General features: G+C 43.9%; 58 protein-coding genes and 1 other annotated feature (1 of these 59 running past the window's edge). Of the genes, 52 read left to right on the forward strand and 6 right to left on the reverse strand.

Features of this window, described 5'->3' with window-relative positions; all coding sequences use genetic code 11:
- Nucleotides 1-724 precede the first annotated feature (724 nt).
- From T355_RS0105565 to T355_RS0105575, 3 genes are all read left to right on the forward strand, one after another.
- Complete coding sequence (locus tag T355_RS0105565; protein ID WP_037329913.1) at nucleotides 725-1,246, forward strand: hypothetical protein; 522 nt, start codon at nucleotides 725-727, stop codon at nucleotides 1,244-1,246.
- Between the two features lie 206 nt (nucleotides 1,247-1,452).
- On the forward strand, nucleotides 1,453-1,917 hold the full coding sequence (locus T355_RS13695; RefSeq protein WP_027396891.1) for a GNAT family N-acetyltransferase: 465 nt from the start codon (nucleotides 1,453-1,455) through the stop codon (nucleotides 1,915-1,917).
- 354 nt (nucleotides 1,918-2,271) lie between these two features.
- Complete coding sequence (locus T355_RS0105575) at nucleotides 2,272-3,792, forward strand: YifB family Mg chelatase-like AAA ATPase (protein ID WP_027396892.1); 1,521 nt, start codon at nucleotides 2,272-2,274, stop codon at nucleotides 3,790-3,792.
- A gap of 97 nt (nucleotides 3,793-3,889) precedes the next feature.
- On the opposite strand, the gene T355_RS0105580 is transcribed toward T355_RS0105575, so the two are convergent.
- On the reverse strand, nucleotides 3,890-4,348 hold the full coding sequence (locus tag T355_RS0105580; protein ID WP_027396893.1) for an Hsp20/alpha crystallin family protein: 459 nt from the start codon (nucleotides 4,346-4,348) through the stop codon (nucleotides 3,890-3,892).
- Between the two features lie 248 nt (nucleotides 4,349-4,596).
- Between T355_RS0105580 and nagB the strand changes: the two genes are divergently transcribed.
- The 3 genes from nagB to T355_RS0105595 all read left to right on the forward strand — a co-directional run bounded on the left by nagB (nucleotide 4,597) and on the right by T355_RS0105595 (nucleotide 5,989).
- Nucleotides 4,597-5,346 (forward strand): glucosamine-6-phosphate deaminase, encoded by a 750-nt coding sequence (nagB, locus tag T355_RS0105585; RefSeq protein WP_027396894.1) that lies wholly within the window; start codon nucleotides 4,597-4,599, stop codon nucleotides 5,344-5,346.
- 86 nt (nucleotides 5,347-5,432) lie between these two features.
- Nucleotides 5,433-5,645, forward strand: a complete 213-nt coding sequence (locus tag T355_RS0105590) for a DUF2905 domain-containing protein (protein ID WP_027396895.1) — start codon at nucleotides 5,433-5,435, stop codon at nucleotides 5,643-5,645.
- An 8-nt stretch (nucleotides 5,646-5,653) separates the two neighbouring features.
- Nucleotides 5,654-5,989 carry a cytochrome c biogenesis protein gene (locus T355_RS0105595; RefSeq protein WP_027396896.1) on the forward strand — a complete coding sequence of 112 codons (336 nt, stop codon included), beginning with the start codon at nucleotides 5,654-5,656 and terminating at the stop codon, nucleotides 5,987-5,989.
- Nucleotides 5,990-6,054: 65 nt separating this feature from the next.
- Here T355_RS0105595 and T355_RS0105600 read toward each other — a convergent pair whose 3' ends face one another.
- Nucleotides 6,055-6,858, reverse strand: coding sequence for an Rpn family recombination-promoting nuclease/putative transposase (locus tag T355_RS0105600; RefSeq protein ID WP_027396897.1), 804 nt, complete (start codon nucleotides 6,856-6,858; stop codon nucleotides 6,055-6,057).
- A gap of 406 nt (nucleotides 6,859-7,264) precedes the next feature.
- On the opposite strand from T355_RS0105600, the gene T355_RS0105605 reads away from it, so the two are divergent.
- The 32 genes from T355_RS0105605 to T355_RS0105760 all read left to right on the forward strand — a co-directional run bounded on the left by T355_RS0105605 (nucleotide 7,265) and on the right by T355_RS0105760 (nucleotide 40,100).
- Complete coding sequence (locus tag T355_RS0105605; protein WP_027396898.1) at nucleotides 7,265-7,729, forward strand: 4Fe-4S cluster-binding domain-containing protein; 465 nt, start codon at nucleotides 7,265-7,267, stop codon at nucleotides 7,727-7,729.
- Between the two features lie 55 nt (nucleotides 7,730-7,784).
- A complete protein-coding gene (locus T355_RS0105610; RefSeq protein ID WP_027396899.1) occupies nucleotides 7,785-8,021 on the forward strand; it encodes a hypothetical protein in 237 nt (78 codons plus the stop codon).
- Between the two features lie 122 nt (nucleotides 8,022-8,143).
- Nucleotides 8,144-8,722 (forward strand): hypothetical protein, encoded by a 579-nt coding sequence (locus T355_RS0105615; RefSeq protein WP_027396900.1) that lies wholly within the window; start codon nucleotides 8,144-8,146, stop codon nucleotides 8,720-8,722.
- Between the two features lie 231 nt (nucleotides 8,723-8,953).
- A complete protein-coding gene (locus T355_RS0105620; protein ID WP_027396901.1) occupies nucleotides 8,954-9,811 on the forward strand; it encodes a shikimate dehydrogenase in 858 nt (285 codons plus the stop codon).
- 22 nt (nucleotides 9,812-9,833) lie between these two features.
- Nucleotides 9,834-10,448: a Holliday junction branch migration protein RuvA gene (gene ruvA / locus T355_RS0105625; RefSeq protein WP_027396902.1), complete on the forward strand. Its 615-nt coding sequence runs from the start codon at nucleotides 9,834-9,836 to the stop codon at nucleotides 10,446-10,448.
- Nucleotides 10,449-10,454: 6 nt separating this feature from the next.
- On the forward strand, nucleotides 10,455-11,474 hold the full coding sequence (gene ruvB, locus T355_RS0105630; protein WP_027396903.1) for a Holliday junction branch migration DNA helicase RuvB: 1,020 nt from the start codon (nucleotides 10,455-10,457) through the stop codon (nucleotides 11,472-11,474).
- A complete protein-coding gene (locus T355_RS0105635; protein WP_027396904.1) occupies nucleotides 11,474-12,103 on the forward strand; it encodes an epoxyqueuosine reductase QueH in 630 nt (209 codons plus the stop codon). The genes ruvB and T355_RS0105635 overlap by 1 nt, the downstream gene beginning before the upstream one ends.
- Nucleotides 12,104-13,555: a SpoIID/LytB domain-containing protein gene (locus T355_RS13700; RefSeq protein WP_051555405.1), complete on the forward strand. Its 1,452-nt coding sequence runs from the start codon at nucleotides 12,104-12,106 to the stop codon at nucleotides 13,553-13,555.
- A 22-nt stretch (nucleotides 13,556-13,577) separates the two neighbouring features.
- Nucleotides 13,578-14,609 carry a tRNA preQ1(34) S-adenosylmethionine ribosyltransferase-isomerase QueA gene (gene queA / locus T355_RS0105645; protein ID WP_027396905.1) on the forward strand — a complete coding sequence of 344 codons (1,032 nt, stop codon included), beginning with the start codon at nucleotides 13,578-13,580 and terminating at the stop codon, nucleotides 14,607-14,609.
- A gap of 4 nt (nucleotides 14,610-14,613) precedes the next feature.
- Entirely contained in the window at nucleotides 14,614-15,180 is a 567-nt protein-coding gene (gene folE, locus T355_RS0105650) for a GTP cyclohydrolase I FolE (RefSeq protein WP_027396906.1), read from the forward strand.
- Complete coding sequence (folP, locus tag T355_RS0105655) at nucleotides 15,170-16,024, forward strand: dihydropteroate synthase (protein ID WP_027396907.1); 855 nt, start codon at nucleotides 15,170-15,172, stop codon at nucleotides 16,022-16,024. The genes folE and folP overlap by 11 nt, the downstream gene beginning before the upstream one ends.
- Nucleotides 16,021-16,395, forward strand: a complete 375-nt coding sequence (gene folB, locus T355_RS0105660) for a dihydroneopterin aldolase (protein ID WP_027396908.1) — start codon at nucleotides 16,021-16,023, stop codon at nucleotides 16,393-16,395. Before folP ends, folB begins: the two co-directional genes overlap by 4 nt.
- Nucleotides 16,396-16,458: 63 nt before the next feature.
- Nucleotides 16,459-16,971: a 2-amino-4-hydroxy-6-hydroxymethyldihydropteridine diphosphokinase gene (folK, locus tag T355_RS0105665; protein WP_037329914.1), complete on the forward strand. Its 513-nt coding sequence runs from the start codon at nucleotides 16,459-16,461 to the stop codon at nucleotides 16,969-16,971.
- Between the two features lie 13 nt (nucleotides 16,972-16,984).
- Nucleotides 16,985-17,365 carry a hypothetical protein gene (locus T355_RS0105670; protein ID WP_027396910.1) on the forward strand — a complete coding sequence of 127 codons (381 nt, stop codon included), beginning with the start codon at nucleotides 16,985-16,987 and terminating at the stop codon, nucleotides 17,363-17,365.
- 527 nt (nucleotides 17,366-17,892) lie between these two features.
- The gene (locus T355_RS0105675) at nucleotides 17,893-18,510 is read left to right on the forward strand and encodes a phosphoribosylanthranilate isomerase (protein WP_231482995.1); all 618 of its coding nucleotides are present in this window, start codon (nucleotides 17,893-17,895) and stop codon (nucleotides 18,508-18,510) included.
- Nucleotides 18,507-19,277, forward strand: coding sequence for an indole-3-glycerol phosphate synthase TrpC (gene trpC, locus T355_RS0105680; protein WP_027396912.1), 771 nt, complete (start codon nucleotides 18,507-18,509; stop codon nucleotides 19,275-19,277). The genes T355_RS0105675 and trpC overlap by 4 nt, the downstream gene beginning before the upstream one ends.
- Nucleotides 19,278-19,337: 60 nt before the next feature.
- The gene (gene trpB, locus T355_RS0105685; RefSeq protein ID WP_027396913.1) at nucleotides 19,338-20,525 is read left to right on the forward strand and encodes a tryptophan synthase subunit beta; all 1,188 of its coding nucleotides are present in this window, start codon (nucleotides 19,338-19,340) and stop codon (nucleotides 20,523-20,525) included.
- Nucleotides 20,525-21,319 (forward strand): tryptophan synthase subunit alpha, encoded by a 795-nt coding sequence (trpA, locus tag T355_RS0105690; RefSeq protein ID WP_027396914.1) that lies wholly within the window; start codon nucleotides 20,525-20,527, stop codon nucleotides 21,317-21,319. Before trpB ends, trpA begins: the two co-directional genes overlap by 1 nt.
- On the forward strand, nucleotides 21,320-22,816 hold the full coding sequence (trpE, locus tag T355_RS0105695; RefSeq protein ID WP_027396915.1) for an anthranilate synthase component I: 1,497 nt from the start codon (nucleotides 21,320-21,322) through the stop codon (nucleotides 22,814-22,816). It abuts the gene before it with no gap.
- Complete coding sequence (locus tag T355_RS0105700; RefSeq protein ID WP_027396916.1) at nucleotides 22,797-23,372, forward strand: anthranilate synthase component II; 576 nt, start codon at nucleotides 22,797-22,799, stop codon at nucleotides 23,370-23,372. Before trpE ends, T355_RS0105700 begins: the two co-directional genes overlap by 20 nt.
- A 258-nt stretch (nucleotides 23,373-23,630) precedes the next feature.
- Nucleotides 23,631-24,674: a helix-turn-helix transcriptional regulator gene (locus T355_RS0105705; protein ID WP_027396917.1), complete on the forward strand. Its 1,044-nt coding sequence runs from the start codon at nucleotides 23,631-23,633 to the stop codon at nucleotides 24,672-24,674.
- 250 nt (nucleotides 24,675-24,924) lie between these two features.
- Nucleotides 24,925-26,523: a ribonuclease J gene (locus T355_RS0105710; RefSeq protein ID WP_231483000.1), complete on the forward strand. Its 1,599-nt coding sequence runs from the start codon at nucleotides 24,925-24,927 to the stop codon at nucleotides 26,521-26,523.
- 315 nt (nucleotides 26,524-26,838) lie between these two features.
- Nucleotides 26,839-27,786 (forward strand): aspartate carbamoyltransferase catalytic subunit, encoded by a 948-nt coding sequence (locus T355_RS0105715; protein WP_231482996.1) that lies wholly within the window; start codon nucleotides 26,839-26,841, stop codon nucleotides 27,784-27,786.
- Nucleotides 27,783-29,075: a dihydroorotase gene (locus tag T355_RS0105720; protein WP_027396920.1), complete on the forward strand. Its 1,293-nt coding sequence runs from the start codon at nucleotides 27,783-27,785 to the stop codon at nucleotides 29,073-29,075. The genes T355_RS0105715 and T355_RS0105720 overlap by 4 nt, the downstream gene beginning before the upstream one ends.
- A 2-nt stretch (nucleotides 29,076-29,077) precedes the next feature.
- Entirely contained in the window at nucleotides 29,078-30,151 is a 1,074-nt protein-coding gene (gene carA, locus T355_RS0105725; protein WP_027396921.1) for a glutamine-hydrolyzing carbamoyl-phosphate synthase small subunit, read from the forward strand.
- 3 nt (nucleotides 30,152-30,154) lie between these two features.
- Nucleotides 30,155-33,391: a carbamoyl-phosphate synthase large subunit gene (carB, locus tag T355_RS0105730; RefSeq protein ID WP_027396922.1), complete on the forward strand. Its 3,237-nt coding sequence runs from the start codon at nucleotides 30,155-30,157 to the stop codon at nucleotides 33,389-33,391.
- A gap of 9 nt (nucleotides 33,392-33,400) precedes the next feature.
- Complete coding sequence (gene pyrF, locus T355_RS0105735; protein WP_027396923.1) at nucleotides 33,401-34,117, forward strand: orotidine-5'-phosphate decarboxylase; 717 nt, start codon at nucleotides 33,401-33,403, stop codon at nucleotides 34,115-34,117.
- A complete protein-coding gene (pyrE, locus tag T355_RS0105740; protein WP_037329920.1) occupies nucleotides 34,117-34,710 on the forward strand; it encodes an orotate phosphoribosyltransferase in 594 nt (197 codons plus the stop codon). Before pyrF ends, pyrE begins: the two co-directional genes overlap by 1 nt.
- A 328-nt stretch (nucleotides 34,711-35,038) precedes the next feature.
- Entirely contained in the window at nucleotides 35,039-36,418 is a 1,380-nt protein-coding gene (locus T355_RS0105745; protein ID WP_051555406.1) for a YjiH family protein, read from the forward strand.
- Between the two features lie 189 nt (nucleotides 36,419-36,607).
- Nucleotides 36,608-37,789 (forward strand): type III PLP-dependent enzyme, encoded by a 1,182-nt coding sequence (locus tag T355_RS0105750; RefSeq protein ID WP_027396926.1) that lies wholly within the window; start codon nucleotides 36,608-36,610, stop codon nucleotides 37,787-37,789.
- A gap of 84 nt (nucleotides 37,790-37,873) precedes the next feature.
- Nucleotides 37,874-38,707 (forward strand): deoxyribonuclease IV, encoded by an 834-nt coding sequence (locus T355_RS0105755; protein WP_027396927.1) that lies wholly within the window; start codon nucleotides 37,874-37,876, stop codon nucleotides 38,705-38,707.
- A 127-nt stretch (nucleotides 38,708-38,834) separates the two neighbouring features.
- A complete protein-coding gene (locus T355_RS0105760; RefSeq protein WP_027396928.1) occupies nucleotides 38,835-40,100 on the forward strand; it encodes an NAD(P)/FAD-dependent oxidoreductase in 1,266 nt (421 codons plus the stop codon).
- Between the two features lie 60 nt (nucleotides 40,101-40,160).
- Here T355_RS0105760 and T355_RS0105765 read toward each other — a convergent pair whose 3' ends face one another.
- Nucleotides 40,161-41,387 (reverse strand): nucleotidyltransferase family protein, encoded by a 1,227-nt coding sequence (locus tag T355_RS0105765; RefSeq protein WP_027396929.1) that lies wholly within the window; start codon nucleotides 41,385-41,387, stop codon nucleotides 40,161-40,163.
- A 165-nt stretch (nucleotides 41,388-41,552) separates the two neighbouring features.
- Between T355_RS0105765 and mnmA the strand changes: the two genes are divergently transcribed.
- The 7 genes from mnmA to T355_RS0105800 all read left to right on the forward strand — a co-directional run bounded on the left by mnmA (nucleotide 41,553) and on the right by T355_RS0105800 (nucleotide 47,523).
- Complete coding sequence (gene mnmA / locus T355_RS0105770; protein ID WP_027396930.1) at nucleotides 41,553-42,629, forward strand: tRNA 2-thiouridine(34) synthase MnmA; 1,077 nt, start codon at nucleotides 41,553-41,555, stop codon at nucleotides 42,627-42,629.
- Between the two features lie 28 nt (nucleotides 42,630-42,657).
- Nucleotides 42,658-43,707 (forward strand): DUF2939 domain-containing protein, encoded by a 1,050-nt coding sequence (locus T355_RS13705; RefSeq protein WP_051555407.1) that lies wholly within the window; start codon nucleotides 42,658-42,660, stop codon nucleotides 43,705-43,707.
- 20 nt (nucleotides 43,708-43,727) lie between these two features.
- Nucleotides 43,728-44,522: a hypothetical protein gene (locus T355_RS0105780; RefSeq protein WP_027396931.1), complete on the forward strand. Its 795-nt coding sequence runs from the start codon at nucleotides 43,728-43,730 to the stop codon at nucleotides 44,520-44,522.
- A gap of 115 nt (nucleotides 44,523-44,637) precedes the next feature.
- Nucleotides 44,638-45,525 (forward strand): MetQ/NlpA family ABC transporter substrate-binding protein, encoded by an 888-nt coding sequence (locus T355_RS0105785; RefSeq protein WP_051555434.1) that lies wholly within the window; start codon nucleotides 44,638-44,640, stop codon nucleotides 45,523-45,525.
- 24 nt (nucleotides 45,526-45,549) lie between these two features.
- Nucleotides 45,550-46,314, forward strand: coding sequence for an ABC transporter ATP-binding protein (locus tag T355_RS0105790; RefSeq protein ID WP_027396933.1), 765 nt, complete (start codon nucleotides 45,550-45,552; stop codon nucleotides 46,312-46,314).
- On the forward strand, nucleotides 46,302-47,045 hold the full coding sequence (locus T355_RS0105795) for an ABC transporter permease (RefSeq protein WP_027396934.1): 744 nt from the start codon (nucleotides 46,302-46,304) through the stop codon (nucleotides 47,043-47,045). The genes T355_RS0105790 and T355_RS0105795 overlap by 13 nt, the downstream gene beginning before the upstream one ends.
- A 178-nt stretch (nucleotides 47,046-47,223) precedes the next feature.
- A complete protein-coding gene (locus T355_RS0105800; RefSeq protein ID WP_027396935.1) occupies nucleotides 47,224-47,523 on the forward strand; it encodes a late competence development ComFB family protein in 300 nt (99 codons plus the stop codon).
- An 85-nt stretch (nucleotides 47,524-47,608) separates the two neighbouring features.
- Here T355_RS0105800 and T355_RS0105805 read toward each other — a convergent pair whose 3' ends face one another.
- On the reverse strand, nucleotides 47,609-48,979 hold the full coding sequence (locus T355_RS0105805) for a pyruvate carboxylase subunit B (protein ID WP_027396936.1): 1,371 nt from the start codon (nucleotides 48,977-48,979) through the stop codon (nucleotides 47,609-47,611).
- Between the two features lie 154 nt (nucleotides 48,980-49,133).
- Complete coding sequence (locus tag T355_RS0105810) at nucleotides 49,134-49,328, reverse strand: DUF896 domain-containing protein (RefSeq protein WP_027396937.1); 195 nt, start codon at nucleotides 49,326-49,328, stop codon at nucleotides 49,134-49,136.
- 284 nt (nucleotides 49,329-49,612) lie between these two features.
- On the opposite strand from T355_RS0105810, the gene T355_RS0105815 reads away from it, so the two are divergent.
- The 7 genes from T355_RS0105815 to T355_RS0105845 all read left to right on the forward strand — a co-directional run bounded on the left by T355_RS0105815 (nucleotide 49,613) and on the right by T355_RS0105845 (nucleotide 56,604).
- Nucleotides 49,613-49,882, forward strand: coding sequence for an ACT domain-containing protein (locus T355_RS0105815; protein ID WP_027396938.1), 270 nt, complete (start codon nucleotides 49,613-49,615; stop codon nucleotides 49,880-49,882).
- Nucleotides 49,883-49,946: 64 nt separating this feature from the next.
- Nucleotides 49,947-51,308: a PFL family protein gene (locus tag T355_RS0105820; protein ID WP_027396939.1), complete on the forward strand. Its 1,362-nt coding sequence runs from the start codon at nucleotides 49,947-49,949 to the stop codon at nucleotides 51,306-51,308.
- A 20-nt stretch (nucleotides 51,309-51,328) separates the two neighbouring features.
- Nucleotides 51,329-51,964 (forward strand): endonuclease III, encoded by a 636-nt coding sequence (gene nth / locus T355_RS0105825; RefSeq protein WP_027396940.1) that lies wholly within the window; start codon nucleotides 51,329-51,331, stop codon nucleotides 51,962-51,964.
- Between the two features lie 26 nt (nucleotides 51,965-51,990).
- Nucleotides 51,991-52,443, forward strand: coding sequence for an N-acetyltransferase (locus T355_RS0105830; RefSeq protein WP_027396941.1), 453 nt, complete (start codon nucleotides 51,991-51,993; stop codon nucleotides 52,441-52,443).
- 66 nt (nucleotides 52,444-52,509) lie between these two features.
- Nucleotides 52,510-52,737, forward strand: a binding site (T-box leader).
- An 88-nt stretch (nucleotides 52,738-52,825) separates the two neighbouring features.
- Nucleotides 52,826-53,839, forward strand: a complete 1,014-nt coding sequence (gene aroF, locus T355_RS0105835; protein ID WP_027396942.1) for a 3-deoxy-7-phosphoheptulonate synthase — start codon at nucleotides 52,826-52,828, stop codon at nucleotides 53,837-53,839.
- A 3-nt stretch (nucleotides 53,840-53,842) separates the two neighbouring features.
- A complete protein-coding gene (locus tag T355_RS0105840) occupies nucleotides 53,843-54,733 on the forward strand; it encodes a prephenate dehydrogenase (protein ID WP_027396943.1) in 891 nt (296 codons plus the stop codon).
- Nucleotides 54,734-54,885: 152 nt separating this feature from the next.
- Nucleotides 54,886-56,604 (forward strand): methyl-accepting chemotaxis protein, encoded by a 1,719-nt coding sequence (locus T355_RS0105845; RefSeq protein WP_027396944.1) that lies wholly within the window; start codon nucleotides 54,886-54,888, stop codon nucleotides 56,602-56,604.
- Nucleotides 56,605-56,690: 86 nt separating this feature from the next.
- Here T355_RS0105845 and T355_RS0105850 read toward each other — a convergent pair whose 3' ends face one another.
- Nucleotides 56,691-57,671, reverse strand: the 3' portion of a protein-coding gene (locus T355_RS0105850; RefSeq protein ID WP_419670095.1) for a hemolysin family protein. Its footprint extends 348 nt past the window's final position; the window shows 981 of its 1,329 coding nt (coding positions 349-1,329); its start codon lies off the right edge, out of view — the gene reads right to left on this strand; it ends in the stop codon at nucleotides 56,691-56,693.

A 57,671-nucleotide genomic window follows, 5' to 3' on the forward strand; every position in this document is an offset into this window, starting at 1 on the left:
CAGCTGCCTGCTTCTTATTAGGTTTTTCTAACGGCCGTGTTTGCGACGAAGAATATGCCTAAATAACGAGCTTTAGTCTACGAGAGCAGTTCATTATGAGCTGCTCTTTTATTGTGCCATTAGGTATATTTTTGAATAAAAGAATGCCCTGACTTGTGTGATCTGGATTGCTGTCTCCTTTTTATCATTTTGGATTTAAGTCGTAAAATGATAAAAAATCATGGATTTAAAACAGCTAAGCGCTAGTATAAAGTCATGACATAAACGTGATATTGTGGTGCACCATATTGAAGAAAAAACAGTAATTACGGGTGGTTAGGGGAACTTTAAGTTAGGTGCATAGTTAAGTGTGTAAAGGGATAAAAAATTACATAGTATCAAGGTCAGATGGTCGTGAACCCGAGTATGAGAAAATTGATAAATTTTAAGTATAGGAAAAGTGCCTGACTGCCTTGTATTATAGGACTGTCAGGCACTTTGAATTATAGTAGGGAGAATAGCGGAAATAATGGATAGTTGTGTTAAGGGGCGGAGAAAATGTTATGCATACATTGTTAATGATACAATCATTGAGGTCCTTGGAAATGATTTACGGTTATAGCATTATAAAAACTTATATAAAAAAGGGTTTACTAAAAATGTGTAGAACTGTTACATAGGATTAGTTAGAAGATATTATCTTTGAACCTATATGTTTTATGTCCATGAAATGGAGGCTATTAGTATGAAAAAAGTAATCTCATTATTGTCTTTTATTGTGGTCATGTGCTTTGCAGCAGTTTCGTTCGCCAATTACCCATCACACCTAAATGGCGACAGTAATTTTATTCTGGTAGATGGCCATATGGGAGTCGCATGGTATGTTGATCGTTCATCATTGAATGTTCAGAAATACGCACCACCAGAATATATTATTGCAGTAAATGTTGTTTCTGCCGATAGTGTCATTGGTGATGAACGGGATTTTTACTCAGGAGGTCAAGGTAAAATAACAGGTGTAAAGACATATAGGTTTTATTATAACTGGAATACAAAACGGATGTATCATGATAAGAATGGAACGTGGGATTATCTAGATCCTTGGGGATCATGGGCAGCTACTGGTATTAGAATGCCAGCAGGCGAGATGGCCTTTTATTTGGCGTATAATCTGAAATTCTATGGTACGATACAGAAATATAGCGAATACAGTAAGTCGTATTATGGACCATTTTCAGAAGACTTTTACAGGAATGCGCAATTATAGTATTGTAATTAGAAAGACCTGTTGGATTATTCCAGTGGGTCTTTTCTTAGAATGCATACTCTTCGTTTTTATCATGTTTACGTGTGAAGTGAATCGGGAGAAGTATCCTGAAGTTTAGTAGGAATACAGATTTGTGAGGGTTGAATAGAATCATGGTCAGCTGGCAACCAAGAATAAGCCGGAGATATTACTGTTGGAGTAGGTAAATGAATCGTATAGAATTAGAAACAGAACGTTTAAGGATATATGTAGCATCATTGGCAGAAATGGAGCAGATTGTTGAGACACAAATTAGCGAGGAGCTCAAAAAAGCCTATAGGGAAATGCTGGATGGCTATCTTGGCCATCCTGAGCAGGGAGAGTGGTATGCAATTTGGCTGGTGGTACGCCATGACGGAGTGCGGGTCGGAAATTTATCTTTCAAGGGGCTCGATGAAGATGGCTCAGTGGAAATTGGGTATGGTATAAATGCTGAATATCAGGGCAGAGGATATGCTACGGAAGCAGTCAAGGCTGTTGTTGACTGGTCCATGAACCAGGCTGGAGTATTGCGTGTGGAGGCTGAAACAGAGCCGTATAACAAAGCTTCGCAACGGGTATTGGCAAAATGCGGTTTTGTTCCCAATGGAATCATTGGCGAGGAAGGTCCTCGCTATGTAAAAAAGGTATGAAAATATGTGTTGAATTTTAATGATACAAAGTTTGTGTGAATCGCTGTTTGGACAAGAAAAATAAAGAAACAATCAGATGCTGGGCATGGCAATTCTATGTCAACAGACAGCAAGAAATATTGGTCGGGGATTTTTTATTGCTTGGCACGGGCTGAGGGTTATTAATAGTAAGGGGAGTACAAAAGCCGTATGAGTGTAAAATTACGGTTATAGACAAAAAGTGCTTTGCGGATTATCAGGAGCTTCTATTTTGCAAAACGAAAACTATCAATTAATGTAAAAATAATTGATTATCATAATATTATTATGTAAAATATAGAATATAATTAATAATATTATGTAGAGGTGGTAATTGTGTTTGCGAAATGTTGTGGGGCTACTACTTTGGGGGTGGATGGCCAGATAATAGATGTCGAAGTGGATGTGGCCAATGGCCTCCCAGGAGTGGAGATGATTGGGCTTCCGGATACCATGGTGCGGGAGGCAAAGGAACGGGTAAGGACTGCGGTAAAAAACTCTGGTATAAAAGTGATGCCACAGAAAGTGACAATAAATCTGGCTCCAGCTGGCATAAGAAAGGATAGTCCTGGCCTTGATTTGCCTATTGCTATGGCTATGATGGCTGCTTATGGCATAATATCTCAGGAAAGCATAGAGGGGAATTTGTTTTCTGGAGAGCTTTCACTTGAAGGCCAGGTTAGAGGCGTTGCTGGGATTTTGCCTATGGCCATAAAAGCAAAGGAAATGGGGTTTAAGGGCTTTTTTGTGGCTGGGGAGAATGTGAATGAGGCCCTGCTGGTGGATGGGTTAGCGGTATATCGTGTGGAAACGTTGCAGGGGTTAATTGATTATCTGAACGGGAAGGTGTTTTGGGAGCAATCAATAGCTTCGGAAGATGAACAGGAAGGGAAAGAGGTGGTCGAGGAGGATTTTGCTGATGTTCAGGGCCAGTTTGTGGCCAAACGGGCCTTTGAAATAGCGGCTGCAGGAGGACACAATATTTTACTGGTAGGCAGTCCCGGAGCTGGAAAGACCATGCTGGCCCGCCGTTTAAATTCTATATTGCCTGAAATGACCCTTGAGGAGGCTTTGGAGGTAACGAAGATTTACAGTATTTCTGGAATGCTGAAGAAAAATAGTGGTCTTGTAACCAAGAGACCTTTTAGAAGTCCTCATCATACTACTTCAGCAGCAGCTATGATAGGTGGTGGCACTATTCCTCATCCCGGTGAGGTGAGCCTTAGCCATAATGGCGTACTTTTTTTGGATGAGTTGCCAGAATTTAGCAAGCAGGCTTTGGAGGCCTTGCGTCAGCCATTGGAGGATGGGGTGGTAAGCATTGCTAGAGTAAACGCATCGTTGACTTTTCCTTCCCGTATAATTTTGTGCTGTTCCATGAACCCATGCCCCTGCGGTTATTATAATGACCCGGAAAAACAGTGCGATTGCTCCTATCAGGAAATAAAGCGATACAACAGAAAAATTTCGGGACCGTTGCTAGACAGGATAGATATTCAAATCAGGGTGCCACGGGTAACCTACAAGGAGTTAACAGCCACAGAAAAGGCGGAATCCTCAGTTGATATTAGAAAAAGAGTGTCTGCGGCCAGAGATCGTCAGCTTCAAAGATTACGAAAATATGGCATTGTCTGCAATGCCCAAATGACCTCATCAATTTTAAAGAAAACCTGTAAAATTACCAAGGAAGCACAACAACTGCTACGTTCAGCATTTATTGATAAAAGTATGTCTGCACGTTCCTATGACAGAATAAAAAAGGTGGCTCAGACAATTGCAGATCTGGATAACAGTGATGAAATAAAGGGAATCCATCTGGCAGAGGCCATTCAGCTTAGGAATGAAATAGGAGTGTGAAACTGGAAATTTAATATGAGGAATAAAAAGTGGAATAAAAAATCGGGCCCTCACCATAGTGAAGGTCCGATCTTTTTTACTTACCCATGATTAACAGTTAGTGAATAGGAATCTCATGGGAGATTTCTTCAACAGGAGTGGATAGCTTTGGCATGGTAATTGTTAAGATACCATCCTTAAAATCGGCATTGCATTTATTCTCATCGATGTTATCGATGTAGAATGAACGGCTCATGCTGCCGCAGTAGCGCTCACGGCGAATGAAATTGCCCTGATCATCCTTTTCATCCTTTGATTCTTCCTTGTTGGCAGAGATGGAAAGATAATTGTCTTTATAGGAAAGGTGTACATCTTCCTTGGCAAAGCCAGGCAACTCAGCCTTGAGTTCGTAGCTGTCACCATTATCCTTCACATCCACGTTGAAGGACTTGCCACTAAAACCTGTGTCGCTGAAGATGCTTGCAATAGGTTGACTCATCCAGTTGAACAGGCGATCGAAGCCGTCTTCCTCACGTGCCAAATCATTTCTCATTGCGAATGGAACTAAGCCTAACATAATAACGATCCCCTTTCATTTAGATAATTGATTAATTTGGTGAGGTGGGGGATTTCTTCTTTTCCCCTTCCTCGATTATTATTATATACTTATAAGTCAAAAAGTCAATAGGTCAAAACGTAAAAAGTAAAAATTTTCATGTATGGATTTTAGCAGGGGAAAATGGCTTTATAATAAGGAAAAATATGAACAATGGCGTTATAATATAGACAAAGAAGAGTGTTGTGTATAGAGGGGAGGTAGTCAGTATGCGGGTTTTAATAACGGATTCTTATGATCAGATGGGATTGGAGGCAGCCAAGATTGTAGCTGGTCAGATTTATTTAAAGCCCAACAGCGTATTGGGATTGGCTACCGGCAGTACACCCCTTTCTATGTATGAGCGGCTTGTGGCGGTACACAGGACAGTTGGATTGGATTTTTCCGAGGTAACCACCTTTAATTTGGATGAATATATTGGTATGGGACCGGACAATCCTCAAAGCTATCACTATTTCATGCAGGAAAACTTTTTCAAACACATTAATATCAAGCCGGAAAATGTCTACATTCCTAATGGCATGGCCCAGGATATAATAGCCGAGGGAGAGCGTTATGAGCAGCTTATAGCTGCCAAAGGCGGAATAGATTTGCAGGTATTGGGAATCGGGCAAAATGCCCACATTGGTTTTAATGAGCCTGATGTGAAATTTGCGGCCACAACCCATAAGGTGGAGCTGGACGAGGAAACTATACTGGCCAATTCCAGATTTTTTAATAATGTGGATGAAGTGCCACGGTATGCCATCAGCATGGGGATAAAGACTATAATGATGGCTGAGCATGTTATATTGCTGGCTAATGGCAGGAATAAGGCAAGGGCGGTCTATAAGGCTGTTTGTGGTGATGTTACCCCAGAGGCACCGGCTTCAATTTTGCAGCTGCATAGGGATGTGGTGGTTATTTTGGATAAAGAGGCGGCAGAGCTGCTGCCGGCAAATGTTGTTAGCATCGGATAAATTATGTAGCTGTAAATTGAGCTTTGTATAGGCGTAGTAGCATTTTGGAAACTGGATAAGAATGGTTTATGAAAGGGCATTGGAAAATGACAGATATTGGAAAGATGCTTATAATTTTAGGAATAATTTTGGTTGTGGTAGGGTGTGTAATTCACTTTGGAGGTAAATTCATTCCCTTTGGCAAGCTGCCCGGGGACATTAACGTGGTGGGGGAAAACAGCTCCTTTCATTTCCCCGTAATGACCTGCATTATCATCAGTGTTGTTTTGAGTGTGATAGCCAATCTGTTTTTCAGGTGAGGTGCATTATGGAGCAGTTTAAGCTGGAGATTTACATACCGGAAAGTCATTTTAAGGAACTGCAAAGGGCGTTGCAGTCTGTAGATGCAGGACACATTGGCAATTACGACAGCTGCCTGTCCTATAGCCGTGTCAGAGGCACCTGGAGACCTCTTGCTGGTTCGAATCCATATATAGGGGAAGAAAATGTCATAAGTGAGGAAGATGAGCTGAAGGTGGAGGTAAATGTTCTAAAAGAAAATCTGCCTAGTACCTTGCAGGCCATCAGGAGTGTCCACCCTTACGAAGAACCGCTCATAAATGTTATCCAACTTTATGAGTACACAGAAGATGACTCAATGTAAAACCAATCCAAACCAAAAAGCCAAGAGTGTCAGATAAGCACTCTTGGCTTTTGCTTTTTGCATATTTATTTGGTTTCCTTGGCTAGCTCTTGTATTTCTTCTTGTGTTAAGTCAACATATTCCATAATTTCATCTACAGTTTTATTTTTGGCCAGCATGCGTTTAGCAGTACGGCGTTCAGCTATTTTTTCTCCGTCATTGCGGGCTTCCTGCATTTTCATTTCAAAGGTCATATAGCTCACCTTCTCCTTTTCTTGGTGCTTTAAATCGTTTATAAGGTTTCTGATTTCATCTACAAAATTATTGGTAACCGGAAGTCCTTTCATAAAATCAAGAAAGGCCTTAATATCCGGTGATACATCATCCAATGCTCCATCAGAGCAGAGAAAAATCTTTGTGGTCCCATCATCCAGTATAATGTTTTTGTCCTGGGAACAGTACGACCGAAAAGTGTACATGTGTCGCTTTCCATCAAACATAGCAAATGGGCACAGAAAGATAATAAAAGATTTCTTAAGTTCAGTATAACGCTTGGTTCCAGAAGATAATATATCCTTGTCAATCATTGACTGATAATATCTTGTGCGATACGCCAATTCGGTATCACCATAATCTCTGACTTGCATCTCAATATCGTAGATGACATTATTGCCTTCAACATACACATCAAGGCGAATGCCTTTTCCAGTGTAGCTGCTTTCCAGAGTCTTTTCCGTTTCAAGATATTTTATATGATTGATTTTGATGTTAAGAATTTTCTCGATAAGTCGTTGGCAAATACGAGGATGACGCATAACCAGCTTGAACATATAGTCATCGGCTATTGTCAGTTCCTCCCACGGTTTGATGGTACGTTGTGATTTCCCCATAATGAACTTCCTCTCCTTGATTATAGCATATTTGTTAATAATAATAGATAAAATTATATAAAAGGTTTAATATATATTTATGATACAACATTTATCCTAAATAATCTATAAACCAAGAGGGTGATTTTTTAAAATATTAATCAAAAATGTAAAACTAACAAAAAATATAAGCATAATGCACAGGGGAAAGGGAGAGAAAGAAAATATGTTCCACACAGAGGGCGTTTTTTTGCTCATTGTATTATTGCAATTATTGTTTAATAGGGTAAAATGAAGCTGTAAATGATTATTAACTAATCGTTATGTAATAAGATATAAGTTTAAGCGTTATATTTCTTGATAATTAAATTTAAAGAGTGGAAAAATGGCTATGTCTGATACATAATTCATAACAGGGGGGATTAATATGCTTTACTACACAGAAGTAGATTTAAGTTCATACGAAATCCCCGGTGAAACAACTTTGAATATTTATATTTCCGGTTGTCAAAATAGGTGCATAGATTGCCACTATCCGGAATTACAGTCAAATGAATATGGTGAGCCATTGAATTTGAATTTTAAAAGAATTATTGAATTATATAGTAACTATGCTACATGTATTTGCTTTATGGGAGAAGGAAAAGGAACAATAGTAGAGCGGGATGAAATGCAAGAATATATTGAACTTATACATCTGGCTTCAATGAAAGCAGCTCTTTATTGTGGGAGAGACACAACAATAGAATCATGGATGGAAGAATTTGATTATGTAAAAATAGGTAGATTTTATCCTGACAAGGGACCATTAACAGCTCCTACAACAAATCAGAAAATGTATATGAAGGAAAGAAATAAGTGGATCGATATTACATATTCATTTTATTGTTGATGCGATAAAGTATAAACAGACTTTTATTTAAGATGTTTCACCAGAGGTGAATGATATGATTAAAAGCATCATGGAAACAAGATATGAGGAGTATCTTTTAGAAGATGATACAGTTATAGAAATTGATGGAAAAACATTTTATAAAGCTGTCTATGTTGAAAAATTAAGTGAAATAAAAATGATGTTTATTACACTGCCATTTGCAATGTTTAACGAAAAATATGGTAATATCGAAGGGCAATTACTAATTGATGAGTTTGGAAATGTTTTCAAAATTAGAGGTTTAGAATAGATACGGTTTATAGGAAATACTCCAAGCTGGTATTTTGAATGTGGAAAAATTTTTATAGATGCTCCAGAAAACATTGATATGTCAATTGGAGAGTATTTTGCTTTGGAAAGTGGTGATCACAAATGAATATAGCAAAGAAAACAGGTAATGAGCCCATAATGGATAATTCTGGTAGAAAAGTGTCTATCGTTCGGGATTATTGGGCGTGGGCATATTCTTCTTTGATTGGTAATACTGAACGAGGTCGTTTTGCAGAATATTTGGTGGCTACAGCGTTGGGAGTTAATCATGGCGTTAGGTCAGAATGGGACAAATATGATTTAAAAACTGATAGTGATATTTCTGTTGAGGTGAAGGCATCAGGATATATACAATCTTGGAAACAGCGTGAACTTAGTAAGCCAGTTTTTAGCATAAAACCAACAAGAGCATGGGATAGTGAAACTCATAAATATAATGTCGAGGCAAAACGGCAAGCTGATGTGTATGTATTCTGCCTTCATAATTATGAGCATAAAGATGTAGGCTTAAATCCGTTGGATATGAACCAGTGGGAATTTTATGTAATTGCTACTAAAAAGTTGAATGAAATAATGCCAACCCAGAAAACAGTTTCACTCAGTAAATTAAAGCGTTTGAATGTTATACAGTGTAATTATGATAATCTAAAACAGACTATAGAAAATGCTGTTAACAAATAATACTTAAATATGGTGCATTTCAATATCGAAGTTTTTATATTTAGACTGGCAGATGGGGATGCCAGTCTTTTTGTTGCCGGGAGTTTTATTTTTCCTCAAAATAATGTCCATATTTAGGAGTTTATTCCTTTATTTAGGAATGTTTTTGGATTTCCTATTATGGTATAATATTAAAGATGTTCTTTTACTGGAAATAGATGTTTTTTGAGATAGTTTTGAGGTGTTTGGCTTATGATTACTGGGAAGACGAAGACGCTGGCGGTTATTGGCAATCCTGTGGCCCATTCACTGTCACCAGTGTTTCAGAATGCGGCTATTGAGGCAGCAGGGCTGGATTACATTTATACGGCATTTCCTGTGACGGATGGCAAGCTGGAGGCGGCAATAAATGGCATGAGGGCCATGGAAATTTCTGGTCTGAACGTCACTATTCCCCATAAGGAAAGGGTTATGAAATACCTCGATTCTATTGACAAGGATGCGGAAATCCTTGGGGCAGTGAACACCATTGTAAACAAGGATGGCGTTTTAACCGGTTATAATACGGATGTAAAGGGCTTTGTTGGCGGCATGAAGGAGAAGGGCTTTGAGCCAAAGGGGAAAAAAGCGGTTCTTCTTGGTGCCGGCGGGGCGGCCAGAGCCATTATTTGGGGCCTGATTCAGGAAGGGGTCGCTTCCCTTACTATTGGTGTACGCAATGTGCCAAAGGTTCGTCCTCTGGTGGAGTATTTTTCCAAATACATGGAAATAACCCTGCTTGACTGGAGCACTGCGGAGTTTGAGACTGCGTTGGAAAAGGCAGAGCTTCTTATAAATGCTACTCCACTGGGGATGTGTCCCTACGTGGAGACTATGCCGCCTGTGAACTGGGATAAGGTGCCAAAGGGGATTTTGGCCTATGATATTATCTATACGCCGGCGGAAACTCTTTTCTTGAAGACAGCCCGTGAGCATGGCTGTGAGACCCTCAATGGTGAGGCTATGCTTGTAGGTCAGGGGGCTGAGTCTATGCGTCTTTGGACTGGTATTGAGCCAGATACTGAGGTCATGAAGAAGGCCCTGCGTCAGGCTTTGGAAGAACGAAAATAATAAATCGGAGTTTTGTTTTTAGATGATTGGTTTTTTAAAGGGAAAAATAGAATACATTTTTATAGATTATTGCCTTCTAGATGTAGGTGGTGTGGGCTACAGGGTATTTGTGTCCAATAATACCAGAGCCAGACTCAGACAGGGGAAGGATGCCATGCTGTTCACTCATCTCAGTGTTCGGGAGGATGCCATGCAGCTTTATGGCTTCTCCACTCAGGAGGAGTATGATCTGTTTCAGCTTCTTATTGCCATTAGTGGCATTGGTCCAAAGGTGGCCATGGGGATTATTGGCTCCATCACACCTGAAGGACTGGCTCAAGCAGTTCAGAACAAGAATGTAAAGGCTCTTACTGCACTGCCAGGGATTGGCAAAAAATCTGCAGAGCGTATGATTCTTGAACTGAAGGATAAGCTGACCTTCAGTGGCAATGATGATGATATACAGCACGTTGGAGGTCTCTTCGGGGAATCCCAGGTGGGCGAGGATATCTTAAGTGAGGCAACAGCGGCCCTTATTTCTCTTGGCTACAGTCAGGCGGAGGTCAATACAGCCTTCCAGAATATGGGAAAAATTGACCCCGAGTCTGATGTACAGAATGTAATTAAGCTGGCGTTAAAGCAGCTTTCCAGGAGGTGATAGGGGATGGAGAAAATAAATTTTGGCGATGACCGAATTGTTACCATGAACGAGCAGTCAGGTGATGACTGGCAATATAGTCTGCGTCCCCGTCACTTGCGGGAATATATCGGTCAGGACAAGGCCAAGGATAATCTGGATATTTTTATAAAGGCGGCTCTCAACCGTCAGGAGGCCTTGGATCATGTGCTGCTTTATGGCCCTCCGGGATTGGGCAAGACCACCTTGGCGGGGATTATAGCCAATGAAATGGGGGTTAATTTTCGTATAACCTCTGGCCCTGCCATTAATCATTCCGGTGATTTGGCGGCACTTTTAACTAATCTTAATGAACGGGATGTACTCTTTATAGATGAGATTCACCGCCTTTCACGAAATGTGGAGGAGGTGCTTTACTCTGCCATGGAGGATTTTGCCCTGGACATTGTTATCGGCAAGGGACCAAGTGCCCGCTCCATACGTCTTGATATTGCACCATTTACATTAATTGGTGCAACCACCAGAGCAGGAGCTCTGGCAGCTCCTTTGCGTGACCGCTTCGGCGTGATTTCCCGTCTTGAATACTACAAGCCTGAGGACTTGGTGCTGATTATAAAGCGGGCGGCGGAGATACTGGATATTGGTATAGAAGACAAGGGAGCACTGGAAATTGCCCGTCGTTCCCGTGGTACTCCACGTATTGCCAATCGCCTGTTAAAGCGCGTCCGGGATTTTGCCCAGGTAACAGGGGATGGGGTTATTACTGATCAGATAGCGGATGAAGCCTTGATGCGTCTTGAGGTGGACAAGATGGGCCTTGACCACACTGACAGACGTATGCTGGATTCTATGATAAAGAAATTTGGTGGCGGACCTGTGGGTATAGATACTCTGGCGGCGGCCATCAGTGAGGAAAACGACACTATTGAGGATGTCTATGAGCCATATCTTTTGCAGCTTGGGTTTATAAACCGTACTCCAAGGGGGCGGATGGTGACCAGAGCAGGCTATGAGCACATGGGCATACCTTATCCGGAGATGGAATAATGAATTTATTGCTTCATATGTGCTGTGGGCCCTGCTCCTGTTATCCCGTGAAGAAGCTACGGGAGGACGGTATCGAGCCTACGGGATATTTCTTTAATCCCAATATTCACCCTTACAAGGAATGGGAAATGCGGCTTAATGCAGCCAAGGAATTTGCTCAGAAGGTGGATATGGAGATAATCACCGATGAAAATTATATATTGAGGGATTTTCTGAAGAAGGCTCTGGCAGCAGAGTCCGTGGAAAATGGTCGTTGTCGTATGTGCTACACCTGGCGCCTGGAGCAGGCGGCCAAGTATGCGGCGGAAAATGGCTTTGATGCATTTACATCAACACTTTTTTACAGCATTTATCAGCAGCATGAGCTTATGAAGGAAACAGCCCAGCATTTTGCCGATATGTATGGCGTGAAGTTCTATTATGAGGATTTTCGTCCCGGCTGGCAGGAAGGCATTGATATTAGCAAGGAGCTGGAGCTTTATCGTCAGCCATATTGTGGCTGTATCTTCAGCGAGGAAGAACGTTACAGCAAGGCCATAAGAAAACAGCGGAAAAAGGAAGCCAAGGCCAGAAAAAGGGCTATGATGGAAGCTGCAGAACGGGCTAATAATAAGATTGAGGTGGAGTAGATGATGAAAAAATCCTTACATAAAAAAATCGCACAGTGTATGTTGGCAGCGTTTATTGGGTCCATTGGAACCATGGTGCTGACCTGTGGCATATCTGCTACTGAGGCCAGTGTTATCACTCCGGATACCGGCACCAAACCAGCTGCAGTACCTAAGAAGACAGATCCGCCTAAACCAACTTCTTCTTCAACCCATAAGGATGAGAAAAAAGAGGAGACTGCTCCAAATTGGAAGTGCAATGTCGGCGTAGATAATGTTATCCGAATTGGTGTTGGCACAGGAGTAGTAAAGGGTGTTATTAGCTCCGTAAATGGTATGAATGCTCTTGGCGGTGATGATGGCAAAAAATATGGTGATTATAAGAGCAATATAGTTGCCAGCGTTTCTGCAGAGGGGAATAAGCTGGTGGTGAATGGTAAAAACACCGGTGTATCTTCTTTGGTGTTTGCCCCTGTGGAGACAGCATCCAGTAGCAAGATTAAATATAATGGACACGAATATCGCGGGCAGATGGTGGTCAGCGCTGAGGGAGGCAAATTGCTTATAGTAAATCGCCTGTCCTTGGAGGACTATATCAAAGGGGTACTGCCTTCTGAAATGACTCCATCTTGGAACAGTGAGGCCTTGAAGGCTCAGGCGGTGGCGGCAAGAACCTTTGCCTTATATACAAAAAATCAGAAAGCCCATCTGGGCTCCGGCTACGATCTTTGTGATTCCACTCACTGTCAGGCCTATGATGGATTGGCAAATGAAGCGGATTCAACCTCGGTGGCGGTGGATGCCACCTATGGTCAGATTATGACTTACCAAGGTAAGGCGATTTATGCACCATATCATTCTTCCTCTGGTGGTTCTACAGAAAACTCCGAGGATGTTTGGGGCAACTATCTGCCATATCTGCGTTCAGTGCAGGATGACGACAGCAAATCCCCTTATCATAACTGGTCTGTACGTTTTACTGCGGCCCAGGTGCAAAAGCTGCTGAGTGCTGCGGGGAAAAATATTGGTCAGCTTAAGGGCATTTCCATGACAGCTGTGAAGGGTAGCTCCAGCGTCAATGGTGTGTTGGCCTCCGGAAGAGCAAACGGAGTTAAATTTGTGGGTACAGGTCAGACCATCGTATTGAGTGGTCAGGATGTGCGGAAGATTTTTGGTCTTAAGAGCACCTATTTCAATATTCGCACAGAGCGGCCAGCTACCATACCGCCTATCAAGAAGGATGTTAAGGGCGCTGCTTCCACCCAGACTATTGATGCGGCTCCGGCAGCTATGCATGGCACAAATCTTAAGGTGGAGGGTGCCAATGTAGCCATAATTTTTGACGGACACGGCTTTGGTCATGGCTTGGGTATGGCTCAGTACGGTGCCAAGGCTATGGCAGATGCAGGTAAGAAATTTGATGAAATATTGCATCACTACTATACAGATGTGGAAATCACAAAGCTGTATTAATATATGGGAGATAACTTAAATAATGAAATTAACTGAATTTGACTATAATTTACCAGAGGAGCTTATTGCCCAGACCCCGGTGGAGCCTAGAAATTCTTCCCGTCTTATGGTGCTGGATCCTTTGGATGAAACTATAGAGCATAGACATTTTTATGATTTAAAGGAGTATTTGGAACCGGGGGATACCCTGATTTTCAATGATACCCGAGTTTTGCCAGCCAGACTTTTGGGGTGGCGTGAAGGCACTGGCGGTAAGGTGGAGGTTTTCCTTCTCAGACGCATTGACGGTGATACATGGGAAACCTTGGTAAAACCGGGCAGAAAAGCCCGTGAAGGTCAGGTGGTCCGTTTTAGCGATGAGCTTACTTGCACTGTGCAGGATAGTACAGATTTTGGCGGCCGTATTGTAAAATTTAATTACGAAGGTATTTTTGAGGAGATTCTTGATCGCCTGGGGGAGACACCGTTACCTCCATATATCCATGAGAAGCTGGAGGACAGCGAGCGCTATCAGACGGTATATTCCCGTGAAAAGGGCTCTGCAGCTGCACCTACAGCTGGTCTGCACTTTACCAAGGAGCAGATGGCAGAATTGAAGGATATGGGAGTAAATTTAGGCTTTGTTACTCTTCATGTGGGGCTGGGAACCTTTAGACCAGTAAGCGTTGATAACATTGAAGAGCATGTTATGCACAAGGAATATTACAGTATTTCTCAGGAGACGGCAGATCTCATAAAGGCCACAAAAGTGGCAGGGAAGCGGGTTATTGCAGTGGGCACCACCTCTATCCGCACCCTGGAATCTGCAGCTACATCCGTGGGAGAGATAAATGGACGTACTGATTGGACAAATATCTTTATTTATCCTGGATATGAGTTTAAAATAGTAGATGGAATTATTACAAATTTTCATCTGCCTAAGTCTACCCTTATAATGCTGATCAGTGCCTTTGCGGGGCGTGAGTTCGTGCTGAAGGCCTATGAAACGGCAGTGGAGGAGAAATATAGATTCTTTTCATTTGGGGATGCTATGATGATAAAACGGAAGGGATAATTCTATGAAGAAAAAAGCTGTACAGGCCATGCAGGATTTTCTGGAAGCAGTGGGAGTCGATCTCAAGGCTTCAGGAATGGAAAAGACCCCTGAACGGGTTGCTGGGATGTATGAGTACCTGTTCAATGGAATAGGTGTCAGCACTGATGATGTGTGGGGAGAGCTTTTCAAGGTAGAAAATGAAGGCATAGTGGCTGTAAGGGATATCCCTTTTTATTCCATGTGTGAACATCATTTAGTGCCATTTTTTGGTAAGGTGTCCATAGCCTACAAGCCCCATGAAGGTTCCATTGCTGGCTTTAGCAAGTTTACTCGCATGGTAGAAATTATTTCTCATCGGCCGCAGCTTCAGGAGCGCATGACTGAGGATATCGCCAGGGCTGTGGAGCAGGGCTTGAAGGCTGATGGCGTGCTGGTAATCGTGGAGGCACAACAGCTTTGCATGATTATGCGGGGAGATATGGCCCATGGTTCAAAGACAATAACATCTTCCACCCGTGGCTGCTTCAAGAGCGACAGGGAGAGCTATCATCAGGCCTGGAATATGTTAGGATGGGATAATAATGAGTAAGAGAGTTTATAAGTGGCCCGATGGAAAGCAGCTGGAGATTGGCTCCCGCACACTGATTATGGGGATTTTAAATGTTACCCCTGATTCATTTTCCGATGGGGGCAAATGGAATACTGTGGATCATGCCTTGCAGCACATGAAGGAAATGGTGGACGCAGGGGCGGATATTATAGATATAGGTGCTGAATCCAGCAGACCAGGTTTTAAAACCATGTCGGCAGATGAAGAAATAGAAAGACTGAGTCATTTCTTGGAGCCGGTGCTTAAAGAATGCCCGGTGCCTGTTTCCATAGATACCTTTAAGGCTGATACTGCTGAATATGCAGCCTCGAAGGGAGTACATATTCTGAATGATATTTGGGGCCTTCAGTATAAGGAGGAGCCGGGGAAAATGGCCCGGGTAGCTGCCAAATATGATTTGCCAGTAGTGGTTATGCACAATCGGGATTCTAAGGAATATGATATAGATATAATGGATTCCATGAGGAATTTTTTCAGTGATAGCATTAAGATTGCCAAAGCAGCTGGGATGAAGGAGAAAAATATAATTCTTGATCCGGGCATTGGCTTTGGCAAAACCGTGGAAGGTAATCTTTATGTAATGCAAAATCTGGAAAAAATAAAAAATATAGATGGCCTGGACTATCCTGTATTGCTGGGTACCAGCCGTAAGAGCTTTATTGGCAATACCTTGGATTTGCCTGTGGAGGAGCGCATGGAGGCTACGGGAGCCACCTGTGTTATGGGCATAATGAAGGGATGCGATATTATGCGCATTCACGATGTTTTGCCTATTTCCCGTATGTGCCGTATAACGGATGCTATTTTGGAGGCGAAAGCGTGACGGATAGTGTTTTTCTTGAGGGGATGGAATTCTTTGGCAGACACGGGGTTTTGCCGGAGGAACAGCGGCTGGGTCAGCGGTTTATTGTTGATCTGGTCATGAATTTGGATTTGCATAAGGCAGGGTACAACGATGATTTGGAGGCTACTGTTAATTATGCAGAGGTTTTTGCCCGGGTTAAGGAGATCGTGGAGGGAGTTCCAGTTAAATTGCTGGAATGCTTGGCGGACAGAATTGCCCAGGCAGTATTTGAAGGCTTTTCCATGGTGGAAAGTCTGGAGGTCACCATTCATAAGCCCGGGGCTCCAATACCCGGTATCTTTAAGGACGCTCAAATAAAAATTCGGCGTCAGCGACATGAATATATTTAAGTGTTTTAAATATAGAGAGAGTTATGTTTTTATGTATTAAGCGCAAGTAAAGGAATGAGTGAAATGAAGAAGACGTATGAGTGCTACATCAGTATCGGTTCCAACATGGGGGATAAGGAAGCGACCATCAGAAAGGCTATCAAAATGTTAGCTGCTTCAGACAAAATTCATTTAGTCAGTGTATCATCCTTCTATGAAACACCACCATGGGGGAAGTCCGATCAGCCATTGTTTTTTAATGGTGCCATGTGTGTAAGTACAGAGCTTGAGCCTCTGGAGCTTTTACATGTGTGTCAGGATATAGAAAAGCAGCTGGGGCGTGTTCGTCACACTCATTGGGGACCTCGGACCATAGACCTTGACCTTCTTTACATTGAAGGGGTGGAGATGGATACACCGGAGCTTACTCTACCTCATAAGCACATGCTGGATAGGGCATTTGTGCTGGTTCCTTTGTCTGAGATTGCTCCGGGCCTTCGGATAAAAGGTAAATTTATCGGGGATTACCTTCTTCATGCCAGAGACAAGGACGATATGGTGCTGATTAAGAGAATACGTCAAAGACAGGAAGCATAAGGGGTGAATAGTTATGATTTGTCAGAAGTGTGGCAGCCAGCTTAATATGGATGGTACCTGCCCTAATTGTGGGCAGGGTAATGTGCGTATTATGGAAAAGTCTGAGATTAACGCCTATGACGGCATAACTATTGAAGAAAACAGCTATGAGCAGGAGAATGCCCGGACTGAAAAAAATGATAGCTCTTTTGGCGGGTTTGGTGGTTTTGGAGGCTCTGATAGGGGGCCTCGCATCATCCGTTTTTCCTCTGGAAGCAGTACCCTTACCAAGCTGTTGTTTGCCGTAGCCATAGCTCTGCTGGTGGCAGGGGTGGTTTTTGTTGCCTTGCCCCTTATGGTTTTGGCTGTCATTGTGGGGTTGGCAGTCTATATGATTTACAGTTTTTTAACATAAAATTAATAAAAATACAAAAGTTTACATTTTTTGTTGACAGCCAGTGAAATTTATATTATTATAGCGGTGTTGATAATTGAATATTCAAATCATTGATTGGGAAATAGTAGCTATTCCAACTTTTGATAGCGAGCAGGTGCCGGGTATTATTCGGAGGTGGAATGACCTGTGAAAAGCGTTTAGTGAATGGTCCCGAGAGAGTCCACCGAAAGCATTGGTTGTGATTAGGCTGGAACGGTTGCCACCGTTATTGGGCTGCGGTATCGGACATAGTTCCCGTACTTAAGAGGGTGATATTACCAGTGGCGTAGACATTTTATCTCGGTAAGGGATAAAATGTTTTTTTATTACACGAATGATATCACTGAAATTGGGTGGCACAGCGAAACCATTTCGCCCCATGTATAACCATAAAGGGTTGTACATGGGGATTTTTTAATTAGCCTTCCCCTTTTAGGAAGCACCTAAAGGTACTAGGAGCAAAGCTCCGTCGGTGGCAGCCGAAGGCTGATGGATGAGGTAACAATATGATAAGAGTAAAGATATGTGGCATAAGGGATATAAAAGCGGCCCAAGCAGCAAACGCAGCTGATTTCATGGGCTTTATTATGAGTGACAGGTTCAGACGCTACTGTCCACCGGATATAGTAAAGCATATCTGCAGCACGGTGCAGGGGCCAAGAAAAGTGGGGGTCTTTGTGGATCAGCCTATAAATGAGGTTAATGAAATAGCCGAGTATTGTGGCCTTGACATGGTACAGCTTCATGGACATGAAAATATAAAGTACGCTGAGAAAATACAAAAGCCCATTATAAAAGCATTTCGCTATGGTGAGGATTTCTCACTGGAAGGGGCTGAGGCCTATCCTGCAGAGTATATCCTTATAGACAGCTATAGCAAAGCTACTGTGGGGGGCAGCGGTATCAGCTTCAAATGGCGGGAGGCCGCCAGTACCATAAAGCAATTGAAAAAGCCCTATATAATAGCCGGCGGGATATCTGCAGATACTTTACAGGAGGCCATAAAGATATTTAATCCTTATGGAATAGATGCTTCAGGGGCCATGGAAATAGAGGGAAGGAAGTCACCGGAGCTGATTAGGAAATTTTTGTCAGCGGCAGGAAAGAAAGTGGTGGAAACATGAGAGATTACTTAGCAGAAATTGTTGCCAAAAAACGGGATATTGTGGAAGCCGCAAAGGCTCAGCTTCCCTTGAGGGAGTTAAAGGAACGAGTGGAAAAAGGCAACTTCGCCATGTGCTCCCAGTTCCAGAAAAGAGAGTGGAACCTCATAGCCGAGTGCAAGCTGCAGTCCCCTTCCAAGGGAAAATTCAATCATCCCTATTCAGTTTTGGACTTGGCCAGGATGTATGAAAAAAATGGAGCCAGCATGCTGTCGGTGCATACGGATCCACATTTTTTAGGAAAGAATGAGGATTTGGTGGAGGTAAGAAAGGCAGTGAAAATTCCTCTCCTGCGTAAGGATTTCATTATAGATGAGTACCAGATTTACGAGGCCAGGATGCTGGGGGCTGATGCGGTTCTGCTGATAGCCAGAATCCTTAGCCAAAAGCAGCTGGAGGATTATCTGAATCTGACATGGAGCCTGGGAATGGATGCCCTGGTAGAGGTACATGACAGTGAGGACATGGAAAAGGCCATGAAAACACCAGCCAAGTTTATTGGTATCAACAACCGAAACTTGAAGCTGTTTAAAACCACCATTGATAACACCTTGGAGCTTCTGCCTCTGGTGGAGGACAACCGGACCGTTATCAGTGAAAGTGGTATACATACCCTGGATGAGGTAAGGATGCTTCATGAAGCTGGAGTAGACGGCATATTGGTGGGTGAGGGCCTGTCCACAGCAGAGGATGTGGAAAAAGCTACCCGGGAATTTGCCCTATTATGATAAAAAGAAAATTTAAACAATGAAGTTATAGAATGTGAAAGTGATTGGTAGGAGGAATAAATTATGTCAAAGGGAAGATTTGGAAAATATGGTGGTCAGTATGTGCCTGAAATTGTAATGCCTGTCTTGACGGAGCTGGAGGCAGCCTATGAAAAATATAAAAACGACCCGGAATTTTTGGCGGAGCTAAGAAAGTATTATGTGGAGTATGCGGGACGTCCTACCCTTCTATATTATGCGGAGAAGCTCACCAAGCATTATGGTGGTGCAAAGATATTTTTAAAGAGAGAGGATTTGCTTCATACTGGTGCCCATAAAATTAACAACGCTTTGGGACAGGTGTTGCTGGCCAAGAGAATGGGCAAAAACAGGGTTATTGCAGAAACCGGTGCTGGCCAGCACGGTGTGGCCACAGCAACAGTGGCAGCTCTCTTTGGAATGGAGTGCAAGGTGTTTATGGGGGCAGTTGACATGGAGCGTCAGAAGCTGAATGTTTTCAGAATGAAGCTCCTGGGAGCTGAGGTGGTTCCCGTTACCACCGGAACCTCCACACTAAAGGATGCCACCAGCGAGGCTATTCGGTACTGGGCGGCACATATTGAGGACACTCATTATATTATCGGTTCTGCAGTAGGGCCTCATCCATATCCAACCATGGTTCGTGATTTCCAGTCTGTTATTGGCAGGGAAATCAGAGAGCAGATTAAAGAAGAGACTGGTGGGCGCCTTGATTATCTCATAGCCTGTGTAGGTGGCGGCTCTAATGCCATTGGTACCTTCTATGAATTCAGAAATGACCAGTCTGTAAAGAAGTTTGGCGTGGAGGCTGCTGGTCGCGGCCCGGCAGTAGGGGACAATGCCCAGACCCTTTCCAATCCTGCCAGCCGTCCAGGTGTCCTTCACGGTGCTTATAGCTATTTGGCCCAGGATGAGGATGGTCAGGTTATAGAGGTTTATTCCATTTCCGCAGGTCTTGATTATCCAGGGGTAGGCCCGGAGCATGCCATGTTCCACGAGGAGGGCGTGGTGAAATATGTGGGAATTAACGATAAAGAGGCAATTGATGCCTTCCAGCTCCTTTGCCGTGAGGAGGGGATTATCCCGGCTGTGGAAAGCTCCCACGCTTTGGCATATCTTGAAAAGCTCATGCCAAATACAAAGAAGGATGAAGTGGTGGTAGTTACCCTGTCCGGTCGTGGTGACAAGGACGTACAGCAGGTGGCAAAGGTATTGGGAGAGGAGATTTGATTATGAGTCGTTTACAGGATAAATTTAATGAGCTTCAGTCTGCACATAAAAAGGGCTTAGTTATTTATCTTACTGCTGGCATTCCCGATGCTAATGGCACCCTTGAGGCAGTGAAAACAGCAGTTGATAACGGTGCAGATGTAATAGAGCTGGGGATTCCCTTCTCTGACCCTATGGCTGATGGCCCAGTTATTCAGTCAGCCTCCTATAAGGCAATTCAAAAGGGCATGACCCTAAAGAAGGTGCTGGAGCTGGTCCGTGAGATCCGTAAGTTTAGCCAGGTGCCTATATTGGGCATGGGCTATATAAATGTGATGCTTAATTATGGCTTTGAAAAGCTGGCGGTAGATGCCAAAACAGCTGGCCTTGATGGCTTTATTATTCCCGATGTGCCCCATGAGGAGTCAGGGGATATGAAAAGGGTATGCAAGGAGCAGGGACTTCATTTGGTGGAATTCGTAACACCGGGCACCACTGACCAGCGTATAAGTGAGACCTGCACTACAGCAGATGGCTTTATTTATTGCGTATCTGTAAACGGGGTAACGGGTGTCAGAAAAATTGATTACAGTCCAATTAATAAGGTAATTGAACACGTAAAAAAGCAAACGGATACCCCTTGTGCCGTAGGCTTTGGTATTGGTTCCCCTGAGGCAGCGGTGGACGCTGCTCAGAAGGCAGATGCTGTTATTATGGGATCCGCTGTTGTAAGACTGGTAATGGAAAATAAGCTGGATGAGGCTGGTAAACTCATTGGCGATATTCGTCACGCTCTGGATAAGAAGGTGAACTAAATGAAGCTGACACCATCATTGGAGGATTTTAAGGAAAAAGCGAAAAAAGCAAATATGGTGGCCCTCAGCATGCCAATTTCCACTGACCTCGATACTCCTGTATCCATTTTTTATAAGCTGGTAGGAGAAGAAAAGGGATTTTTGCTGGAATCTGTGGATGCCCATCAGAAATTTGGTCGCTTTTCCTTTATAGGGGCAGAGCCTTTTATAAAAATGCAGGTCTATAAAAATCGCCTTATGATTCAGGAGGAGGACGAAATGCGGGCGGTGGACGGCGACCCTGTAACAGCCATAAATAAGTATATGGCCGGTCTTAACAGTGCCATCGGCAATTTTGAGCTGCCTTTGGCCAATGGTGGCGCCGTAGGTTATTTTAATTACGAGATTTCTGCTGTATTTGACCGAGTGCGCAATGTTCAGGTGGAAGATGAGGAGCTGTTGGGGCAGTTTATGATTTGCCGCATCCTTATGGTGTTTGATCAGCAGAAAAATGCCTCTCAGCTAATTTATCTGGCCAGTGTGAAGAATGGCCAGGATTTGGATGAGGTGTACGGAAAAGCACAGCAGCGGATGAAGGAACTGGAGGATAAGCTGTATGCCGCAGTAAAGACTCCAAAGGTAAAGGTGGCAAAGCGTAAGGAAAAGGTGGATTTTCTTGGGAAATACGGGAAGATGCCTGATGATTTTGCTACAACCATTAAGAAATGCAAGGACTATATTATAGCTGGAGATATTTTTCAGGTGGTGCCTTCAAGACAGTTTCGTGAAAAGATTACCAAACCAGCTTTTCACTTCTATCGTCGCCTTCGTCAGGTAAATCCTTCCCCGTATATGTTTTATTTGAATTTTGGCAAAAAGAAGTTTGTGGCGGCTTCTCCGGAGATGCTGGTAAAGGTAGCGGGGAAGCAGGTTTATACCTATCCGATTGCGGGAACCCGTCGCCGTGGAGCCTCTGAGGAGGAAGACCAGGCTCTTGAGAAGGAGCTGAAGGCAGATATAAAGGAGCGGGCAGAGCATTCCATGCTGGTGGATTTGGCCAGAAACGACATCGGCCGTATCAGTGAGCCTGGCAGTGTGGTGGTAACCAAGCTGCAGGAGGTGGAGCGGTTCTCCCATGTGATGCACATGGTATCTGAGGTTATGGGTACTCTGAAAAAGGGCTTTACACCAATGGATGTTATTAAGGCTTGCTTCCCCGCAGGGACTGTAAGCGGTGCTCCAAAGCTGCGGGCCATGGAAATTATTCAGGAGCTGGAGCCAGTAAAACGTGGGGCTTACTCGGGAACAGTGGGATATATGGATTTCAATGGCAATATGGATATGTGTATTACCCTGAGAACAATGGTCATTGACGGAGATAATGCCTTTATTCAGTCCGGGGCTGGTATAGTGTATGATTCCCAGGCAGAATTTGAGTATAATGAAATTTTGCAGAAATCCAAGGCTATGTTCAAGGTTGTGGAGGAGGTGGAGAATGATGTTGTTGCTTTTAGATAACTATGATTCCTTCACCTACAATGTATATCAGCTGCTGTGTGATTTAGGCGCCAAGGTGGAGGTAATCCGCAATGATATGGCCACAGTGAAGGAAATTGCAAAAAAGGGCTATGAGGCCATAGTAATTTCTCCAGGACCAGGTGTTCCCAAGGATGCGGGAATTACGGAGGAGCTTATAAATACCATGAAGGGCAAGGTACCGATTCTTGGGATATGCTTGGGGCATCAGGCAATTGGAGAGGTATTTGGCGGCAGGGTAATTGGTGCCGGTGAAATCTGTCATGGCAAGACATCCCCTATTAAACATAATGGAGAGGAAATATATAAGGGGCTGCCACAGCAGATTGAGGTGGGCAGATATCACTCACTTATCGTGTCACTGGATGGGTTGCCAGATTGTTTGGAGGTAACTTCAGAGCTGGCAGATGGTACTATTATGGGCTTAAAGCATAAAGAATACCCTATTTATGGGATGCAATTCCATCCCGAATCTATCCTGACCCCCCAGGGTAGAACCATGATGAAGAATTTTTTGTCATTGATAAATTTGAAATGAAAACTTTTAGATGGTGTTTCATACTTTATTTTTTTAGAAGATATTGTCATATCCCCCGACAATATCTTCTTTGTTTTCCTTGACGGCAGTGAAATAATGTGATAATACATAATAAATTGAAGTGTGGACGTTTTTTTTGCTATGAAATCTTAGTGAATCAAATCCAAAGGAGGCAGATGAGCTTTAGATTTCGTGTAAGGGCGTAGTGCAAAATATCATTTTGCACGGAGTTTACTATGTTGACCAGGAGGGATTTTCGTGGCATATGATTATATAAATGATGGAAATATTGATGCTGACGCCTTGCAAAAGGGAATAAAGGGCAATAAAAAGGCCCGTATGCTACAGCTCCTGAAAATGCTTAATGAAGAAACTGACGAGGAGCACCCTCTTTCCACAAATGAAATTATTGCCAAAATGAAGGAACTTGGGCTGGAGGTTAACCGTAAAACCGTAAAGGACGATGTGGACCTTCTGATTGCCTTTGGCTACGATGTGGTGATAATAAAATCCTCCAACAATTCCTTTTACATGGGGGAGAGAAATTTTGAGTTGTCAGAGCTCAAAATGATGGTGGATGCTATTTCTGCTTCTAAAATTATTTCCACCAAGGCCAGCAATTCCCTTATTGAAAAGCTGCAGCATCTGTGCAGTAAATATCAGGCGGAGGAGCTGCTTTGGAACAGGGATGTAAATATAAGCATTAAGCCATACAGTAAGAACGTTAATCTGATTATTGACAAGCTCACTAAAGCCATCGGCAAGAAGCGGCGAGTAAATTTTAAGTATAATGAGTATAATATAAATAAGGAGCTTCAGCCACGCCACGATGGCAAGGTTTACGATATAAGCCCATATTTTCTGGTGTGGAATGAGGACCATTACTATCTGGTAGGCAATGAGTACAGCACCAAAACCACCAAGACCTTCCGTATAGATCGTATCGATGGATCATCATTGGTGGTTTCCAAGGAACAGGCGGTGAGAAAGCCGGAACGCGACCTTCTCTCAAAGTATTCCCAGCGTACCTTCAGCATGATGGCTGACGAGAAAAATGAGCGTACGGTGGTGCTTCGCTGCAAAAATAATTTGATTACCATTATGGTGGACCGCTTTGGTGTTGATGTTGATACCAAGATTGTGGATAAAAATCACTTTGATTTGACGGCAAAGCTATATGTGACCAAGGGCTTTTTTAGCTGGCTTGCCAAGTTTGGGGATGATATCAAGGTAATTAGTCCTCCTCAGGTGGCCAATGACTATAAGGAATATCTTGAGAAAATACTCATGCAGTATAAATAGTTGAGAAGGGTGGCTGCTTTGACAGTCACCTTTTAAATTTATGGCTTTACAAAAATGATATAAATATCCTATAATGGAGTGTAATGAGCTGTTCGGATAAATAATCTTATTAGATTTGTGAGACGGTTAATACGGTTCGGATTTTATCATAAATATGTTTATATAACTAAATATGGAGGTGTGATTTTTGCCAAAAGAGAAAAAATTACAAATTATTCCTTTGGGCGGATTAGGTGAAATCGGCAAAAATATGACAGTGGTGCGGTACGGCGAAGAGATACTGCTTATTGATGCCGGTTTGATGTTTCCGGATGAGGAAATGCTGGGTATAGATCTGGTTATTCCTGATTTTACTTTTCTGGTGGAGAATCGGGAGCATGTTAAGGCTATTGTGTTGACCCATGGGCATGAGGACCATATTGGTGCACTGCCTTATGTGCTGAAGCAGATAGACGCTCCAGTGTACGGTACAAGACTTACCCTGGGTATCCTTGAAGGACGTCTGAAGGAAAATGGAGTAAGCAATGATATGCTCCGCCCTGTTAAGCAGGGGGATAGTATCAAGGCTGGCTCCTTTAACGTGAATTTTATTCGCGTGAACCACAGTATTCCTGATGCCGTGGGTCTGGCTATTACAACCCCTATGGGCACCATTGTTCATACTGGTGACTTTAAGCTGGACTACACTCCGATTGACGGAAAAATGACGGATTTCAGACGTTTTTCCGATTTGGGCAACAAGGGTGTACTGGTTTTGATGGCGGACAGTACCAATGCTGAGCGCCTTGGCCATACTCCTAGTGAAAGCACTGTGGGTGCTTCCTTTGAAAAGGCCTTCCATAATGCAAGTTCCCGCATTATAGTAGCTACCTTCTCATCCAATGTTCACAGAATACAGCAGATTATTAACACTGCTGTAACCTATAAGCGAAAAGTGGCTGTTTTGGGGCGCAGCATGGTAAATGTTGTGAATATTTCCCGTGAGCTGGGTTATATTACTGCTCCAGAGGGAACTATTATCGATATTGATGAGATTAATAATTATCCGGCTAATCAGGTGGTGGTTATTACCACTGGCAGTCAGGGCGAGCCTATGTCTGCACTGACCCGGATGTCCCAGTCTGACCATCGTAAGGTGGGCATTGTTCCAGGGGACACAATTATTATTTCTGCTACCCCTATTCCAGGCAATGAAAAGCTGGTTTCCAGAACCATAGATAATCTCCTTAAGCTGGGTGCTCACGTGGTATATGGCCGCGAAAACGGTATCCATGTATCAGGCCATGCCAGCCAGGAAGAACTTAAACTGATGCACAATCTGGTGCGTCCTAAGTTCTTTATCCCAGTTCATGGTGAGTACCGTCATCTGGTGAAGCATGCTAAGCTGGCCCAGGAGCTGGGTATGAAGAAGGAAAATATCTTCATCGGCGAAAATGGTCAGATTTTGGAATTTACCAAGAACAAGGGCGTAGTAGCCGGCAAGGTTACCTCTGGCCGTATACTAGTTGATGGCCTTGGTGTAGGTGATGTTGGTAATATCGTTCTTCGTGATCGTCGTCAGCTGTCCCAGGATGGTATTATTATCATCGTGGTTACTATGGACAAGGAACAGGGCGTTGTGGTGGCAGGTCCTGATATTGTCAGCCGTGGTTTTGTTTATGTTCGTGAATCCGAAGAGCTCATGGATGATGTCCGTACCCGTGTTGAGGAAGCTCTGGCTCGTTGTGAGGACGAGGGTATCACTGAATGGTCTGGCCTTAAGTCAGCCATGCGTGATGCACTGGGACGCTATATCTTCGAGCGCACCCGTCGCCGTCCAATGATTTTGCCAATTATTATGGAAATTTGATATTTATAAAAGGGGACTGTCGTGTACAGTCCTTTTTATATGGTAAATATTTTTAAGTATGGAGATTTCCTTGCGAAAAATCCCATAATGTGATATAGTTCTTTACAGTTGAATATGACCTTTGAAATTAGTCCTGTGAGGCTGATAAAGGAAGCTGGTAAGATAGTGCGCTATCAATATTTACTAGGATAACTATATCTAAAAGCAGATTTTAGCTTTCTTGTGCCTCGGCATGAGAAAGCTTTTTTTGTGCAAAAGTTATCATAACGTACATTTCACAGCTGGTGGGGTCAAATGAATAAAGGAGTGATTGTCTTGGATAATTCTAAAGTAAACCTTCGCGGTAAAGATGTGCTGGCTCTGGCAGATTTTTCCAAGGAGGAAATCCAGGTAATTCTGGAAAGTGCCAAGGAGATGAAAAATATTATTCATCGCGACATCAAAAAGGTACCGGCTCTTCGCGGCAAGTCCATTGTGACCTTGTTCTACGAGCCAAGTACCCGTACCCGTTCATCCTTTGAACTGGCTGGAAAATATTTGGGAGCCGATGTAGTAAATATTACTGCAGGTACTTCCAGTATTGTGAAGGGTGAGAGCCTTCGTGATACCCTGTATACTGTTGAAGCCATGGGAGTAGATGCCATCGTTATGCGCCACAAGGCCGAGGGTGCTGCTGAATACGCTTCCAAGGTGGCAAGCCCGGTAATCATAAACGCTGGTGATGGTGCTCATGCCCACCCTTCCCAAGGACTGTTGAATCTCTTTACTGTACAGGAGCATAAGGGACATCTTGAGGGCCTGAAGTACGTTATTTTAGGTGATATTACCCATAGCCGCGTTGCCCGTTCGGACATTCAGGGGATGCGGAAGATGGGTGTTGAGGTCCATTTGGCTGGTCCTAGAACTCTTATGCCAAGATTCCTCTTTGAGGAGGAGGGCATTGTGATTCATGACAATGTGGAGGATGCCATTAAGAACGCGGACGTAATCAATGTTCTTCGCATCCAGCTGGAGCGCCAGAAGGCTGGCCTTTTCCCATCCCCAAGAGAATATGCCCGTATCTACGGCTTAAATGATAAGCGTTTGGCTCTGGCCAAGGATGATGTGCTTGTACTGCATCCGGGCCCAATGAACAAGGGACTGGAAATTTCTCCATTCGTAGCTTATGGCGACCATTCCGCCATTCAGGAGCAGGTTCAGAACGGTGTAGCAGTTCGTATGGCTATTCTGACCCACGCATTGATTGGAGGTAACAAGGCATGAAGACATTGATTAAGGGTGGCAGAGTAATCGATCCTGCCAATTCATTTGATAAGGTTGCTGATGTATTAATCGAGGATGGCAAAATCGCCAAGGTGGCAGGCAATATTAAGAGTGTCGCTGATGAGGTTATTGATGCTGAGGGCAAGATTGTGTGCCCTGGTTTTATTGATATGCACGTTCATCTTCGTGAGCCAGGCCAGGAGGCCAAGGAGGATTTTGAGTCCGGTTCCAAGGCTGCGGCAGCAGGTGGATATACTACTGTAGCCACCATGCCAAATACCAACCCTGTAGTGGATACTGCGGCTATGGTGCGTTCTTTGCAGAAGCGGGCTGAGGATGCGGCAGTGGTTCACATTGAGATTATCGGTGCCGTTACCAAGGGCCAGAAGGGTGAAGAAATGGCTGAGATGGGGGATATGACCCAGGCCGGTGCTGTGGCCTTTTCTGATGATGGTCATTTCACCAAGTCTGCCAAGGTAATGCTTAACTGCTATGATTATCTGAAGTCCTTTGATAAGGTAATCATCAACCATGAGGAGGAGCCAAGCCTCATTGAGGAAGGGGTAATGAACGAAAGCCACAGAAGTGCCATGCTGGGCATGAAGGGCCGTCCAACAGTAGCTGAGGATATTGCGGTGTACCGTGATATTGCTCTGGCTGAATATGCAGGAGCAAGGGTTCATGTGGCCCACATCAGTTCTGCCAATGCGGTAGATCTGGTTCGTCAGGCCAAGAAGCGTGGTGTAAAGGTTACTGCTGAGGCTACTCCACAGCATCTCACCATGACTGATGATATGGTAAATCTCTTTGACAGCTCCACCAAGGTTAATCCACCGCTGCGTCAGCAGAAGGACGTGGAGGCAGTGCTGGAAGGTATTAAGGATGGTACTATTGATTGTATCGTGACTGACCATTCCCCACATGCCCAGGAGGAAAAGGATAGAGAATATATTTATGCACCAAGCGGCTTTCCAGGATTGGAAACCTCCCTTGGCTGCCTTATGACTGATTTAGTGGCTCCTGGCAAGCTGGATGTGGTTACCATGATTTCCAAGCTCACTGCTGAGCCAGCAAAGATTTTCGATTTGAATGCGGGCAGCCTCTCCGTAGGCATGCCAGCTGATATAACTGTAATTGACCCTGAGCTGGAATGGACTGTGGATGAAAAGAAATTCTATACCAGGGGCTCCCATTCTCCGTTTATTGGCCGCAAGTTCAAGGGCAAGGCTGTTAAGACCTTGGTGGACGGCAAGCTGGTAATGGACGATGGCGTAGTTTTGGAGGTGTAATCTTGAAAGGAAAACTTATTCTCGAGGATGGCAGCGTCTTCACTGGAGATCTGTTAAATGAATACAAAGCCACCGGCGAGGTGGTGTTTAATACTGGTATGACCGGTTATCAGGAGATACTTACTGACCCATCCTATTGCAGTCAGATTGTTACCCTGACATTCCCACTCATTGGCAATTACGGCGTGGCAGATAAATTTATGCAGTCCAGAAAATCCTTTGTAAACGGATTTATTATCGGTGAGCTCTGTGATGAGGGCAGTAACTGGCAGAAGGAAAATGAGCTGGCAAAGTTTTTGAATGACCAGAAGATTCCTTGCCTTTATAATGTTGATACCCGTGCGGTTACCAGAACCATCCGTTCCCAGGGCTGCATGAAGGGTATTATCGTATCCGAGGATGCCAGCCAAGAGGAAATAGATAAGCTCATGGCTGTGCCAATTAAGCAGGATGTGGTGGCTGAGGTTACTACTCCTGAAACCTATGTAATGGATAATGATGGCCCTCATGTTGTGGTGATGGATTTTGGCATCAAGCAGAATATATTGAATTCTCTCCATAATCTTGGCTGCAAGCTCACAGTAGTGCCTGCCGATACCAAGGCTGATGAGATTATGGCCATGAATCCAGATGGAATTTTCCTCTCCAATGGTCCTGGAGATCCAAAGGATGTTCCGGAGGTTATTGAGGAAGTGAAGAAGCTCATTGGCAAGAAGCCAATGTTTGGCATTTGCTTGGGCCATCAGCTGATTTCTCTGGCTCTTGGGGCAAACACCTATAAATTGAAATTTGGTCATCGTGGTTCCAATCAGCCAGTAAAGAATCTCCTTAACGGCCGGGTTCATATTTCTTCCCAGAATCATGGCTATGCTGTAGAGGAAGCATCTTTGAAGGAGCTTCCTTTGGAGGTTACTCACATTAATGTTAATGATGGCACTGTGGAGGGTATGCGTCATACATCTCTGCCATTGTTCTCCGTCCAGTATCATCCTGAGGCTTCCCCGGGTCCTGACGACAATATGTATCTGTTCGATCAGTTCTGGACACTTTTAACTGGCGAGACAAAGGGGGAATAATCAGTGCCAAAGAAGGAAAATTTGAAGAAGGTTATCGTTATTGGTTCCGGCCCGATTATTATCGGACAGGCGGCTGAGTTTGACTACGCAGGCTCCCAGGCTTGTCGAGCCCTTAAAGAGGAAGGCTTGGAGGTTGTATTGGTAAACAGCAATCCAGCCACCATTATGACAGATAAGCACATGGCTGACCGCGTATATATTGAGCCATTAACTGTAGAGTTTATGGAGCATATTATCAGCAAGGAAAAGCCGGATGGACTTTTGGCTACATTGGGTGGCCAGGCTGGTCTGAATCTTGCTGTACAGCTTTCTGAACAGGGCATTTTGGAAAAGTACAACGTGGAGCTTTTGGGCACTTCCTTAAAGGCCATTGAGCAGGCAGAGGACAGAGAGCTGTTTAAGGAAACCATGAACAAGCTGGGTGAGCCTATCCCTGAGTCCACCATTGTTGAGGACGTGGAGTCCGCCGTACAGTTTGCCAATGAAATCGGCTATCCTCTTATCGTTCGTCCTGCCTATACCATGGGTGGCACTGGCGGCGGTATTGCTGACAATGAGGAAGAGCTGGTGGACATCGTCATAAAGGGACTTAAGTATTCCATGATTGGTCAGGTCCTCATTGAGCGTAGTGTGGCCGGCTGGAAGGAAATTGAGTACGAGGTAATGCGTGACGGCAACGACAACTGTATTACCATCTGTAATATGGAAAACTTTGATCCTGTAGGTGTTCATACTGGTGATTCCATTGTTGTGGCACCATCCCAGACCCTTACAGACCATGAATATCAGATGCTGAGAAGCGCCAGCATTCGCATTATCCGCGAGCTGGGTATTGAGGGCGGCTGTAATGCCCAGTATGCTCTGGATCCTAATTCCAACCAATATTATGTAATAGAGGTAAATCCTCGTGTAAGCCGTTCTTCAGCATTGGCTTCCAAGGCAACTGGTTACCCAATTGCCAAGGTATCCGCCAAGATTGCTATTGGATACAGTCTGGATGAGATTACCAATGCTGTAACCCAGAAGACCAAGGCTTGCTTTGAGCCAGCCCTTGACTACTGCGTGGTTAAGTTCCCACGCTGGCCTTTTGATAAGTTCGTGTATGCAGACAAGACTCTGGGAACTCAGATGAAGGCTACTGGCGAGGTTATGTCCATTGACAGAAACTTTGAGGGAGCTATTTTAAAGGCGGTCCGTTCCCTGGAAATCGGTGTACACCGTCTTCACATGGAGGATATGGATGCCTGGGATGATGAAAAGGTTATTAAGGCTCTTTCAAAATGCAATGATGAGCGCCTCTTTGTAATAGCCGAGGCCATGCGCCGTGGCATTGCTGATGTGGATGGTATTCATAACATTACTAAAATAGATAAATGGTTCCTGCGGAAAATCAAGAAGATTACAGATCTGGAGCTCAGAATTCAGAATGAGCAGATTACTCCTAGTCTTATGCTGGCAGCCAAGGACGTTGGACTGGCTGATCGCTCCATTGCCGAACTGGCCGGGAAGACCACTGATGAAATTCGTACCCTTAGAAAGACCATGAACATTCTGCCATGCTATAAGATGGTAGATACCTGTGCTGCTGAGTTTGAGGCTGCAACCCCTTACTATTATTCTACCTTTCATGCTCAGGAGGATGAGGTGGATACCTCCAGCAAGCGTCGCAAGGTTCTGGTGTTGGGCTCTGGCCCGATTCGCATTGGTCAGGGTGTGGAGTTCGATTATTGCTCCGTACATTCAGTATGGGCTCTCCGTCAGATGGGCATAGAGGCCATTATTGTCAACAATAACCCTGAAACCGTATCCACTGACTTTGATATTTCCGATAGACTTTACTTTGAGCCATTGACCTCTGAGGATGTTCTTAACATTATTGACAAGGAAAAGCCAGAGGGGGTTATCGTACAGTTTGGCGGGCAGACGGCCATTAATTTGGCTGAGGACCTCAGCAAGGCCGGGGTTAAAATCTTCGGTACTTCTGTAAATGATATTGACCGGGCAGAGGACAGAGAGCGCTTTGATGAGGTGCTCACTCAGACCGGTATTCCTAGACCACAGGGCATCAGCGTAACCAATTTGGAGGATGCCATCAAGGGTGCAGCTGAAATTGGCTATCCTGTAATGGTTCGTCCTTCCTATGTATTGGGCGGCCGTGCTATGGAAATCGTGTATAACGAGGAAGAGCTTATTGACTACATGGGCCGTGCAGTAAAGGTGACTCCGGAGCATCCGGTTCTGGTGGACCGCTATATGCAGGGCACTGAGGTTGAAGTGGATGCTATTTCCGATGGTGTGGATGTAATAATTCCGGGCATTATGGAGCATATCGAGCGGGCTGGTGTTCATTCCGGTGACTCCATTGCGGTGTACCCACCACAGACCCTGCCACAAAAGGTAAAATATACCATTGTGGATTACACTAAGCGCCTGGCAGTAGGTCTCCATGTAAAGGGCCTTATGAATATCCAGTATGTTGTGGCCAATGATGAGGTCTTCGTAATCGAGGTAAATCCTCGTTCCTCCCGTACAGTGCCATTCCTCAGCAAGGTAACAGATGTTCAGATGGTGGATATTGCCACCCAGATTGCCATGGGCTCCACAATTAAGGAGCTTGGCTTCAAGCCAGGTCTGGTAAGCCCTAAGCATTATGTGGCAGTAAAGGCCCCAGTATTCTCCTTCAATAAGATGGCTGATGTAGATATATCCCTTGGTCCAGAGATGAAGTCCACTGGCGAGGTTATGGGTATCGACTACCACTATAACCGTGCTCTGTATAAGGCTATGACCGGTGCGGGCATGAATATTCCTGTAAATGGAACAATCCTGTTCACTGTGGCCAACAAGGATAAGGACGAGATGAAGCAGCTGGCCAAGGCCTTCTCTGAGCTTGGCTTTAAGCTGGTGGCTACTGCCGGCAGTGCCAAGGCCATCAAGTCTATGGGCATTGATGTTGAGGTAGTGGGCAAGATGCACGAACGTAGCGTGGACATTATCCAGCAGATCAAGAAGGGCCGTATCCACATGGTAATCAATACTATGACCCAGAATCAGGGCAAGAGCGTAGTACACGACGGCTTCAAGATTCGTCGTGCTACGGTGGAGCATGCTATCCCATGTCTCACTTCTCTGGATACTGCCTGGGAGGTGCTGAATGTACTGGAGTTCATGCGGGAGCGTCGCTTAGTTTATAGCCTGGCTATTCAGGATTATGTAGGCGGCGGCTACGATTTAGCTTAAGGAGGAAAAATGGCAGATAATCGTTTGATTGTAGCCCTTGATTTTCATAAATTTGAGGATGTGGAGAAGCTGGTGGATACTCTTGGTGACAGCGTCAGCTACTACAAGGTAGGCATGGAGCTTTTCTACAGCGAGGGAGCCAAGGTTATTTCTTACCTTAAAGAAAAGGGCAAAAATATCTTTTTGGACCTGAAGCTCCACGATATTCCAAACACTGTGGCTGAGGGACTTTGCTCTCTTATGGTACAGGGGGCGGATATTATGAACGTTCACGCTTCCGGTGGTTTTACCATGATGAAAACAGCGGCGGACAGAGTTCATAAGAAGGCTGAGGAGATGGGTATTCCATGTCCAAAGCTGATTGCTGTAACTATCCTTACCAGCATAAATCAGGAGGATTGGCAAGGACTTGGTATGCAGTGTGAAATTCGTGAGCAGGTGGTTCGTCTGGCCAAGCTCACCAAAGAAGCTGGACTTGATGGAGTGGTGGCTTCGCCTCAGGAGGCGAAAGCCATTCGTGAAGCCTGTGGCCCGGATTTTCTGATAATTACTCCCGGGGTGCGCCCTGCGGGAGCCAGCATTGATGACCAGAGTCGAATTGCCACTCCTGAAGCAGCACTGAAAAATGGCGCTAGCCATCTGGTGGTTGGACGTCCTATTCGGGCAGCTGAGAATCCAAAGGAAGCTGCAGAAGCTATAATTAAAGAAATGGAGAGTGTAAAATAATGGCAGAATTAAAAGCTCTTACAGAAAAAGAAGTAGAGGATATGCTTCTGGAAACCGGTGCAATTATGGAAGGGCATTTCCTTTTGACCTCCGGCCTTCACAGTCCGCGCTATGTGGAGAAGTTCAACGTACTTCAGAAGCCTGAATATACAGAAAAGCTGTGTCAGGCCATGGCAGCCAAGTTTGTTGATGCCAATATTGAGACAGTGGTGGGCCCTGTAACCGGCGGTATTCTGCTGGCTCACGAAACTGGCAAGGCACTGGGCACCAGAGCTATATTCACCGAGCGTGAAAACGGCAAGATGACCTTCCGTCGTGGCTTTACTCTCCATGAAGGTGAGCGTGTTCTCATCGTTGAGGATATTGTTACCACTGGCGGTTCCATCCGCGAGGTTATTGATGTGGTTAAGGAGCATGGCGGTATTCCAGTGGCTGTAAGCATGCTGGTGGACCGTAGCGGCGGCAGGGCAACCTTCGGCGATGTACCAAGCACTGCACTCTTGCACATGGATGTGCAGACCTATGAACCAGATAACTGCCCACTTTGCAAGCAGGGTGTGCCAATGACCAAGAGAGGCAGGACAGGAAAATAATTTGCTAACAGAATAAGAAAAGCTGTAGATACCGTCAGGGGAATGTCTTCCTCTGGCGGATTTTTTTGCTAATTATCCATTGCATAAAATTCCATAATAATGTATTATATTATGCGTTGGTGTTCTGAATTAAAATTCACTATTAACCCATATTTTTTGGATAAAAATTAATTTTATGTGAATTTTATGAATATAACGAGGTGAACATGTTTTCCACCTCGTTGAAACGCTGATTGGAATATTTTTCTTTTCTTGGAGAAAAGAAAAATTTGAACAATGGCATTATAGAAAAATTTGAACAATTAATTTATACACGAAGGGGATATTTATGCAGGCTATGGTAGAAAAGCAGGATGTAGCACAGCAGGAAACTTCAGAAAAGGGTTACAATATTTCGGATATTTTTAAATTTTTAGGGTGTTCATTATTTGGCTGCTTTATGTTTTTATATCCTTGGGATACCACAGGGGGGACATATAATACAGCTCTCAGCGTGCTGACGGAGGCACTGGATAAGGCCATTCAGGAAAATGTTCCTTGGCTCCTCACGGTAGTGGTGGTATTTTCTGCTATAAGTGCTTTGGTGGGCTGTTTCTGGAAAATTCAGAAGTCTGGCAGATTCAGCTGGATTTTTCCGCTGATGTTTGTATCGAAGCCCTATGCTCTGACTCGATTTATTGCCTTGGCAGTAACTATATGCGTTGTTTTTGAGGTTGGCCCTGAGGCAGTTCGCAGTGAGGACGTGGGGGGCAGCATGGTTTCATTGGCACAGACCTTGATTGCTATTGCTGTTACCCTAAGTTTTGTACTTCCCTTCCTTACGGATTGTGGTATTATGGAGTTCATGGGCATATTGCTGCGACCACTGATTCGCCCACTATTTAAGGTTCCGGGTCGTGCTTCGGTGGATCTTATTGCATCCTGGCTGGCTTCATCGAATACGGCTGTATTGATTACTGGCAATCAGCACCAGAATGGTTATTACAGCAAGCGTGAGGCTGCTTCCATTATGACCAATTTCTCCTTGGTTTCCATTCCGTTTTGTATGGTTGTTGCTGAAACTCTGAATGTAACCAATCATTTTCTGCTTCTTTATGGTTCCGTTACGGCTATAGGCTTGATGTTAGCTATGATAGGGGTACGCATTCCGCCATTGTCCAATATTCCGGATGAGTATTGCGGTGAGAAAAATATTAATGAGGAAGTGCCTGAATCCACATCCCTTGTGGGCTGGGCATGGATAGCAGCCATGAAGCGTGCCAAAAAGTTTGGCTTTATGAATGCGCTGGATGCGGCAGGCAAAATGACTATTGGTATTATTATGGATCTTATTCCAATTGTTATTGCCTGGGGTACCTTGGGTTCTCTGCTGGTTAATGAGACCTCCATTATGCAGTGGATTTCCTATCCTATGGGGGCATACATGAGCTTCCTTGGGGTTGAGGGTGCCTTTGATATTGCTCCAGCAACATTGGTGGGCTTTATCGATATGTTCATACCAGCTCTTATCACCAGCCCAGATTTGCCTGAGCAGACCCGCTTTTTGGTGGCAGGATTGTCTTTGGTACAGATTATTTATCTCACCGAGGTGGGAAGCATTATTGTTAAGTCTAATGTGGGACTTGATATGAAGCGTCTCTTTGTTATTTTCTTGGAGCGTACAATAATTGCTTTGCCATTGTTGGCTTTTATATCCAAATCTTTGTAAATTAATACATTATTTTAATGGGGATCGGGTAACGGTCCCCTTTTAATTTGTCAATGTATGCAAAAAAATACAATAATATGAATTTTTTTATTGTAGAATGGTGTTGAATGTAATAAAATACACTCTGAAAGTATATTTCATTATATTAGGTATACTTAATATTTATAGAAAAGGTCGTGTTAATGTGATATGAAAAGTTTCAGACTTACCGAAAAGGAAATGAACGCAATGGCAGAACGGATTCAGACCCCGTTTCTGGTAACATCACTGGATAAGGTGGCAGAGAACTACCGCTTCCTGCGGACCCACTTGCCTCGGACTGGTGTGTATTATGCTATTAAGGCAAATCCCACCCCAGAGGTTTTGCAGATGCTGGCAGAAATTGGCTCCCATTTTGATGTGGCCTCTGCTGGTGAAATTGAAGCACTGGCAGAGCTGGGGGTTGATGGTTCCCGAATGATTTATGCCAATCCTGTTAAGGATGCTAAAGGACTGCAGGCAGCTGTGGATAATGGCGTAAATCGATTTACCTTCGACGATGAATCCGAGATTTCAAAGATGGCCGATGCTGTTCCAGGTGCTGATGTGCTGGTTCGTATACAGGTTCGCAACAACAAGGCGTTGGTGGACCTGAATACCAAGTTCGGGGCACCAATGGATGAGGCACTGGATCTTTTGGAACAGGCAGAAAAGGCTGGACTTCATGCCAAAGGGATTTGCTTTCATGTTGGCAGTCAATCCCTTTCAACAGCGGCTTATGAAGAGGCTCTGCTCTTAGTTCGTAATCTTTTCGATGAGGCTGAGGCCCGTGGTATGCACTTAACCGATCTGGATATCGGCGGTGGGTTCCCAATCCCTGATGCCGATGGACTGGCCGTGGACTTGGTAGCAATGATGGAGTCCATTAACCATCAGCTTGATCGTCTTTTTCCGGATACAAAGGTGTGGATGGAGCCAGGAAGATTTATGTGTGGTACAGCAGTAAATCTGGTAACATCTGTAATTGGTACAAAGAATCGAGGGGGCAACCCTTGGTATATTCTTGATGAAGGGATTTATGGCTGCTTTTCAGGAATAATGTATGACCACTGGACATATCCTTTGCATTGCTTTGGCAAGGGACCCCTTAAGGCATCTACCTTTGGTGGGCCAAGCTGTGATGGCATAGATGTGCTTTACCGTGATTTTATGGCACCAAAGCTGTCTGTAGGGGACAGGGTATTGGTAACTGAAATGGGTTCCTATACCAGCGTCAGCGCTTCCCGCTTTAATGGCTTTGAGTTGGCGCCAAACTTTATTTTTGAGGAACAGCCTGAGTATTCAGCCAGATTGTCTGATGAGGAGGAAGAAACAGACGATATGGCTATTTAAAGTGTTAAATATATGATTACCTACCGCTAATTTGCTTGATTGGTCAGATTAGCGGTAAATTTTTTAAGGAAAAGGTATATGGAAATGCTAAATATTGGAAATCATGTGTCTTCATCAAAGGGCTATCTTGCCATGGGCAAGGAAATTACCAGCATAAATGGCAATGTATTTGCTTTTTTCACCCGAAATCCCCGGGGAGGTAAAGCTAAAGATATCAATGAATCTGACGTAAAAAAGTTTTTGGAATATAAGAAGGAACATAATATTGGTACGCTGGTAGCCCACGCACCATATACATTGAATCCTTGTGCTGCAAAGCCAGAGCTTCGTGAATTTGCCCACGATGTTATGGCTGATGATCTGGTGCGCATGGAATATACCCCGGGGAATCTCTATAATTTCCACCCAGGAAGCCATGTCCAGCAGGGTGTTGAAGTGGCTATTGGACTTATTAGTGAACTACTCAATAATGTTCTCAAAAAGGAACAAAGTACAACGGTGTTGCTTGAAACCATGTCCGGTAAGGGAACAGAGGTTGGACGCAGCTTTCAGGAGCTTAAGGCAATTATTGACAGAGTTGATTTAAAGGAACAGCTTGGAGTATGCCTTGATACATGCCATGTTTACAGCGCAGGCTATGATATCGTAAATGACCTTGATGGGGTACTGAAGGAATTTGACAGGATAATTGGCATAGACCGTCTGCGGGCAATTCATCTTAATGACAGTATGACTCCATTTGGATCCAACAAGGACCGTCACGAAAAGATAGGTGATGGTACCATTGGCCTGGAGGCTTTTGTAAGGATTATTAATCACCCTCAACTGAAAAATCTGCCATTTATTCTGGAAACTCCAAACGATAATGCAGGCTATGCCCATGAAATAGCAATACTTCGCAAGGCATATAAGGAATAAGATAAATGTCCCTACAAGACTTTTGAAAAAAGCTTGTAGGGATGATTTATATATGTATATTATTTATTGCAAAGATGTGGTATAATAATTTGTCTTAATAGTAATAGCAAAAAAGGAGCGATATGTATTGACTGAGAAAATACCTCATGTTGTTATAGTTGGTGCAGGCTTTGGTGGCGTTGCAGCCATGAAGGCCCTTAAAAATGTAAATGTAAAGATTACATGGGTGGACAGAACTAATTATCATCTGTTCCAGCCACTGTTGTACCAGTTATCCACGGCGGTGCTTTCCACAGATGATATCTCTTTCCCGGTAAGAGCCATGTTCCGTAAGCGGAAAAATATGGATTTATTTATGGCCAAGGCCACTGGCATTGATGGTAAAAATAAAATTCTCCATACAAACCACGGAGATATTTCCTATGATTATCTTATTGTGGCGGCTGGTGCCACTAATAACTTTTTTGGCATGGAAAATGTGGAGAAATATTCCTATGGTATGAAGACCATTCAAGAGGCCCTTCATATCAGAAATCATGCCCTTCACATGTTTGAGCGTGCCAATAAGCAGGAAGACAGCGAAGAGGAGCGCCGTAAAATGCTTACATTTGTATGTGTAGGTGGTGGCCCGACAGGTGTGGAGGAAGCTGGTGCACTGGCAGAGCTGGTGGCCGTTCAGAAGCTTGACTATCCGAATCTGAACTTTGATGAAGTTAGTATAAAGCTCATAGAGGCCACTGACAGAGTCTTGCCTATGATGCCTGAAAATCTTCAAAAATATACTCTTGATGTTTTGAAGAAAAAGGGTGTTGAGGTAATGCTGAATACCCAGGTGGCAGATTGCAGCGAGGATGGACTGACCTTGAAGGATGGTACTTTCATTCCGAGCAGGACTGTAATTTGGGCAGCCGGTGTCCGGGCACATGATTTGGCATCTACCATTGGCGCTGAGTGTGACAGGGCTGGTCGTGTAATAGTGGAAAAAACATTGCAGGTTCCAGGTTATCCAGAGATTTTTGCCATCGGTGATAATGCTCATTTCATACAGGATGGCAGGCCTTTGCCAACGGTTGCTCCGGTGGCTAATCAGGAGGCCAGGGCCGCAGCTGATAACATTGTTCGCATGATTAAGGGCGAAAAGTTGCGGGAATTTGTCTACAAGGATTATGGCAGTATGGCTACTATTGGCCGTTGTGAAGCTGTAGTTTCCTGGGGCTTCCTCAAAATTGGTGGCTTCTGGGCCTGGATGATTTGGATGTTCCTGCATTTGTTACGACTGGAGGGCGCCCATGAGGACATTACTGTAGGTATAAAATGGTTCTGGAACTTTATTTCTGGTACCCGCCTTGGTCGTATAATTACAAATATTAGATTCGAAGAGCTGGAAAAGTAAATAATAGCCTGAAATAAAAATGTCGCCGAACTGTTTTTGAAACAATCTGGCGACATTTTTTTAATCACGGTCAATATAAATCGGTGACATGGTGAAGTCCTTATTTAGCTCTGGCACGTTTTGACAGAGCTGATAAATATTGTTGTACTGCATATCATAATATAGTTGCCTGTGGAGAGGTGTTGGCAGGTTCTTGCTTATAAAATCACGACGGTTGATGTACTGGGTTATTTTTGTAATAACAGGTATGGAAGCCGTCTTTTTTATTTTCCTTATCATGTTTCGGCCACGATTATCAAAAGCCAGAACTCTTATGTAAGCTACTCCCGTACTATCTGCCTCATCCATCAGCTCTTTCTTTATGTCCAAAAGAATAGCGTGAATAAGGCGGTTGATTCTTGTCCTTTGATAGCGCTTGCCAATAAGCTGATTGATAAATTCTGTAAGAGTTAGCGCAAAGGCGGCATCTATCAGCTTGTATTCAAGCCCTTCATTGATGGAATATATTTCCCTGAGTTTTTCAGGAGGGGTGTGTAAAATTTTTAATTGGAGGGCAGGATAGAGCTTTTCTAATGATCCCATATCTTTGGTGGTTAGCTGGGACAGCAGTCTGAAGGTGGTTTCGGGTACAACCTTTGATAATTCATCATTATTTGACAGAGTTACCATTTGTCGTATGGCAGTGCCACTGGCATATCCTCCCACAGCTTCCATGTCGTTGTGGGCAGTGCCGATTCGTTTAAGTGGCATGACCTCAATGCTGGAGCCTAATGCCTTAAGTGCCTTTAAATATTCAATAGCCAAAATAGTATTAGGCTCCTTCAGAACATCAATGCTTGTGTCAGTGAGTTCAGCTATAATCTGGGCTGTAGCTACTGCATAGGAAGTGCCTTGCTTTAATAGCTCTTGCAGCTTATTTTTATGGATTGAAGTATTTATGGAAGCGGCCTTGGACAGCATGCTGATATCAGGATATTCTGTACTGAAAGCCAGCTTGTCTACTACGCCTAATTGATGTAGAAGAGAAACACCGCCAAAGGCAAAATGCTGGGCACTACGGCAGGAAAAAACAGCGGGGATTTCCAGCACCAGATTTGCACCGTTTTCAACAGCCAGAAAAGCCCGTTGCCACTTGTCCAATATTGGCAATTCGCCCCGCTGACTAATGCCACCACTGATACAGGCAATGATATCTGTATCGTTTCCTAATTTATCCCGAATTTTATTTATTTGATAGCGATGTCCATTGTGAAATGGATTGTATTCTGCGATTATACCCGTAATCATAGTTATCTCCAAGGTAGATAATAGTTCTTAGGTTATTTTAGCAGAGTTAAAAAGAATCATAAATGGTATGGGGGATATTTTTTCATAAAATGGAAAAATCCAAGTAATAGTCGTATAATAGAGTAGGTGTATAAGGTATGAAAGTTTCCTTAGGAGGTTTACTATATGAAGAAAAAAGTGGCTGTGGCCATGAGCGGTGGTGTTGATAGCTCTCTTGTAGCTACACTTTTAAAGGAAGAAGGCTATGAGGTTATTGGCATTACCATGCGTCTAAGTGATGAAGGGCGTGGTTTTTGTCTTTCTCCAGAGGCTGAGGCGGCAGCGCTGGTTTCTGTAAAGGATGCTCAACGAGTTGCTGAGCAGTTGGGTATTCAGCATTATGTGGCTGATTTCCGGGATATGTTTAAAACCAAGGTTATAGATTATTTTTTGGATGAATATGCTCAGGGGCGTACACCTAATCCTTGTGTGGCCTGCAATCCTCAGATAAAGTTTGGGGCCCTTTTAAATAAGGCCCAGGAGCTGGGAGCTGATTTTTTTGCCACTGGTCATTACGCCCGCATTAAGCAGGATGAAAATGGCAGATATGGTCTATATACTGGTGTAGATAAGCATAAGGACCAATCCTATGCCCTATATCGTATAAAACAAGATGTTTTAAAGCATATAATTTTGCCGCTTGGGGAGTTTACCAAAGTGAAAACCCGGGAATTGGCAGAGAAATATGGTCTGGTGGTGGCTAAAAAGGCTGAAAGTCAGGAGGTTTGCTTCGTTCCTGATGATGATTATAAGGCCATGCTGAAAAGGTTCCGCCCTCAATGTTTGAAGCCAGGTGATATTGTGGATCTTCAAGGCAATGTGTTGGGCCACCATGAGGGGGTACCTCTGTATACCATCGGTCAGCGCAAGGGGTTGGGGATTGCATATCCGGAGCCACTTTATGTAGTTAAGCTGGATATGGCTAAAAATCAAGTGGTTGTAGGCAATAATCAGGCTGTATTTGCAGAAAGCCTTATTGCTGAAAAAATGAATTGGCTGGCCTTTGATGAACTTAAGGAACCAATTAAGGTAAATGCCCGCATTCGTTATGGTGCAAGAGAGGGAATGGGGGTCGTGGCACCACTTGATAATGGCAGAGTAAAGGTTACCTTTGATAATCCACAAAGAGCTGTAACGCCTGGACAGTCTGTAGTTTTCTATAATGGAGACCAGGTTGTGGGCGGCGGAATCATAGTTGAATAATTATTATATATAAAGGGAAGTGTCTAGTATGAGCAGCTTTGCACAATCTGTAAAGTACAGACTATTTGCTATTCTGGCAGTGGCCGTAGTGGCTGTAATTGGCGGTGTATGGTGGTACGCGGCATATTATACTAATACGCCGGAATATACCATACAGATGATTCAGGAATGTATAGAGAATCACGACAAGGATAAGATTAAGAAATATATAGATTTTGACCACCTGTTGGATACCAGCAGCGATGCTCTGCTGGAAGGATTGGTGGATGCCAGCATACCAGCTGTGGGGGATGCCAAGGATGCAGTAAGCAGTTTTAGCCGTATGTTTAAGGCTCCTGTGATTATGAGCTTGCAGATGGCTATTGATAATTATGTTGAAAATGGTCAGTGGGCCAAGAGCAACGGTACTGAGGGTATGGGCACTATAGATGCAGATATGGTGCTGCAAAAGTCAGGCCTGGGGGCAACTTCCTTCAGAAAGCTGGACAGTATGGCTGTGGATAGTGATAATGGTACGGCTGTTGCCAAGGTACGGGTGTTCCAGGAAGAAGCCAACGAGGAATTTATCCTTGATGTGGAATTTGTAAAGAAGGATGATGGCGGCTGGCAGTTATATGAAATCACCAATTTAAAGGATTTTATTACCATGGTGAACCATTCCCGCCGTGATAATGTCAAGCAATATCTTGATCAATCCTCTACAATTATGTCCAATCATGATAGCAAGGTAATGTCCTTGGAGCAGGAGGTAAGTAGTATCCTTAATGGTGGTTCACTGGGAAACGCTGATACCAGAAAAGATCTTAAAAATATTATGGAAGACAAGGTGATTCCTGAGTGGCAGGCCAGAAAGAGCGAGCTGGAGGCTATGAGCGTGCCACCGGCAGCTGGCACACTCCATAGGCTCAGAATTAAGATTTGCGATTTGCATATTGAGTATGCTAAGGGCTATGCTAAATGGATGGATGATAAAAATGCTTCTACCATCAGAACAGCTGATGCCGCACTGAAGCAGGCCAGAACTCTGGAAAAGGAAGCAGAGCTCTTGACCAAGCAGGTAAATTCACATATTAAGTAATAATAAGGAAGAGTAATTAAATGAGTGACAATTTTGATAAGACCCAGCCTATACCACGGGTAACAGATGATATGGCAGACCAAAAAACTCAGCTGATTAATTATAATCAGGTGAGAAGGTTGGAGCCAATTAATGTAAACCAGAGACAGCAGTTAAATAACGGTGTAGGCCATCATCAGCAGACCCCACCGCCTAAACCACCCAAAAAGAGCGGTAAGGGAAAACTGGCCTTTACTCTGATTCTGGCCTTTGTAGTGGCTTTGTTGGCGGGGCTGTTTATTTCAGGATATATGAGTGAGCAGACCAGCAGGGAGACGCAGCTGAAGACTCAGCAGGAGCTCTCGGACCGTGAGGCCAGAAATGCCGAGGGAAAACAGAATGACCTCAGCTCCAAGAAAAAGCAGTTGGATCAGCGTATTAAGGATTTGGAAGCCCAGCAGCAGGCAGCAAAATCAGAGGCTGATAAGCTAAAGGGCAAAAATGAGCAGATTGATAAGGCCAAGAAGGATAAGTCAGGTGCTGAGAAGGTAATTGATAAATTTACCGGCAAGGACGCCAAGGATGAAAAGGCCGCCAAGGAATCTGCCAAAGAAGAGGAGCAGGCCTTAAATAAGGTGGAGGAGCTAAACCGCTCTATTCAGGAAGCCAAGGAAACCTATGAGGAGGTTAATCGTCAGCTGGATGAATTGGAGGCTATGCGCCAGAAGGCTATAAGGACCAAGGAAGAGGCTGAGAGGGTTTACAACGAAAACAAGGGGCTTATTGATACTATTGTTCATTATGTGGAGCAGGGGATATCCCTTTTTAGTAGATAATAGAACTGAATTGGCCTGGAAAAGGATTTGTTGTTAAATCAATATTAATATGGAGGTTTTTACATTGAAAAAATATTTATTGTTGGCAATATCACTGATTTGTGTTTTTGCAGTAATGGTATCTGGTTGTGGTAATAAGCAGTCTGATAAGGAATTGCAGGCCGTAACTGTTGGTGTAATGCCGGATATTGATTCTGTGCCAATTATTATTGCCCAGGAAAAGGGATATTTTGCTGAAGAGGGCCTTAAGGTAAATATTCAGCAGTTTAAGAGTGCCATGGATAGAGATGCAGCCCTTCAGAGCGGTAATCTGGATGGTGCCATTTCTGACCTTTTGGCCGTTGCCTTTGCCAAGAGTGGTGGCTTTGATGTTAAGGTAACTGCCTATACTGATGGCGATTACAAGCTCATCGCCGGCAAGAATGAAAATGTAGCTTCTCCAAAGGATTTGGCTGGCAAGGATGTGGCAGTGTCCAAGAATACCATCATTGAGTATGTAACTGACCAGATTTCTGTATCCCAGAGTATGAAGGAAGACAGCATTAACAAGGTAGTAATTCCTCAGATTCCAACTCGTTTGGAAATGCTTCAGAATGGCAAGCTGGCAGCAGCAACTCTTCCGGAACCAATGGGAAGTATTGCTGTAGCCAATGGCTGCAAGTTCATTACTGATTCCGAGCAGCTGGGCATTAACCCTGGTGTTATGATGTTTACTGCCAAATGTGTGGATAACAAAAAGGCTGAGCTTCAGGCCTTCTATCGTGCTTATAACAAGGCTGTAAAGTATCTTAATGAGCATCCTCAGGACGAATATATGGACCTCATTATTGAAAAGAGTGGTTTCCCGGCAATCGCCAAGACTGCCCTGAAGCTGCCTAAGTATCGTGAAGCAGGACTTCCACAGGAGAAGGATGTAGTTGATTGCATGAAATGGATGAATTCCAAGGGACTCATTAAGCAGGAATTCTCCTACAAGGATCTGGTTGTAGATTTATTTAAATAATCAGTTAGATAGTTGGTTTCAGACATGATTAGTATTGAAAATTTATCAGTGAATTATAAATCTGATAGTGATGTCTATACGGCTATATCCGGAATTAATCTTACAATTCCGGAGGGTGGCACCTTGGCGGTGATTGGTCCTTCAGGATGTGGCAAGTCCACGTTGCTGAAGGCTATTGCCGGCCTTATTCCGGAGTATGAAGGTACCATCAAAATAAATGGAGATGAGGTTAATCCTAAAAAGCAGACCATTGGCTTTATGCCCCAGAATTATGGTCTGCTTCCTTGGCGTACGGTTATTGACAATATAAGGTTGGGGATGAAGATAAAGCGTGCGCCGGAGCTTCTGGACCGAAAGGTTTTAAAGAAGCTGATGCGTCAGCTGGGCATTGAAGGCCTGGGACATCGTTATCCTACTGAGCTTAGTGGTGGACAACAGCAACGGGTGGCATTGGCCAGAGTCTTTGCCCTGCAACCGGATGTGCTGCTAATGGATGAGCCTTTCTCTGCTCTTGATGCCATTACACGGGAAGAAATGCAGGATATTTTTCTGAAGCTCTGGCAAAAGAATAATGTTTCCACAATTTTTGTTACGCATTATGTGGAAGAGGCACTGTACCTTGGTCAGAGAATTGCCATATTGTCGGCCAGCTCCGGCAATATAAACCGTATTGTTGACAATCCACTTTTCGGCGGCAAGGATATTCGTCAAAATCCTGAATTCTTTGAAATGAGCTTAAAGCTGAAAAATTCTATTAAGAAGGACTGGAATCAGGCATGGGAAAATTAGTGAGTTTATGGTATCTCCTGGCAGCTGTTGTATTGACCATAATTTGGTTTATTGTATCTCAACTGGTGGATTTGCCCATTATTCCATCCCCGGTTCTGGTGGTGGAGAATTTAGCTGATATATTTATGAAATATATCGCCATTCACAGCCTATATAGTCTTTGGCGTATAGGAGCGGGCTTACTCTTAGCAGTTGCTGTGGGACTCCCTTTGGGGGTAATAATGGGGTATTTTCCTCAGACCGACCGATTTTTGGCTCCTGTTGTCTATCTGACATATCCTATTCCTAAGATTGCCCTGCTGCCAATACTTATGCTGTTGTTTGGAGTAGGGGAGCTTTCCAAGGTATTTATGATATTTCTGATTATAGTGTTTCAGGTGGTGGTGGCTGTCCGTGACGGCATAAGAGCCATTCCCAATGAAACCTATTATCCCTTGTATTCTCTTGGCGCTTCCTTTAAGGATATTTTCTTTGAGGTTTTATGGCCTGCATCCCTGCCGAAGTTTATTACGGCCATCAGGGTAGCATTGGCCACAGCAATTTCCGTATTGTTTTTTACTGAGACTTTTGGTACACAATATGGAATGGGATATTTTATTATGGATGCCTGGCTTAGGGTAAATTATCTGGAGATGTATTCTGGAATTGTGGTACTTAGCCTGCTAGGGCTTATCCTATTTACAACTATTGATCTTATAGAAAGAAATGCTTGCCATTGGCAGTATAAATAAGATATAAATAAGGTAGAAAAGTACCAAGGTAAAAGTTTTGGTCTGATGAATTTCGTATATACTATGCAGTATAATTACTATATATAAAAATATATAGTTAAAATAGTTATAGGATGAATTATCCAAAAAACGAAAAAGAGAGAGATTTTTTTACCAAATAGTGAAAGGGGGATAGGATATGGCTGTAGAAGTTAAGAATGTGGTGGAAATCTTTGTGGACCAATACCTGGATAAAACCTTGGATAGTATTCCTGGAGTTTGTCGCTGTGAGCAGTGCGTGGCTGACATTAAGGCCATTACATTGAATTCCATGAAGCCTAAGTATGTCAGCAGTGCAAGAGGAGAAGTGCTTAGTAAGCTGAAGACCTTCGCCCAGGGGAATCAGGTGGAGCTGCTTTGTATCGTAAAGAAAGCAGCAGACATGGTTATGACCAACCCACATCATGATGTGGTGAAGAAAAAAGGTAATGTCCTATAGCTATTTTGGTAATCAAAAAGACCTATCGCAATGCGATAGGTCTTTTCTTGTTAGTTTAGGGTATTTAAAACGTTATGCGTACAAATTATCTATTGTTCTTGAAGAACTCCAATGCTACAGGTGGGAACAGAGCATAGGAGAGTACATCTTCCTCAGAAGCATTTGGATAACCCTTTTCAGCCAATTCCTTCTTGAAGTCAGCTACCTTAGGCTCCTTGGCATCTGCTACAGCACAGTCGGTAATCATATCCTCAGGCTTAATCTTCATAGCCTTGAGAACTTCTTCCTTAACTGGTTTTGGAGTCTTACCAAACTTACCACGGGCCAGATCCTTAACCTCGTTAGGAACCATGGTGTAACGTGGCTGACCGTTAGCCATCATAATAACGTTCATGGTAGCCATAGTACCAACAATCTGGGAAGATGGAGTTACAAGTGGAGGGAAACCAAGGTCTTCACGAACCTTAGGCATCTCGTCCAACAGCTCCTGATACTTATCAGCAGCGCCCATTTCCTTCAGCTGGTTAACCATGTTGGAAAGCATACCGCCTGGAATCTGGAAATCCAATACTTTTGGATTAACATCGAAGTAACCAGGGAGGTTGAATTCCTTCATAATTTCCTTCTTAACGCCCAGGAAGTGCTTTGCAATAGGCTCCATAACCTGACGGTCGAGCTTGGTATCTCTTTCCAGACCTTCCAGAGTAGCGATCATAGTCTCAGTACAAGGCTGGGAAGTATCGTTAGCCAGTGGAGAAAGTGCGCAGTCAATGATATCAACGCCTGCCTCGATAGCCTTCAGATAAGTCATGGAACCGAAACCGGAGGTGTAGTGAGTGTGAAGCTCAATTGGAAGACCAACCTGTGCTTTCAGCTTCTTAACCAAATCCTCGGCTACATAAGGCTTCAACAGACCGGACATATCTTTAATACAGATGGAATGAACACCCATCTTCTTCAGCTCAATTGCCAGATCAACGAAGGTCTGGTTAGTATGGAATGGGCTGATGGTGTAAACGAGACAGCCCTGTACATGTGGCTTCTCTTTTGCTTTCAGAGCAGCATCAATAGCTGTACGGAGATTAGTTACATCATTCAGTGCATCGAAAATACGGAATACGCCAACACCGTGCTCGGAAGCCTTGTTAACGAAGGCACGTACAACATCATCAGAGTAGTGGTTGTAACCCAGAAGATTCTGGCCACGCAGCAGCATCTGAATAGGAGTCTTCTTGAGGTGAGCCTTAAGAGTATCAAGGCGCTCCCATGGATCCTCATTCAAGAAACGAAGGCAGCTATCAAAAGTAGCACCGCCCCATGCCTCAAGAGCATTGTAGCCGATATTGTCAAGAGCCTCTAACTGAGGAAGCATCTGACCAATACGCATACGGGTTGCCAACAGTGACTGATGGGCGTCACGGAGAACGGTTTCAGTAATTTTTACTGGATTTGACATATTATAACATCTCCTTAAAAATATAATATTAAATTCCCCGAAATATATTGCTTATCCCCTTAAGCAATCTTCAATTCAAGTATAAGTTGTATGATAATTTTTGTCAAACAAATTTGCCAGTTATTAATACCAAATAATGCCATTCGCTACTAAATCAGTGTTGCATATTTTTTGGAAGCTCATCCACAATTTCAATATTATCCAAAACGGATTTCATATTTTCCCTGAAGCTCACCAGATATGCCTGACGAAGCTCAGTCTGGCGTTCCTTTTCTTCAGGGGTAAGGCCCACAGTGCGCTGTTTTCTGGATAAAGTATTTATTTCTTCAATCAGTTCTTTGGTAATCATGTTTCCTCCTAATAATATATCAATTCAAATACTGAGATATTATAACGCAGCTGTTCAAATTTTTCCATTTATGGAAAAATATTCTTATGCGGCGTTTCAACGAGACATTAGGTATTATTGTCGAGTTATAACGCAGTTGTTCAAATTTTTACGTTTATGGAAATTTGCCCACCATAAGTTTAAGAAAAGTGTTAATAAATAATCATAATTATGGTATAATCATAAAATACTGTAAAGGTATTCCATTACAGCAAAAAAATCGGATAAAGGGAGAGAATAGGAGTATGAAATTAGTAGTAACCATCTTTGGAAAAGACCAGGTCGGCATTATTGCCAATGTAAGTAATATCTTGGCTGCGAAGAAGGTAAATATTACCAGCGTAAACCAGAATATCGTGGATGGCTTTTTTAACATGATTATGATGGCTGAGCTTACCGATTCCTCTGTAAAATTGGCCGAAATTCAAAAGGAGCTCAAAGAAAAGGGGCATGAAATGAACCTGGAAATTAAGGTTCAGAATCAGGAAATTTTCAATATCATGCATAATGTTTAAATGTGTGGTGTGAAGCAGGATTCGAGATGAAAGTTAGTATTGAGCCATTTTGGAGGGCTGTTTTGTGATTACAATTGATAACATCTTAGAAACAAACCGCATGATTACGGAGAACAAGCTGGATGTCCGTACTATTACCATGGGCATTTCTCTTCGTGACTGTGCGCATCCCAATATTAATCAGTTCTGTAAAAATGTATATGACAAGATTACCAAAAGCGCCGAGTTTTTGGTAAAGACCGGTGAAGATATTGAAGCCAAGTATGGTATACCTATTATTCACAAGCGTATTTCTGTAACACCTATAGCCATTGCTGCTGAGGCCTGTGAAACAGACTCCTTTGTTCCTGTTGCTGAGGTTTTGGATAAGGCGGCAAAAGAGGTAGGGGTAAACTTTATTGGTGGATTTTCTGCCTTGGTGGAAAAGGGCTTTACCAAGGGGGACAAGATTCTTATTGACTCTATTCCACAGGCCCTGTCTACCACAGATGTGGTTTGCTCATCTGTAAATCTTGGTTCAACTAAGGCTGGAATAAATATGGATTGTGTGCGCCAGATGGGTGAAGTAATTAAGCGTACTGCTGAGCTTACCCGCGACCAGGATGCTTTGGGATGTGCTAAGCTGGTAGTATTTTGCAATGCTCCGGGGGATAATCCGTTTATGGCAGGAGCCTTCCATGGGGTCAGTGAAGCAGAGAAGGTTGTCAGTGTGGGTGTCAGCGGACCAGGTGTGGTGAAGCACGCCCTTGAAGATCTCAAGGGGGCAGATTTTACTGAGGTGGCTGAAACAATTAAGAAAACTGCCTTTAAGATTACCCGTGTGGGTCAGCTGGTAGCCCGTGAGGCTTCCCGTCGTCTGGGTGTGCCTTTTGGGATTATTGACCTCTCTTTGGCACCAACTCCGGCTGTAGGTGATTCTGTGGCCAATGTGTTGGAGGAGATGGGCCTGGAGAGCTGTGGTGCGCCTGGTACTACTGCGGCTTTGGCTCTTCTTAATGATGCGGTGAAGAAGGGTGGACTTATGGCATCATCCCATGTAGGTGGCCTCTCCGGAGCATTTATTCCGGTAAGTGAAGATCAGGGGATGATTGAAGCCATTGAGTGTGGTTCCCTTTCTATTGAAAAGCTGGAAGCCATGACCTGCGTATGCTCTGTAGGTCTTGATATGATTGCTGTGGAAGGTGATACCACCGCTGCAACGATTTCTGGTATTATAGCTGATGAGGCGGCAATTGGTATGATTAATAACAAGACTACTGCTGTCCGTGTTATTCCGGTACCAGGCAAGAAGGTGGGAGACAGTGTGGAATTTGGCGGTCTTCTGGGTCGGTGTCCTATTGTTAAGGTTCGTAACAACTGGAGCTCTGAGGCCTTTATTGCCAGAGGTGGCCGTATTCCGGCACCATTGCGCAGCCTGACTAACTAATGCTTCATTTAGGTGAAAAAATGAGAGTAACCAAAAAAATTAAGGAAAAACAGATAGAGATTCTTGGGCAGATTTATGCCGGGGCCAAGCCGGAGCTGGTATACAGCAATCCCTTTGAGCTTTTAATAGCGGTTATATTATCTGCCCAATGTACAGATAAACGGGTAAATATTACCACAGCCCGTCTTTTTGCCAAGGCACCTGATGCTCAGTCCATAGTTGATATGGGTGTTGATGCGTTGGAGCAGGAGATTCGTGATTGCGGTCTTTTTCGCAGCAAAGCAAAAAATATTATGGCCACCTGCCGGACTTTGGTGGAGGAATTCGACGGGGAGGTTCCGGAGGATTTTGATACTTTGTTGAAGCTACCAGGCGTGGGACGAAAGACAGCCAACGTGGTAAGCTCTGTGGCCTTTAACAGACCGGCCATTGCGGTGGATACCCATGTGTTCCGCATTTCCAATCGTCTTAAGCTGGCAACGGGAGAGACACCTATGGAGGTGGAGCAGGGGCTGATGAAAGCAATTCCCAAGGAGAAGTGGTCAGATGCTCATCATTGGCTTATATGGCATGGTCGTAAAATATGTAAGGCGAGAAAGCCTTTATGTGCGGAATGTCCATTAGCAGAGGTATGTCCAAGCAATGAAATGAAATAATAGCGTAGAGTTTTGGAGTGAGACAATTGATTTATCGTAAGGCAAAGTTTATTGATATAGAAGAAATATATGAGCTGGTTAATCATTATGCGGAGGAGGGACTGATGCTGGCCCGCTCACGCAATGCTCTCTATGAATCTCTGCGTGATATGATTGTGGCCATTGATGAAAAGGATGGTATCGTGGGAGTAGGAGGACTCCATATTACATGGGAGTTTATGGCGGAAATTCGTTCACTGGCAGTAGACCCTGCCCACAGCCGTCGGGGAATTGGCCGTGAAATTGTTCATAGACTCATTGAAGAGGGTAAAGAGCTGGGGATTAGCCAAGTCTTTACATTGACCTATCAGGAGAAGTTTTTTGAAAAATGCGGTTTTAAGGTAATCAGCAAGGATGAGCTTCCACACAAGATTTGGAAGGAATGTATTGATTGCCCTAAATTCCCTAACTGTAACGAAATTGCCATGTTGTTTGAATAATTTGCTTGACACTAAATAAACACATTGCTATAATTAGGCACATGAAGTGTAAAGCATGTTCATATTGAAAAGGCATTGAGCGAGAGAAGTAATCAGCAGAGCTTTTCAGAGAGCTGTGGGATGGTGCAACACAGCAGGTGAAACTGACGAAATACACTCGTGAGCTGCAGGCTGAACTAATAGTAGGCCTTGTCGGAAGCCCCCGTTATCGTAGGCTAGGGTATGTTAGTACCCGAAGAGAGTGGCTTGCCAAGGCAAGCAGGGTGGTACCGCGAGTGATGACTCGTCCCTGTTACAGGGGCGAGTTTTTTTATTTTCTGCCTGTACATTTTCTTCAAACTAACGAATTTTGCAGTATTGTTTATTTGAGGAGGAAAAAATTATGATTATTGTAATGGCACCAGGTTCAACAGCAGAGGATTTAGAGAGAGTAAAAACTAAAATAAAGTCTGAGGGACTTGATTATCATTTGTCCACTGGTACTTCCCGTACTATTGTTGGCGTTATTGGTGATAAGAAGGCTATCAGCGAGCTGGAGATGCATTGTGCTCTGCCGGGGGTAGAAAAAACTGTTCGTATAACTGAGAAATATAAATTGGTTAGCCGCGAATTCAAGCAGGAAAATTCTGTTATTGATGTTGGTGGTGTAAAAATTGGTGGACCGGAGCCTGTGGTAATGGCAGGGCCATGTGCCGTGGAAAGCATGGATCAGCTTATGGAAGCAGCTGAGGCTGTTGCTGCCGGTGGTGCCCAGTTCCTTCGTGGTGGTGCTTACAAGCCTCGCACTTCCCCTTATGATTTCCAGGGAATGGCTGAGGATGGTCTGCAGATGCTTCGTAAGGCCGCAGATAAATTCAACTTGAAGGTTGTAACTGAGGTGCTGGACCAGCGCACCGTGGAGGAAGTGGCAGAGTACACAGATGTGCTTCAGATTGGTGCTCGTAATATGCAAAATTTCCAGCTTCTGAAGGAGGTTGGCCGTGCTGGCAGACCTGTTCTTCTTAAAAGAGGTCTATGTGCTACCATCAAGGAATGGCTTAATGCTGCTGAATATGTTATGAGCTCAGGCTGTGATGATGTTATTTTCTGCGAGCGTGGTATCCGTACCTATGAAACCTATACCAGAAACACTTTGGATCTTAGTGCAGTGGTTGCTGTTAAGGAATTGTCCCATTTGCCTATTATTGTGGATCCAAGCCATGGTACTGGCCGTCGCAGCATGGTAAGTCCAATGGCAAAGGCAGCTATAGCTGCCGGGGCTGATGGCCTTATTATAGAGGTACATCCACATCCGGAGGTGGCTCTTTGCGATGGAGATCAGTCCTTGACTCCGGAGGAATTTAAAAAGGTAATGGCTGAAATTAAGCGTATGTCCGCCATTTTAAGGGAGGAATAGTCAATGGCCAGATTAAATCTTGCCATAATCGGTGTGGGGCTTATAGGAGGTTCATTAGGCCTTTGTTTGAAAGATAAGCTGGGAGATGATATTTACATAACCGGTCAGTGCCGTACCCTGAAATCCATGGATTTGGCCATGGAAATGGGGGCAGTTGATTTTGCTTCTTCTGATATTGAAGAAGTGGTTAAGGATGCAGATGTTATCTTCCTTAGTACCCCTGTATTGCAGATGGTGCCTATGGTGGAGAAAATGCTTCCATATTTAAAGTCAGGTGCTATCATAACTGATGCCGGAAGTACAAAGCAGTTTATTTGGAAAAATCTGCAGAAGATTTTGCCACCGGATATTTATTACGTTGCAGGGCATCCAATGACTGGCCGTGAGATGAGTGGCGTTACGGCAGCCAAGAAGGACCTCTTTGAAAATAAGTGCTATGTAATAGTAGAAAATACCGGAGCGCCTAAGGAAGCTACGGATAAGATTTGTGAGCTGGTAAGGCTCACCGGGGCGGATTTGGAAACTCTGGATATAGCTCAGCACGACCGTTGTGCTTCAGTAATAAGTCATATTCCTCATGTGGCGGCGGCAGGCCTGGTAACGCTTTTGAATCGCAGTCATGGTGATATGGAAGCCTGCCTTAAGCTGGCGGGAGGCGGATTTAAGGATACCACCCGTATAGCTTCCTCTAACGCAGATATGTGGGCAGACATTTGCATGACTAATCAGGAGGCTATAACCAATCATTTGAAGCTGTTGCAGGGGATTTTGGCAGAGGTTATTGTGGCCATAGAAAGCGGGGACCGTCAGGCGGTTCACGACTATTTTGCGGAATCAAAAAAGCGGCGTGACAGTATTTTGGAACAGACCAAGAATATGTATGAATTGATTTAAACAGAGTTATTTTTTTCTGGGAAAAGTCCTCTTTAAAAGGGGACTTTTTTTATTAATAATAATATTTTATTAAAAATATAGAAGGAAAAAAGACTGTTGATAGAGAATATTTACTTGCAAAACCTTTTTATCAAGTAGGGGAGGAAGTTATCATGCAATTAATGGATAATTTGAAGGTGGCCTATAAATTACTTATTTTGGCCGTAATTGCTGCCTTGGGCTTGGCAGTTATAAGCTTTTTCGGGTTAGGAGCCTTACAAAAATCACAGGATGATATGACTCATTTGTACGATGTTAATGTTATGGGATTGGTTCATTTGGGTGATGCCCGACAGGGAATGAGATCAGCTCAGACCATGACTGTAATCATGACTACAGTACAAAATGATCCGGCCCGTATGCAGGACCTTAAGCAAAAATTTGATAATGCAGTAAAGGAAACTAATGAGAGTCTTGAAGCATTTAACAAAGCAAATAGTGGAGTAGCAGAAACGGCTGAACAGTATGCAAAGACTGTTAAGGATTGGAATGAATTAAAACAGGGGCTGACAAACTCTGTAAATCTTTCCCAAAGTGGTCAGCAGGCCGCTGGTCTGGAAGCATATAATGCCGGTGCAAAGTCAGCAACTACGGTGGCCAGCGATTTGGTAAAGCTGGCCGATGATGCAGCCAAGGCTGCTGACGCCATTGATAAGCAAAATGATGAAGAAAGTGCAGCAGCCAGACGTAATATGATTGTTCTGAGTGTACTTACTTTGGTGATTTTGGTGGGTGCTGCCATGTGGATTACTAAGGCTATCACTTCTCCACTCAATAAGATGATGGGGATTTGCCGTAAGCTGCGTGATGGTGATTTCCGTACTGATAACAATGGTGTAGCTCGTGGTGATGAGTTTGGTGATATGGAAAGAGCTATTGACGATGTTTGTGTTACTCTCAATAAGCTGATGCGCCAGATTAGCCGTTCCTCCGAGCAGCTTGCTGCCAGCTCCGAGGAGTTGACAGCTTCCGCCGGTCAGTCCGCCCAGGCCTCCGATCAGGTGGCTCAGAACGTAACCACATCTGCCAGTGCAGTTATTGAACAGCAGCAATTGTTGCAGGATATGAGGGCTTCTGTAGATAAATCCAATGAGGCAGTTGAGAATCTTGGTAATGTTGCCGGGGCAGTTACCAACGAAGCCAAGTCTGCCAACGATCAGGCAGCGGATGGTACTAAGGCCATTGAATTTGCTGTTCAGCAGATTCTGTCTGCTGAGGCTATTGTTAAAGAGTCGGCTGATACTGTTAATAAGCTGGGGCAGAGCTCCCAGGAAATTGGTCAGATTGTGGAGACGATTTCCGGTATTGCGGGACAAACCAATTTGCTGGCTCTGAATGCTGCTATTGAGGCAGCCCGTGCAGGTGAGCAGGGCCGTGGATTTGCCGTTGTAGCAGAAGAGGTAAGAAAGCTGGCTGAGGAGTCACAGAATGCTGCTCAGCAGATTACCTCCCTTATTAAGGGGATACAGGATAATACAAGTGATGCAGTTGCATCCATGGAAAAGGGTAGCAAAGCTGTTCGCGAAGGAAGTGCTTCCGTTGAAAAGCTGCGTGAGACCTTCCAGGCTATCAATGCAGCCTCCAATGGTGTAGTAGAGCGTGCTCAGAACATGATTGAGGAGCTCCATGCCGTATCTGAGGATACCCAAAATATCAATGAAAAATCTGTGCGTATTGCCGGCAAGGGCGATGAAGTATCTCAGGAAATGGAAAGCGTTTCTGCTGCTTCCGAGGAGCAGAGTGCTTCTGCAACAGAGATAGCTGATGCCAGCCAGTCCTTGGCTAATTTGGCTCAGGAATTGCAGACTTCATTGCAGAAGTTCAGATTCTAAAGTAATCTAATAAAAACAACAAAAAAGGTATGTGTGAGATGTTTCCATTTCGGCACATACCTTTTTTAGTGCGGTGATTGATTAAGTTAATCCTCAGATTCAGGCTGGGGCTGTTCCTCTTTTTGAGTACAGATAATCTTATCAACTCTGTACTTATCCAGACGGCTTATTTCAAAGGTGAAGTCATCCCATTCAACCGTTTCTCCCTTTTTAGGAATATAACCAAAGAGGGAAGTGACGAAGCCACCCATGGTCTGGTAATAGTCCTGTTCTTCCTCAGGCAGTTCATCAATATCGAACTTTTCCTTAAAGTCATCAATGGAGCACATTCCGTCAATGTACCATTCATTGTCGTCCTTTGGCACAATCTGTAGTTGCTCCTGTTCGTTTACATTATTTGTATCCCCAATAAGCTCCAAAAGAATATCCTGTAGGGTAATAAATCCAATTACGCCGCCGTATTCGTCAAGCACCACCGCCTCATGGATACCTGATTCCTTAAACTGCTCCAGTACACGGAAGGTTTCCATGGAGCGGGGAATGAACATTGGTTTACGTATAAATGGCTCAAGCTCCAATGATTCATTATTTAATGCAGCGTTCAGAATATCCTTGGTATATATTACCCCGCAGAATTCGTCAAGGCTATCACGGCCTACAGGGATAATATACTCTGACGAGCTCTTTATCATATCAAGATTGTGTTCCAAGGAATCGTTTATATCCAGCCACATCATCTGGGTTCGAGGAGTCATTAGGGAATAAGCTGTTTGGTCACTCATGTGGAATACCCGGTCTACTAAATCCTGCTCGGTTTTTTCAAAGGTTCCATCCTCTGTACCCTGCTCGATAAGGTCCTTTACTTCGTCCTCAGTGACCACATCCTCATATTTCAGATTAATACCGAAGAAGCTGAGGAAGAAGCTGGCAGAGGCTTCAAGAATGGCTGTAATCGGTCTGGTGACCTTTACTAGAGTGCGCAATGTGCCTTGGCAGTTAATGAGCGTCTGCTCAGGATGACGCATAGCAATGGAGTTTGGCAAAAATTCGGAAAGAAGAAGGGTGAA

Origin of the sequence: Anaerovibrio lipolyticus LB2005 (assembly GCF_000621545.1) — a bacterium.
Classification (GTDB): domain Bacteria; phylum Bacillota; class Negativicutes; order Selenomonadales; family Selenomonadaceae; genus Anaerovibrio; species Anaerovibrio lipolyticus_A.

What these genes read in the sequence shown, in the direction of transcription:
- T355_RS0105565 (WP_037329913.1), top strand. Translation starts at nt 725, where the DNA reads ATGAAAAAAGTAATCTCATTATTGTCTTTTATTGTGGTCATGTGCTTT.
- T355_RS13695 (WP_027396891.1), top strand. Translation starts at nt 1,453, where the DNA reads ATGAATCGTATAGAATTAGAAACAGAACGTTTAAGGATATATGTAGCA.
- T355_RS0105580 (WP_027396893.1), bottom strand. Translation starts at nt 4,348, where the DNA reads ATGTTAGGCTTAGTTCCATTCGCAATGAGAAATGATTTGGCACGTGAG.
- nagB (WP_027396894.1), top strand. Translation starts at nt 4,597, where the DNA reads ATGCGGGTTTTAATAACGGATTCTTATGATCAGATGGGATTGGAGGCA.
- T355_RS0105590 (WP_027396895.1), top strand. Translation starts at nt 5,433, where the DNA reads ATGACAGATATTGGAAAGATGCTTATAATTTTAGGAATAATTTTGGTT.
- T355_RS0105595 (WP_027396896.1), top strand. Translation starts at nt 5,654, where the DNA reads ATGGAGCAGTTTAAGCTGGAGATTTACATACCGGAAAGTCATTTTAAG.
- T355_RS0105600 (WP_027396897.1), bottom strand. Translation starts at nt 6,858, where the DNA reads ATGGGGAAATCACAACGTACCATCAAACCGTGGGAGGAACTGACAATA.
- T355_RS0105605 (WP_027396898.1), top strand. Translation starts at nt 7,265, where the DNA reads ATGCTTTACTACACAGAAGTAGATTTAAGTTCATACGAAATCCCCGGT.
- T355_RS0105610 (WP_027396899.1), top strand. Translation starts at nt 7,785, where the DNA reads ATGATTAAAAGCATCATGGAAACAAGATATGAGGAGTATCTTTTAGAA.
- T355_RS0105615 (WP_027396900.1), top strand. Translation starts at nt 8,144, where the DNA reads ATGAATATAGCAAAGAAAACAGGTAATGAGCCCATAATGGATAATTCT.
- T355_RS0105620 (WP_027396901.1), top strand. Translation starts at nt 8,954, where the DNA reads ATGATTACTGGGAAGACGAAGACGCTGGCGGTTATTGGCAATCCTGTG.
- ruvA (WP_027396902.1), top strand. Translation starts at nt 9,834, where the DNA reads ATGATTGGTTTTTTAAAGGGAAAAATAGAATACATTTTTATAGATTAT.
- ruvB (WP_027396903.1), top strand. Translation starts at nt 10,455, where the DNA reads ATGGAGAAAATAAATTTTGGCGATGACCGAATTGTTACCATGAACGAG.
- T355_RS0105635 (WP_027396904.1), top strand. Translation starts at nt 11,474, where the DNA reads ATGAATTTATTGCTTCATATGTGCTGTGGGCCCTGCTCCTGTTATCCC.
- T355_RS13700 (WP_051555405.1), top strand. Translation starts at nt 12,104, where the DNA reads ATGATGAAAAAATCCTTACATAAAAAAATCGCACAGTGTATGTTGGCA.
- queA (WP_027396905.1), top strand. Translation starts at nt 13,578, where the DNA reads ATGAAATTAACTGAATTTGACTATAATTTACCAGAGGAGCTTATTGCC.
- folE (WP_027396906.1), top strand. Translation starts at nt 14,614, where the DNA reads ATGAAGAAAAAAGCTGTACAGGCCATGCAGGATTTTCTGGAAGCAGTG.
- folK (WP_037329914.1), top strand. Translation starts at nt 16,459, where the DNA reads ATGAAGAAGACGTATGAGTGCTACATCAGTATCGGTTCCAACATGGGG.
- T355_RS0105670 (WP_027396910.1), top strand. Translation starts at nt 16,985, where the DNA reads ATGATTTGTCAGAAGTGTGGCAGCCAGCTTAATATGGATGGTACCTGC.
- T355_RS0105675 (WP_231482995.1), top strand. Translation starts at nt 17,893, where the DNA reads ATGATAAGAGTAAAGATATGTGGCATAAGGGATATAAAAGCGGCCCAA.
- trpC (WP_027396912.1), top strand. Translation starts at nt 18,507, where the DNA reads ATGAGAGATTACTTAGCAGAAATTGTTGCCAAAAAACGGGATATTGTG.
- trpE (WP_027396915.1), top strand. Translation starts at nt 21,320, where the DNA reads ATGAAGCTGACACCATCATTGGAGGATTTTAAGGAAAAAGCGAAAAAA.
- T355_RS0105700 (WP_027396916.1), top strand. Translation starts at nt 22,797, where the DNA reads ATGTTGTTGCTTTTAGATAACTATGATTCCTTCACCTACAATGTATAT.
- T355_RS0105710 (WP_231483000.1), top strand. Translation starts at nt 24,925, where the DNA reads ATGACAGTGGTGCGGTACGGCGAAGAGATACTGCTTATTGATGCCGGT.
- T355_RS0105720 (WP_027396920.1), top strand. Translation starts at nt 27,783, where the DNA reads ATGAAGACATTGATTAAGGGTGGCAGAGTAATCGATCCTGCCAATTCA.
- pyrF (WP_027396923.1), top strand. Translation starts at nt 33,401, where the DNA reads ATGGCAGATAATCGTTTGATTGTAGCCCTTGATTTTCATAAATTTGAG.
- pyrE (WP_037329920.1), top strand. Translation starts at nt 34,117, where the DNA reads ATGGCAGAATTAAAAGCTCTTACAGAAAAAGAAGTAGAGGATATGCTT.
- T355_RS0105745 (WP_051555406.1), top strand. Translation starts at nt 35,039, where the DNA reads ATGCAGGCTATGGTAGAAAAGCAGGATGTAGCACAGCAGGAAACTTCA.
- T355_RS0105750 (WP_027396926.1), top strand. Translation starts at nt 36,608, where the DNA reads ATGAAAAGTTTCAGACTTACCGAAAAGGAAATGAACGCAATGGCAGAA.
- T355_RS0105755 (WP_027396927.1), top strand. Translation starts at nt 37,874, where the DNA reads ATGCTAAATATTGGAAATCATGTGTCTTCATCAAAGGGCTATCTTGCC.
- T355_RS0105765 (WP_027396929.1), bottom strand. Translation starts at nt 41,387, where the DNA reads ATGATTACGGGTATAATCGCAGAATACAATCCATTTCACAATGGACAT.
- mnmA (WP_027396930.1), top strand. Translation starts at nt 41,553, where the DNA reads ATGAAGAAAAAAGTGGCTGTGGCCATGAGCGGTGGTGTTGATAGCTCT.
- T355_RS13705 (WP_051555407.1), top strand. Translation starts at nt 42,658, where the DNA reads ATGAGCAGCTTTGCACAATCTGTAAAGTACAGACTATTTGCTATTCTG.
- T355_RS0105780 (WP_027396931.1), top strand. Translation starts at nt 43,728, where the DNA reads ATGAGTGACAATTTTGATAAGACCCAGCCTATACCACGGGTAACAGAT.
- T355_RS0105785 (WP_051555434.1), top strand. Translation starts at nt 44,638, where the DNA reads ATGGTATCTGGTTGTGGTAATAAGCAGTCTGATAAGGAATTGCAGGCC.
- T355_RS0105790 (WP_027396933.1), top strand. Translation starts at nt 45,550, where the DNA reads ATGATTAGTATTGAAAATTTATCAGTGAATTATAAATCTGATAGTGAT.
- T355_RS0105795 (WP_027396934.1), top strand. Translation starts at nt 46,302, where the DNA reads ATGGGAAAATTAGTGAGTTTATGGTATCTCCTGGCAGCTGTTGTATTG.
- T355_RS0105800 (WP_027396935.1), top strand. Translation starts at nt 47,224, where the DNA reads ATGGCTGTAGAAGTTAAGAATGTGGTGGAAATCTTTGTGGACCAATAC.
- T355_RS0105805 (WP_027396936.1), bottom strand. Translation starts at nt 48,979, where the DNA reads ATGTCAAATCCAGTAAAAATTACTGAAACCGTTCTCCGTGACGCCCAT.
- T355_RS0105810 (WP_027396937.1), bottom strand. Translation starts at nt 49,328, where the DNA reads ATGATTACCAAAGAACTGATTGAAGAAATAAATACTTTATCCAGAAAA.
- T355_RS0105815 (WP_027396938.1), top strand. Translation starts at nt 49,613, where the DNA reads ATGAAATTAGTAGTAACCATCTTTGGAAAAGACCAGGTCGGCATTATT.
- nth (WP_027396940.1), top strand. Translation starts at nt 51,329, where the DNA reads ATGAGAGTAACCAAAAAAATTAAGGAAAAACAGATAGAGATTCTTGGG.
- aroF (WP_027396942.1), top strand. Translation starts at nt 52,826, where the DNA reads ATGATTATTGTAATGGCACCAGGTTCAACAGCAGAGGATTTAGAGAGA.
- T355_RS0105840 (WP_027396943.1), top strand. Translation starts at nt 53,843, where the DNA reads ATGGCCAGATTAAATCTTGCCATAATCGGTGTGGGGCTTATAGGAGGT.
- T355_RS0105845 (WP_027396944.1), top strand. Translation starts at nt 54,886, where the DNA reads ATGCAATTAATGGATAATTTGAAGGTGGCCTATAAATTACTTATTTTG.